This window comes from Paraburkholderia sp. RL17-347-BIC-D, assembly GCF_046027915.1.
Lineage (GTDB): Bacteria > Pseudomonadota > Gammaproteobacteria > Burkholderiales > Burkholderiaceae > Paraburkholderia.
Window position 1 is genome coordinate 1 of sequence record NZ_JARESS010000016.1, and the last position, 56,297, is coordinate 56,297.

Genomic DNA, 56,297 nt, shown 5'->3' on the forward strand with positions numbered 1-56,297 from the left:
ATGGAATTTATTCAAGGCAGCTTTTTTACCGGCCCCGGCTCGTCGACGACGGGCGCTTCCGCATCGGGTGCCAAGGCGCGCGCAGCCGGCGCACCGATCGTCCAGTCGTGGAGCACGGTATAGGCGACCGCCAGCAAAGTCGGTCCAATGAAAACACCGAGGAAGCCGAAAGCAAACGCGCCGCCCAAGATACCCAGCATCACTAGGATCAGAGGCATGTCGCTATTCTTGCCGATCAGGATCGGCTTGATGACGTTGTCTGACATGCCGACGACCAGCACGCCCCACACGACCAGAAAGATAGCCCATCCTGTCGCGCCGCCGTGGTACAGCCAGATTGCAGCGGGCAACCACACGACAACCGGGCCGCCCGGTATCACCGACAGAAAGAATGTCGCCAGCCCAAGCAGCGCCGGCGCCGGCACGCCGGCGATCCAGCATCCGAACCCAGCCAGAATCCCTTGCACGAGCGCCGTGCCGAGAATCCCGTAGACCACGCCCTTCACCGTGCTGCCAGCCAGCGCCAGCAGATAATCGGCGCGCTCGCCGGCAATACGCCGCATGCCCGCATTCAGCCAGGCCGCTGCGCCCTCGCCCCCGTATAAAAGAAGAAAGCGAGCACGATGCTTAACGCCAGCAACCCGAGACCATGCGTAACAGCAATCGCAGCCGCCAGAATCCACTTGCCGGCCGGCGCCGCGAGCGTACGCAATTGCGCGATCAGTTCCGAATTGCTGCTCGTGAGACGCTCCCAGAATGCATCGATGCTGGAACCCACCAGCGGAATCCGGGCAACCCACGGTGGCAAATCCGGCAAGCCGGCCTCGAAGAGCCGTTGAACCAGTGCGACGATTTCGTGCACGTGCGCCCCAAAGGCGAAGCCCGCATAGACGAACGGTCCGAGCACCACAATCAGAATGATCAACACGATCAAGGTGGCGGCCCCTTTGCGTCGGCCGCCCATGGCCGCGGTCAGCCGCCGGTACAAGCCCCACGAGCTATAGCTGAGAATGGCGCCCCACAGCAGCGCGGTCGTGAAAGGCGCCAGCACCAGCAGCGAGCCGCCCACCAGAATAATCAGCGCGAACACTGCGGCAAGGCGTTCGATCAGTTGGTCCGATTTCACAATGAATCTCCTGTTGCGCCAAACCCCAGTGACGAGCGGACATAAGCTTGTCGGGCGCCCGCTGAAAGCGGTCAGTATAGAAGCGACTCATGCGCCTGGGGGCGTCTTATATCATCGAGCCAGGTCGCCCCGCAACGACTCCACACGCACGCTAAACAGCGCTGATTTTTCGTGTAGAAACGTCCTAATTCATCCGGCATTGCCGGCCAAACAATATGGCGGCATAGAAAAGACTAGAATATAAGGTTCTGTGCACCCCAATTTCCGGATTTATGCGCTCGCGAATCGCCAAACGTCTCCCCCCCGATGCCGACAAGCTTGTCGGTCTCTCGCTCGCGCTTTTCGCGTCGGGCAGCCGCACCGAGGACCGCTTCTGGGAAGCGAAACTCGATGCGCTGCTGGCCAAGATCGTCCGCAACGCCAACCAGACTACGCTGGACGCCGCGCTCGATCATCTGCAGCAAAATCATCCCGATGCCTACGGCGCGCTCGCCGATATGGCGGAAACCCATAGCGAGTCTTTCATCGTCGAACACGAAGGCGTGCCGTACGAGGCGCTGCTGATCGCCGCACCCGTACTCGCCTGGACGCGCTACATGATTCCGTCCGGTCCGCTCAAGACCGACGCCGCCGACGCTCTGCGCGCGCACCTGCAGGCGCACGTGCTCGCGGCCAACACGCGGGTCGCCATGGCGCCGTTCCTATACAGCATCGATCAACTGCCGCGTCATCACGTCGAAACCTGGCGCATTGCCCAGCAACTCACACAGGCGGCCATGGCCGGCGGCAACGTCAAGCTGAATTTCGGCGAGTTGCCGGAGACTTCGCCGATTCTGGCCGACCCGCGCTTCCTGCTGGCCGTAGTCGCGGCGCCGGTCGGCGAGCCGACGTTCCGCTGGCAGGAAGAAGAACACGGCAGCCGGATCGAGCGCGGGCAATGCCTCGAGCAATGGGCCACGCAAGGCGGCGCCAACTTGTCGCTGGTGCTGCCGGGCTGCGAATTCGAGTGCCTGCTGCCGGATGCCTATTACTCGGCCTGCCGCGACGCCGACGAACGCGTGCGCCCTCACACGGTGCGCACCGCCGTGCGTTATCTGTTCGACACGATCGGCGCGGCGCCGCAGGAGTTGCGCGCGGTCGTCGCGGGCTTCGGCGAACGCCGCATCGACGAATACCGCGTCGGCTTCACGCGCCGCGGCAGCAACGACGTGATCTACGGCGTCGTGTGGCCGCTGTACGGCCGTGAGAACGGCGAACCCGGCATCGACGAGGAACCGCAGGAAACCCCCGCCTCGGACGATCCGCTCGAAGAAATCGTCGCATTGCTCAAGGAGACCGGCGTGACAGAAGTGCGCCGCCACGCCGGCCGCTTCGAGCCGGAATACTGCGACGACTGCGGCGTGCCGCTGTATGCCGATCCGCTCGGCGAAATCGTCCACGCCGAAATGCCGGAAGACGCAGAACCTGCGCAGCCGCACTTCCATTGACCATCCTCGCCGGCACGCTCGCGCGTCGAAGTCGACATAAAGAAGCCCCGCCACGCGCGGGGCTTTTTTTTGCCGGTTCATTTTTACGTCATTCCTCTTATGCCTTTTGGACAGGCCGCCAAGTTGAAGGGAATTTGTCATCATAGGAACGGCGACGCATCGCGAACGCATCCGGCTCCTCACGTGCCGCGCGCGCGCATCGCGCCACTTCGCCCGACTCATCTGGAGACATGCATGCGATTCTCGATACTCAACTCAGACGCGGAACGACGTGATGGGCTCAAAGCGCTGCTGCGGCAAATCGACCGGCTGGCGCGTTTCAACGAGGCACAAGACTGGCGTCAGGTCGAACGCACGCTCAAGCGTCAGCGGCCCGACCTGCTCCTGATCGATTGGCAGGACTGGATGTCGATCGCCGACATTCGCCATCTGCTCAGCCATTACCCCGATCTGCGCATTGCCGTGCTCACCGATCAGATCTCGCCGGTCGCCGTGCGAGAACTGATGGACGAAGGCGTGCTCGGCGTCGTGCCGCGCGACACCGATCCTTGTCTGATCGTGCGCGCGTTTGAAATGGTGCTGCTGGGCGGTCACTACGTGCCGCCCGGCGCGCTGGCGCTCGATCCTCCGCTGCCGCCCGACACCGCGATCCGGCCGTTCGACGAGAAGAGCCCACCGCCGCGCCGCACCAGACTGGCCAACGTACTGTCGCCCCGTCAGCAGCAGATCATGCGCTGTGTCCACATGGGCAGCACCAACAAGATGATCGCTCGCACGCTCGGCATCAGCGAAGGCACCGTCAAGATCCATCTGACCAGCATATTCCAGCAGCTCGGTGCGCCGAATCGCGCCGCCGCGGTCGCGCTCTACAACGGCTGGCTGTCGAACCATTTGCAAGTGCTGCGCAATGGCGGCGATGGCCTGCTGCGCCCGATCATGGGGCAACCCGGCGTGGTGCCGTTGCGGCGCCGCGCGCGGCGCCGCTTCCAATATCCGTTGCCGGCTAACGACACGGCCGCCTTGTTGCCCATGGCGGCCGAACCAGGCGCGCCATATGGCGACGCGGCGCCCGCCGGAGCGGCACCGGACCCGCTCGCACAAGGTCCTGCATGAGCGCAGCCGGCGCGCGCAACAGAATCCGGGCGAGCACTTTCCGGCAGCGTTTGCGCGCGCTGGCATGGAATCCGCTCACACCTTTTCTCGTCCAACGAGTAATATGAGACTCATGGGTTTCCTCTACACACCGCTTCCGTTCTGGGTCGCTGTCGGTGGCTGGATCGCCACTGCGATAGTGGTCGCGCTCGCGCTGTGGAAAAATCCTTTCAAACGACTTCAGGACGGCACACTGCAGCATGTCTGGCTTGCGATCATCGTCGCAGTGTCGGTGCTGTGGGCAAGTAATGCATGGCTCGACGACGGCACCGTCATGCATCTGCTCGGCGCCACGCTAGTCGTCACGTTGTTCGACTGGGCGTTGGCGCTGATCGCCATGGCGGTGGTCACCGGTCTTGCCGCCGTCATCTTCGATGCCCCGTGGCAGGGCATCGCGCTAACTTTCCTCGTCTACGGTGCACTGCCGGTCGGCATTTCCACTTTGCTCCAGCGCATCAGCATCGCGTGGCTGCCACGCAATCTCTTCATGTTCATCCTCGGCCAGGGTTTTGTCTCGCCTGCCATCGCCGTGTCGCTCACGGCCGCCGCCGCCCTCGGCATTCATATCGCGCTCGCCGACGGTTCGATGACCGTAGTGCCTGCGGGCTACGCGTTCAGCGTGTTTCTACTTGCCATCGGGGAATCCTGGTTCACTGGCATGTCGACGGCATTGATCGCGGTCTACCGCCCTGCGTGGGTCACCACTTATGATGTGCGGCGATACCGGCTAGGCGGCCCGCGCACCTGACACTTGCGCGGGCACCGAACGCGTACTTGCGGCAATTGGCGACTCGACAACATCGAGCCGCCAGCGGACACGCCATCAACAGGACAAAATATTTGTGTCAGGATTGAACTCCACCCTCTCGCCGGGCATCTTACGTGCCTCATCTCATTAGCGCCTAACGAACTAGATGGATCGCACCAACGTACCGCGCCGATTGCTGCGGTTGGTCGGCCGGTTGGCAACATGTGCGGCGAGTCTCTCGCTCATATGCTCTGCTCCCGCATTCGCCGATCAACTCGAGCAGCACAACGATCTCGTCAACAAATTTGTCAATGATATGCACGCGGACCCGCTGGTTGCGGACTGCGCGGCGCATGGCAACTTTGTCGCCAGCACGTCGACCGCCTTCGACCATGTCGAATTTCCACCTAGTTCGTTCGACAGCGCGCACGCGTCGGTCACGCCATGGAACGATTCGTTCGACGAGGGCAAGCAGCGCGTCAAGGTAGATAACATCGTCACCGTCGAAGGGCTCGGCATCCGCCAGAGTGGCGGCGGCGATCCTGCCGATCTGAAGTTCCGCTGCGGCTATGTCGGCGCGCAGATGCTGGCGTTCAGCTGGAACGATCCGGTGCCGCCGACCCGTGCACGCAGCGCTGAACCATCGGGGTCGCAAGCGTCGTCGAGCAAGCATAAAAGCGCCAAAGGCAAGCACTCGGCGAGCGGCAAAACGACGAAGAAGGCGACCACGAAGTCTTCCAAACCGAGCTCGGGCAAATCGTCGCGAACGAGTTCGAACAAAGCAACCGCGAAGAAGACACCGGCGAAGAAAAAGACTCAATAACGGGTCACGCTTGCGGCATCGGGCCGCCGGCGCCACAGGTCAAAACAAGCGCCCCAATGAAAACAAGGCACACACCGTGAAGTGTGTGCCTTGTTTTTTATGCGCGGCGATGTTCAGGCAAATGTTTCCACGTGCCGCAAGATCGCCTGCAGCATCGCAGCGCCGAGCGACGCGCTACGCTCGCCGTTCCAACCCACCCGTTCGTCGGGAAGATTGGCGTTGTCCTTGAATGGCATCTCCAGGGTGAGCGACAGACAACCGAATTCGTTGCCGATGTACTTCGACGCCAGCTTCAGTGCGTCCTCGCGATACTTGCTCGCGGCGTAGCCGTACTTGTCCTGAAAATCAGGGCTCGCCTGCTTGAACGCTTCAATGAACGCTTTCTGCTCCTGCCCTTGCCGTTCGGTAAAGCCCGGCAGCATTTCGGAGCCGGCCACGAACACGTAAGGCAGCGCCTCGTCGCCGTGAATATCGAAGAACAGATCGCAACCGGTGGCATGAATCGCGTCGCGCACCACCAGCACCTCAGGACTGCGCGTGGCATCCGGCTCCATCCACTCGCGATTCAGATTCGCTCCGGCCGCATTGGTGCGCAGATTGCCGTGCACGCTGCCGTCCGGATTCATGTTCGGCACGATGTAGAAGACGGCGTGATCGTAGAGCTTGCGCGCAACCGGGTCGCCCGCCCAATCGCCCCAACCCGCGAGCCGCTTCACGAGACCTTCGATAAACCATTCGGCCATCGTCTCGCCGGGGTGCTGGCGCGCGATCAGCCAGATTTTTTTCTTGGGCGTGTCGCCGCTTTGCGGCGTGCCAAGCGTGAGCAGCGACATGGGCCGGCCTTCGACGGTCGTGCCCAACTCGGTGAGCGTGGCCTGCGGCATCTGCTGCACCGCCCCGAGAAACTCCGAATGACGCTCCTCGCTGTACGGCTCGAAGTACGCGTAGTAAATACGGTCGAAATCCGGCGTGTGATCGATCGTCAGCACACGGCCGTCGTAGGACGTGGGCACGCGAAACCAGTTCACGCGGTCATAGCTCGCCACCGCCTGATAGTCGCGCCAGCCTTCGGCGAAGGCACACGTGGCCGCATTCTCGAAGGTCATCACGCAGCGCTCGCCCGCCGCGCCCGACAAACCGAAATAAAACCACTGCGCGAACTCGGCATGGCTGTCCGGCCGCACGCGCAAACGGATATTGCCCGCGTCTTCGCAGGACAGCACTTCGATCGCACCCGCGTCGAAGTTACTTGTAATCGATAACGTCATGATGTTCTTCCCTGCTTCTATGCGCGGCGCAACGCTTATTCAGCGACGCGGCGGCGGAATACGTAAGTGGAATCGTTCGAGGCATCAGCGTCGAACGCATAGCCGTCGGCGTCGAAGTCCTTCAGTTGCTCAGGCCTGTCGAGGCGGTTTTCCACGGCATAGCGCGCCATCAAGCCGCGCGCGCGCTTTGCATGAAAGCTGATGATCTTGTAGCGGCCGCCCTTCCAGTCCTCGAAAACAGGCGTGATGATCGGCGCTTCGAGCAGCTTCGGCTTGACCGACTTGAAGTACTCGCCCGATGCGCAGTTCACCAGCACGCGCGATGCCGCGGCGTTCTTCTTCAATTGCGCATTCAACGCCTGCGTGATGCGCTCGCCCCAGAACGCGTACAGATCCTTGCCGCGCGGGTTGGCGAAACGCGTACCCATTTCGAGCCGGTAAGGCTGCAGCAGATCGAGTGGACGCAGCAAACCATACAGGCCGGACAACACGCGCACGTGATTCTGCGCATAGTCCAGATCCGCCGACGAAAGCGTCTTCGCGTTGAAGCCCTCGTACACGTCGCCATTGAACGCCAGCACCGCCTGCTTGGCGTTGTGCGTGCCGAACTTGGGCGACCACTGCGCGTAACGCTGGAAATTGAGGTGCGCGAGTTGATCCGAAATGTCCATCAGGGAGGCGATCTGCTGCGGCGACAAACGACGCAATCCGCCGATCAATTCGGCCGCATCGTCGACAAAATCGGGGATCGTGTGCTTTTTGACGTGAGGCGGGGTTTCGTAGTCGAGCGATTTCGCCGGCGACAGAACGATTATCATAGAGGCTTGCAGGCACGCCGTGCCTGGCGGTCAAAGACGAAAGCCAGATTGTAACGAATGCCCGGTTCCCATGCCTCACCCGACGCTTTGCGCGTCGTCCTCGATTCCAATGTGTGGATCGACATACTCGTGTTCGACGACCCGCACACACGGCCGATCGCGGCCGCGCTCGAAAGCGGCGCGCTGGCCGCGCTGATCGACGCGCGCTGCCTCGCCGAACTCGCCTACGTGCTCGACTATCCGCAATTCGTGCATCGGAACGTGGACAAGGCCGCGGCGCTGGCGGTCGTCGCGCGGCTCGCGCAACTGGTCGAACCCGAGGCGCAAGCGGAAGACGCCAAGCCCTTGCCCAAATGCAAAGACCGCGACGACCAGAAGTTTCTCGAGCTCGCGCACGCCGCGCAGGCCGACTGGCTGGTTTCGAAAGATCGCGCGGTACTGAAGCTGGCCAAGCGGATTGCGCGTGACTTCGGCTTTCAGATCGCGCAGCCGGCGCCGTTCGTCGCCGCCATCGGCATGTCCCAGAGCGCCGCCGGCGAGCCTTTAACAGCATGACTCTTCAGCCGCATGGCCCTGGCCAGACGGCTAACGTGAGTTCCGTGGCGCACACACCACGCCGCGATTCCCTACAATCAGGCTTCGCCCGTTTCAAACGACGCCTTTGCCTAACCCACTTGCCCACGCTCCGGACAGCGCCATGAATGCACCGCACGACACGCCCACGAGTCCCACGTTTCCGTCTCGCCTGCCGGATGTCGGCACGACGATTTTCACGGTGATGAGCGCGCTCGCCGCCGAAAAAGGCGCGGTGAATCTCGGTCAGGGCTTTCCCGATTTCAACTGCGATCCGCGGATCGTCGACGCGGTCGCGAACGCCATGCGCGACGGCCACAACCAGTACCCGCCAATGGCCGGCGCCGCGCCGCTGCGTCAGGCGATCTCGGACAAGATCGAGAACCTGTACGGCCGCCGCTACAACGCCACCACCGAAATCACCGTGACAGCGGGCGCGACGCAAGCATTGCTGACCGCGATTCTGTGCACGGTCCACCCGGGCGACGAAGTGATCGTGGTCGAGCCGACCTACGACAGCTACCTGCCGTCCATCGAACTGGCGGGCGGCAAGCCGGTATTCGTCACGCTCGACGCGCCCGACTACGCGATCCCGTTCGACAAGCTGGCCGCCGCGATCACGCCGAAAACGCGGCTCCTGCTGATCAACACGCCGCACAATCCGACCGGCACGGTCTGGCGCGCGGATGACATGCGCAAGCTCGAAGAGATCGTGCGCGGCACCAACGTGCTGATCCTGTCCGACGAAGTGTATGAACACATGGTCTACGACGGCGCGCCGCACGAGAGCGTGGCCCGCTATCCGGAACTGGCGCAACGCAGTTTCGTGGTGTCGAGCTTCGGCAAGACCTACCACGTGACGGGTTGGAAGGTCGGCTACGTGGCCGCGCCCGCCGCGCTCACCGCCGAGTTCCGCAAGGTGCACCAGTTCAACGTGTTCACGGTGAACACGCCAATGCAGATCGGCCTCGCCGACTACATGAAAGATCCGTCTCCGTATCTCGACTTGCCGGCGTTTTATCAGAAGAAGCGCGACTTCTTCCGCGCCGGCCTCGCGAATTCGCGCTTCAAGCTGTTGCCGTGCACGGGCACGTACTTTCAGTGCGTCGACTATTCGGCGATCAGCGACTTGCCCGAAGCCGAATTCGCGCAATGGCTGACCGGCGAGATCGGCGTCGCGGCCATTCCCGTCTCGGCGTTCTATCACGAGGCCCATGAGTCGGGCGTGGTGCGCTTCTGCTTCGCCAAGCAGGAAAACACACTCGCCACCGCGCTCGAGCGGCTGGCGCGCCTCTAGCATGTCTCGCGCGATGCTGCGAACGAACCTACGTTCCTCGCCATCGCGCGCAGCGGCCCCGGCGTGCGCGGCACGCGCCGGTCCGCTTCCTTCGGGGCAACGCCGGTCAAGCAGGGCGCGATGCCGCGATATGCGCCTTGCGGTCCTCGGTCACACGCTGCGCGGCCGCCCTGGGGTTGATCGCTTTCACATAGCTCTTCCAGTCAATGCCGGCGTCGACCAGAAAATCGCTGCCGTAAATGGTCTGCGTTGCCATGCCCACCAGCGGCAAGCTCACATAACCGGCCGTATCCGCCACGCTGAAGCGTTCGCCCATCAGATACGGCCCGAACTTCGCGATCCGTTTGAAGCCGGCAATGTGGTGCTTGAGCAGTTTCTCCACGCGCCCCTTGGTCGCGTCGGTCACGGTGCCGCCGAAGAACGCTTCCTTGTAGAGGTTGCGCGCGGTCAGTTCGAGATGCACATCGACGAACATGATCAGTTCGCGCTCCTTGGCCGCTTCCCATGGGTCGGCGGAGAAAATCGCCTTGTCGGGAAAACGCGCGGCCAGATACTCGACGATGCATTGCGACTCGCACAGATCGCCGTCTTCAGTCTGCAGATAAGGCACTTTGCCGAGCGGCGAATGCTCGAGCATCGCCTCGTCCTGACTGGGCTTCACGGACACTTCCTCGAACGGAATGCCGTGTTCGAGCAGCACGAACTTCACTTTGTTGTAATAGTTAGAGAGCGCGAAACCGCACAGCTTGATCATCAGGTGTCTCCTTCCCTTGAGTTGTATGCGACCGCCCGTCAACGTCAAAGCAGCGGCCTTCGTTCAATCATCCAGTAAATTGCACGATCGTGCTATTCTAAAATAACCATGGAGTCGAGCATCACAATGACCTCTCGCAATTTCAGCATCGAGACTATTGGCATTGTCGGAACCGGAGCAATGGGCCGCGGCATCGCCCAGATCGCCGCACTGGCCGGTCTCACCGTGCGTCTGTACGACACCAACCCTGCTGCGATCGGCGCCGCGCGCGACTACCTTGCCGAGACTTTCGCCAAATTGACCGCCAAAGGCAAGCTCGACCAGGCGCGCTCGCTTGCGGCGCTCGCGAACGTGAGCGGCGCGCAAAGCATCGGCGAGCTGGCCGGTTGCGATCTGGTCGTGGAGGCGATTGTCGAGAAACTCGACGTGAAGCAGGCACTGTTCCGCGAACTCGAAACCGTCGTGAGCGGCAACTGCGTGCTGGCGTCCAATACGTCTTCGCTGTCCATCACGGCGATTGCCGCCGGCTGCAGTGACCCGTCGCGCGTGGTCGGTTATCACTTCTTCAACCCCGTGCCGTTGATGAAGGTGGTCGAAGTGATCGACGGTCTGCGCAGCGACCCCGCGGCCGGTGACGCGCTGATGGATCTCGCGCGCCGCATGGGTCACACGCCGGTGCGCGCGAAAGATATGCCCGGCTTCATCGTGAATCACGCGGGCCGTGGCATGAATACCGAAGGCTTGCGCGTGGCGGGTGAAGGCGTGGCCAGTTTCGCCGACATCGACCGCATCATGCGCGAGCAGGCAGGCTTTCGCCTCGGGCCGTTCGAGTTGCTCGATCTGACGGCGCTGGACGTCTCGCATCCGGTGATGGAGTCGATCTATCACCAGTTCTATGAAGAGCCGCGCTTCACGCCGTCGCCCATCACCGGCACGCGGCTCGCGGGCGGATTGATCGGCCGCAAGACGGGCGAAGGCTTTTATCGCTACGAAGAAGGCAAGCAGCAAGTGCCTGCCGAAGGGCCCGCGCCGACTGAATTGCCGGCCAGCGTGTGGGTCAGCAAGCGTTATCCGCAAGCTCACGATGCCGTCGTGCAACTCATTGGGAAAGCCGGCGTGAAACTCGACGACGGCGCTACGCCCGCAGCGAATTCGCTGATCGTCGTCACACCGTTCGGCCACGATGCGACCACGGCCGCTGTCGACGAAGCACTCGACGCCAGCCGCGTCGTCGCCATCGATACGCTCTTCCCGCTCGTCGGAGCGCAACGCCGCACGCTGATGACCACACCCGCCACCACGCGCGCCGCGCGTGACACGGCGCACGCGCTCTTTGCCGCCGACGGCGTGCCCGTCACCGTGATCCGCGACTCGACCGGCTTCGTCGCGCAACGGGTGGTGGCGACCATCGTCAATATCGGCTGCGACATCGCGCAAAAACAGATCGCCACGCCGGACGATATCGACCTTGCCGTCACGCTCGGCCTCGGCTACCCGCGCGGCCCGCTTGCCCTCGGCGACGCGCTAGGCTCGACGACCATTCTCGCGATCTTGCGCAACATGTTCAGTGTGCTCGGCGATCCGCGCTATCGTCCGTCGCCCTGGCTTGCGCGACGCGCCCAGCTTGGCCTGTCGCTCACTCAGCGCGACGCGGCCGATACCGAAACGCAGACCCTGGAGACGCAACAATGAGCGCCGAACTGCTGACCTCGCGCCCCACCGAAAGCGAATCGACGCTGGTCCTCACGCTTTCGAACCCCGGCGCACGCAACGCGCTGCATCCGGACATGTACGCCGCCGGCATCGAGGCGCTCGACTCGGTGGAGCGCGATCCGTCGATTCGCGCCGTCGTAATTACCGGCGCCGACAACTTCTTTTGCGCGGGCGGCAATCTGAACCGCCTGCTGGAAAACCGTGCGAAAGATCCGTCCGTGCAAGCCGAAAGCATCGATCTGCTCGGCGAATGGATCTCGGCGCTGCGTCTATCGTCGAAGCCGGTGATCGCCGCCGTCGATGGCGCCGCAGCCGGCGCGGGATTCTCGCTCGCGCTTGCGTGCGACCTGATCGTCGCCGCGGACGATGCCAAGTTCGTCATGTCGTATGCACGTGTCGGCCTGACGCCCGACGGCGGCGGTTCGTGGTTTCTCGCTCAAGCCCTGCCGCGTCAATTGGCCACCGAAGTGCTGATCGAAGGCAAACCGATCGGCGCCACGCGTCTGCATGAACTCGGCGTCGTCAACAAACTGGCCAAGACCGGCGCCGTGCGCGATTCCGCGATTGCCTGGGCCGACGAGATCGGCAAGATTTCGCCTAACTCGGTCGCGCGCATCAAGGGGTTGATCAGCGCAGCCGGCACGCAGCCACTCGCCGATCATCTCGTGGCGGAGCGCGACAGCTTTGTGGCCTCGCTGCATCACCGTGAAGGGCTGGAAGGCATTTCCGCGTTCCTCGAAAAACGCGCGCCGGTCTACAAGTGAGCGAAGGGACGATGCCTGACTACCAGCTGCCCAAGCGCCGCCGCATCTTTCTGATGCGTCACGGCGACGTCACCTACTTCGACGACTCCGGCCGCGCGATCGATCCCGAAACGGTGCCCCTGAACGCCAACGGCCGCGAGCAGGCCAGCGCGGCGGGCCGCGTGTTCGCCGAACAGCAGGTCCGCTTCGACCGGGTGATCGTCAGTGGCTTGCCGCGCACCATCGAAACCGCGCGGCGCGTGTTGGCCGAGACCGGCCAGCAGATCGAACTCGAAATCGAGCCTGCCTGGGAAGAGATTCGCGGCGGCAAGCTCGGCAATATTCCGCCGCAGGATATCGAGGCCGCGTTTCTCGGCGTGTTCGATGGCATCGTGCCGGACAGCACGCGCTTTCTCTTCGGCGAGACCATCGGCGCCCTGTTCGATCGCGTTTTGCCCGCGGTCGCGGAGTTGCGAGAAGACACGTCGTGGGACACCGTGCTGCTCGTGCTGCACGGTGGTGTGAATCGGGCAATCCTGTCGCATGCGCTCACCGCCGGCGGCCGCACGTTCTTCGGCCATCTGGCGCAAGCCACCGGCTGCATCAACGCGCTCGACGTGGGCGCTGCCCCGCGCGACTGGGTGCTGCGCACGATCAACTATTCACCGCCGTCGCCGCTGCATCGCGACGTCCGCAACACCACGATGGAAATGCTCTACGCACAATTCATTCAATACAAGCGTAGCTGAACCCCGAACTGGAGGAGACAGATGGTGCAAGCCACACAGACCGGCGAACCAGAACACCAACCGGACTATTCGGACTTCGAGGGCACGCGCCCGGTCAGCGAGCGGCAACGCTTCGACACCGATGCGCTCGCCGCCTGGCTGACCCAGCATGTCGACGGATTTTCCGGGCCGCTCACGCTGGAGCAATTCGCCGGTGGTCAGTCCAATCCCACGTTCAAACTGCTCACGCCGTCGCGTTCGTATGTGATGCGCGCCAAGCCAGGGCCGGCGGCGAAGCTGCTGCCGTCAGCGCACGCCGTCGAACGCGAATACCGCGTGATGCATGCGCTCGCCGACACTGACGTGCCGGTCGCAAAAATGCTCGCCTTGTGCGAGGACGAAAGCGTGATCGGCCGCGCGTTCTATGTGATGGAGTTCGTCGAAGGCCGCGTGCTGTGGGATCAATCGTTGCCCGGCATGACGCCCGCCGGGCGCGCCGCCATCTACGACGAAATGAACCGCGTGATCGCGGCGCTGCACAGCGTGGACGTCACGGCTGTCGGTCTCGCCGACTATGGCAAGCCAGGCAACTACTTCGTGCGCCAGATCGGCCGCTGGAGCAAGCAGTACATCGCATCCGAGACCGAGCCGATCGACGCGATGCAGCGCCTGATCGAATGGCTGCCGCAGCATATGCCGGCCGAAACGGGTGAGCGCGCATCGGTCGTGCATGGCGACTACCGGCTCGACAATCTGATCTTTCATCCCGACGAGCCGCGCGTGCTCGCGGTGCTCGACTGGGAGTTGTCGACGCTCGGCGATCCGCTCGCCGACTTCGCGTATCACTGCATGGCGTGGCACGTCGACCCGACGCAATTCCGCGGCATCGCGGGCCTCGATTGGGCGGCCCTCGGCATTCCCGACGAGCGCGAGTACGTCGAGCGCTATTGTCAACGCACTGGCTTCGAGATTCACGGCGACTGGAATTTCTACCTGGCGTACAACATGTTTCGCATTGCCGCGATCCTGCAAGGCATCATGAAACGCGTCGTCGACGGCACCGCGGCCAGCGCTCAGGCACTCGACGCCGGCCGTCGCGCGAAGCCGATGGCCGAACTCGCCTGGCGCTACGCGCAGAAAGTGCGCTGACCGGAATCGCGCGCTAAGTCGCGCGTCCGGGTGTGCATCGTGCTGCGCTCCGAACAAACGTCGTTCGTTACTCATCATCCGCGAGGTCCTACGTGAATTTCGACTACACCCCGAAGGTTCAGGCGTTGCGCGAGAAACTGCTCGCATTCTTTGACGAGCACATCTATCCGAACGAGCAGGCGTTCTACGCGGAAATCGCACGCAATCGCCAGAACGGCAACGCGTGGCTGCCAACCGAACTGATCGAACAACTCAAGCAGAAAGCGCGCGACGCCGGCTTATGGAACCTGTTCCTGCCCGACTCCGTGCGCGGTGCGGGCTTGACGAATCTCGAATACGCGCCGTTGTGCGAGATCATGGGCCGCGTGCCTTGGGCGCCTGAAGTATTCAACTGCAATGCGCCCGACACCGGCAACATGGAAACGATCGAGCGCTACGGCAGCGACGACAACAAGCGCGCGTGGCTCGAACCGCTGCTGCAAGGTCAGATCCGTTCGGCGTTTCTGATGACGGAACCTGAAGTGGCGTCGTCGGATGCGACCAATATCCAGACCAGCATCGTGCGCGATGGCGATTACTACGTGATCAACGGCCACAAGTGGTGGTCGTCCGGCGCGGGCGATCCGCGCTGCAAGATCTATATCGTCATGGGCAAGACCGATCCGGAAGCGCCCCGCCATCAGCAGCAGTCGATGATTCTGATTCCCGCCGACGCCACCGGCATCACCGTGCATCGCCCGCTCACCGTCTTCGGTTACGACGACGCGCCGCACGGGCACATGGAAATCACGCTCGAGAATGTGCGCGTGCCGGTCGGCAACATGCTGCTCGGTGAAGGCCGTGGCTTCGAAATCGCGCAGGGCCGACTCGGACCGGGACGCATCCATCACTGCATGCGTTTGATCGGTCTTGCTGAACGCGCGCTCGAATTGATGGCGAAACGCTCGCTGCAACGTGTCGCGTTCGGCAAGCCGGTCGCCGCGCAAGGCGTCACGCAGGAGCGTATCGCCGAAGCGCGCTGCATGATCGAACAGGCGCGCCTCCTCACCCTGAAAACCGCCTACATGATGGACACCGTCGGCAACAAGGGCGCGCGCGGCGAGATCGCCATGATCAAGGTCGTTGCGCCGAACATGGCGTGTCAGGTGATCGACTGGGCAATTCAGGCGCACGGCGGCGGCGGTGTCAGCGACGACTTCCCGCTCGCGTATGCCTACGCGTCGGCACGAACGCTGCGTTTCGCCGACGGTCCCGACGAGGTGCATCGCAACGCGATCGCCAAGCTCGAACTCGCGCGTTATATGGATGCCGGCGCGGCCGCTCGTGTGGAGACGCCGATCACGCGGGTTTGATGCTGAGCCGAACCGTCACGCCCGGCGCAGCGCGGTCGCGACCGACTCGCGGCGCCGCAAGCAGCATCGCGCGATCTATGCTCTAATTTTCGTCAACTGCGGCGCCCTTCGAGGCGCCGCTTTCACGAAACAAAGGAGATACGATGATCGACGTCTATAGCTGGGCGACCCCGAACGGCCACAAGGTTCACATCATGCTCGAGGAAACGGGCCTCGCGTACAACGTGCACGGTGTGAATATCGGCGCGGGCGACCAGTTCAAACCCGAGTTTCTCGCCATCAGCCCGAACAACAAGATCCCGGCAATCGTCGATTCCGAGGGGCCCAAGGGCGCCGGCGGCCAGCCGTTCGCCTTGTTCGAATCGGGCGCGATTCTGATTTATCTCGCCGAGAAAACCGGCAAGTTTCTGCCGACCGATCCAGCCGCGCGCTATTCGACATTGCAATGGCTGATGTTCCAGATGGGCGGTCTGGGTCCGATGCTCGGTCAAACGCACCACTTCCGCAACTACGCGCCGGAACAGATTGAATACGCGGTCAACCGTTACACGAACGAGACGAAGCGTCTGTATGGCGTGATGGACACGCAACTCGGCAAGACGAAATATCTCGCGGGCAACGACTATACGATTGCGGACATCGCCGCCTTCCCGTGGACGCGTTCGTGGCAAAACCAGGGCCTGGAACTCGATGCGTTTCCGAATGTAAAGCGCTGGCATGAAGAGATCGCCGCGCGTCCGGCAGTGGTGCGTGGTGTGGAAGTGCTGGCGTCCGCGCGCCAACCGCTCATGGACGACAAGGCGAAGGAAATACTGTTCGGTGCGACGCAGTACGCGAAACATTGATCTCAGCGCGGCATCTGAATCTGAATTGTTAAAAAAGAGCGAGCCGGCGTGAATGCCGCTCGCGCTTTTTTTGCCTTGCATGCGCCCGCTGCAACGCTAGAAATAATGCCGCGTGATGAACTCCGCGACACACACAGGCCGCTCACTGCCCTGCCGCTCCAGCGTCACATTCCACACCACTTGCACACCGTTGTTTTCGACTTCGGTCACGGACTCGACCGCGAACTTCGCGCGCAACTGTGAGCCGACCGGCACCGGCGACGTAAACCGCACGCGATTCAAGCCGTAATTGACGCCCATGCGCTGCTCGAGCGCCACCGTCTTACCGAGCAGTGCCGGGATCAACGACAGCGTCAGGAAACCGTGCGCCACAGGACCGCCGAACGGTGACTCGCGCCGCGCCCGCTCCGGGTCGACGTGAATCCATTGATGATCGCCGGTCGCTTCGGCGAAACGATCGACGCTCGCCTGATCCACCGTCAGCCATTCGCTCACGAGCGGCTCGGCGCCCACCAACGCGCCCAGGGCCGTGGCGCTGCCGAACGTTGCGGCAGCAGGCGCCGCGCTGTCCGTCATGACGCGGCGCCCGGATTGCGCAGGCCGAACAGTCCCTTCGAGCGCACCGTGATCACGGTTTCGCCATGCTGATTGATGCCCTCCCACTGCGTCGACACGATGCCGCGATCGGGCTTGCTCTCCGAGATGCGCTTGTCGAGCACGGCGTTGATCATGGTGATCGTGTCCCCGACACGCACCGGCTTCAACCAGCGAATTTCGTCGATACCGGGCGAGCCCATCGACGTGGAACCCGCGAACGCGTTGCGCACCAGCATGCCCATCATGACCGAACAGGTATGCCAGCCACTCGCCACCAAGCCGCGGAACGGCGATTCGGCAGCCGCGGCTTCATCCAGATGAAACGGCTGCGGATCGAACTTCTGTGCAAACTCGACGATCTCTTCGCGCGTGAACGTATGCTTGCCGATTTCGACGCTCGTGCCGACTATCAAGTCCTCGTAACTCAAACCCATCGCCGCACCTCCTTGTATCCGATTCGAATGTCTGATCAGGCTTCGGCAGTCACGAAGCCGGGTAGCGCGGCGAACCGCGCGAGATGGTGATCGACATCGCCCAATGTGGTTTCGATGATTGCAAGCCGCTTGAACAGATGCGCCGCGGCCACTTCGTTCGTGACGCCCATGCCGCCGTGCAACTGAACCGCCTGTTGGCCGACGAACCGCGCGGCCTGACCGACCCGCGCCTTCGCGGCGGAAACCGCGCGGCGACGTTCGTCCGCATCCGTGCTGGCATAGCGCATCGCGGCCAGATACGTGACAGAACGCGCCTGTTCGGCGTGAATCAGCATCTCGACCATACGGTGCTGCAACGCTTGAAACCGCGCGATCGGCTGGCCGAACTGCTGGCGCGTCTTGGTGTAGTCGACGGTGGCGAGGTTCAAGGCATCCAGCGCGCCGATCGCCTCGGCGCACAACAGCACCGTGCCGTAATCCGCGATATGTTCGAGCGCGGCCGCGCCGGCGTGTTGGCCGGCAAGCCGGCGCGCGGGCGTGCCGTTGAATTCGAGTGTGGCGGCACGCTGGCCGTCGATCGTGCGGTAGTCCGTGATCTTGACGCCAGCCGCATTGCGCGCCACGACGAAAAGCGCGATCTCGCCGTTCAGCCGGGCCGGCACGATCCAGTGATCCGCTTGCGCGCCGTGCTGCACTACAGACTTCGTGCCGGTGAGTGTCAACTGCTCGCCATGGCCGCTTGCGGCTGTCTCGACCGCGAACAGGTCGTAGCGTGCGTGCGGTTCGTGAAATGCCACCGCCAGTTTGATCTCGCCTTGAGCCGCGCGTTCGAGCAGCGACGCGTCTTCGCCCTGATCGCTACCTGCGAGGCGCAACGCCTCGATGCCGACCGCAGTCGCCCAATAAGGCTCGACGACCAGCGCGCGACCGAGTTCCTGCATAACCACCAGCATGTCGATCGGGCCGCCGTTGAAGCCGCCTTGCGCTTCCGGCACCGGCAACGCCGTCAGGCCCAGTTCGGCAAACGCGGCCCAATGCGCGTCCGACACGCCGGTTTCCGATCTCACGATCGCCTGGCGCGCTTCGAACCCGTAGCTTTTGTCCAGATAGCGGCGCAGCGCGTCGGCGAATTGCTGTTGTTCGTCGTTGAAAGTGAAGTCCATGCGCCGCTCCTCAAAGTCCGAGAATCATCTGCGCGATGATGTTCTTTTGAATTTCGTTCGAGCCGCCGTAAATCGACGTCTTGCGGAAGTTGAAGTAGTAAGCGGCCAAGGGCGCGGCATCGTCGTCGCCGGCCACGCTGTGTTCGCGTTCGCCTTCGAGGAACGGTACGTCGAACGGTGCGGCGAGTGGGCCGACCGCTTCGAACATCAGTTCGGTCAGCGCTTGCTGCACTTCCGTGCCCTTGATCTTCAGCATCGACGCTTCCGGTCCCGGTCCACGTCCACCGGTTTCATTCGCGACCACGCGTTGCACGGTGACTTCGAGTGCCATCAACTCGATCTCGAGGCTCGCGACTTTCGCGGCGAACACCGGGTCTTGCAGCAGCGGCTTGCCGTTCTTTTTCTGATTCAACGCAAGCCGTTTCAGGAAAACGAGTTCGCGCTTCGACTGGCCGACCCGCGCGATGCCTGTGCGCTCGTGGCCGAGCAGATACTTCGCGTAAGTCCAGCCGCGATTTTCTTCGCCGACCAGATTTTCGACCGGCACCTTCACGTCTTCGAAAAAGACTTCGTTGACTTCGTGATCTTCGTCGAGCGTAATGATCGGCCGCACAGTGATGCCCGGCGTTTTCATGTCGATCAGCAGGAACGAGATGCCCTCCTGCTTTTTGGCACCGCTGTCCGTGCGCACGAGGCAGAACATCATGTCGGCGTACTGGCCAAGCGTGGTCCATGTTTTCTGACCGTTGACCACGTAATGGTCGCCGACGCGCTCGGCGCGTGTGCGCAGCGAGGCCAGATCGGAACCCGAGCCCGGCTCGGAATAGCCCTGGCACCACCAATCCGTGCCATCGAGAATGCGCGGCAAATAATGGCGCTTCTGCGCTTCGTTACCGTACTTCATCAGCACGGGCGCCACCATGGAAACACCGAAAGGCAGCACGGACGGCGCGCCGATGCGCGCGCACTCTTCGTCCCAGATGTGCCGCTGAGTCGCGTCCCAGCCCGGGCCGCCATATTCTTTCGGCCACGCGATCGCCGACCAGCCGCGCGTGCCGAGCAGCTTGTGCCAGCCGGCGAAGTCTTCGCGGGTAAGACGCTTGTGATTGAGTACTTTGTCGCTCAACTCGCGAGGCAGATTCGCTTCGAGCCAAGCGCGGATGTCCGCGCGGAACGCGTTATCAGCGGCAGAATAGTCCAGATTCATGCGTCGTGTCTCCTGGCCGCCACCACCCGCCGCCAGTGAGCCACTGCGCTATTGCAGCGGTTCCTTCAAGGCAGCCGGGACCGGTAGCGGCATCACTTCGATGCCTTCTTCGACCAAGGCTCTCGCGTCTTCCGGTGTCGTGACACCGCGAATATTGCGTGCAGGCGCTTCATTGTAGTGAATGCGCCGTGCTTCCTCGGCGAAGCGGTCGCCCACGTTCTCGGTCTTTTCCAGTACCTCGCGCAAGGCACGCATCACACGCGCCTGCATTTCCCCTGCGCCCGCTGGCGCTTTCGTTTCGGTCGCACCCGACAGGTTCAGGCGCGGCGCCGAAGGCAAACGGCTCACCTCGTTCGCGCCGCAGATCGGACATTCGACGAGCTTGCGGGACTGCTGCGATTCAAAGTCATCAGCCGAAGCGAACCAGCCTTCAAACCGATGGCCATGCGGACACTGTAAATCGAGGACCTTCATGTGGAATCAGGGCTTGCGTGCCAGTTTAGCGCAAAACGGAAATTTGTGAACGGTCGTTCGTAAAAATTTACGGACGAAGGCGCCGACGTCGGAGGTCGCTGACAATTCGGACGCGGTGGGCGATTTTAACGCTTTGCGCAAACGCCTGCCGAAGGTGTTCCGGAAGACAGATGGGCTTGGCGGTCACAAACGTCTGCGCGCCTTCGCACGCTGGCCGCCGCCCTGCTTCTATGCCACGAGACATTCCAGTTGACGACCAAGCCGCGGTTCGAGCTCGCGTGCCTCTTTAGCGAGGTTGATCTGCTTGACCGCTCTCGCGATGTCGAACACGTCTGCCTTGATTTCATAACCGCCGCGCGCAGCGAGCCAATCAAGGATGTCCGACAGATGCCATACCGATGCACTGCCCTCGTGGACCGGCGGCGGAAAATCAATTGCGTGGCTCAGCATCAGCTTGCGCATGTTTTGCCGCGACACACCAGCGACTTCGGCGACGTCGGTGAGGCCGACAAAATCGGGCCCCGCCTCGACGAGACGTGCTGTCGGCACCACGCGCTTGATGTCCTGCAGAGCACTGACCAGCGCCTCGAATGCGGACTCGCCTTCGCGCGCAAAAAACAGCGCGATGCGGCCCGGTTGCCCGACGCCGACGGTCGCATCGTCGCACCCGGCCTCGCCCAGGCGCTCGACGATCGCGTCAAGATCGCAGTCTTGCGCCGCGAGCCGGTACTTCAAGGTGAACACATATTCCATAAGTTACTCCTGCCTTCGTTCAGCCCAAGGCTTTCGCCAACAGAACGCTTCTGCTACCGGCGAGCCGTACAGTTGTCGACGATGCGCCGCAGATGTCGGGCGTGGTTGCCGGGATTCTTCGGCGTGCTCCAGACGCTCGATATGCAGAACTCGCCGCACCGACACTCCGCGTCTTTATCAGGACAGTACATTTTTCCCCAGGCGTGACCTTTGCCGCCGCCCTGAACACGCCAGCCATTTCTTTCGGCATACGCCAACGCCGCTTCGACCTCTTTCTTAGAGTGGGTTCCTCGAACCATCTAATGTCCTCCAATTTAGCGAGTGGCGATCAGGTTGTCAAGTGACAACCTGATCGCCACTCGAAAGAATCGAGAGTCCCCACAACTTCGCTATCCGAAATAAACAGATCGTGGTGCCCGCTCTCAAAGATCGATACTAGAGCGACGGCGGCTGTGCGACGAGTCCGCCGGATGGCATAAGACAAAGGACACATTTCAAGGCACCGGCAAACACACTCGCGGTTGCAGAGATTTCGCAACCTGCAATGACAAAGCCCCTGCCGGTCTTAGACCGGCAGGGGCTTTTCTACTTCCGAAGCGGCGCGCCGCTTCTTCGCTACCGACGTTATTCCGGCTCCGCCAACGGCCACGCACCCGACAACACCTTCTCCAGCCAGAATGTGCCAATCACCGTCTTCACGTCAGTAACCTTGCCGGTGCGCACCCACTCGGACATCTCAGGCACTGTCGCCGTGAACAGTTCGAGAAATTCGCCTTCGTCGAGCTTGCGCTCACCGGCGGTCAAACCGCGCGCGAGGTAGATGTCGATGAATTCGGTCGAATAGGAAATGATCGGGTGAATGCGCGTCAGATAAACGTACTCGCGCGCGGTATAACCCGTCTCTTCCCGCAACTCACGTTTCGCGCAGGCTAGCGCGCCTTCGTTCGGATCGAGCTTGCCGGCCGGATACTCGACCATGACCTTGCCCATCGGATAGCGATACTGGCTTTCCAGCAGCACGCGGCCGTCGTCGAATAATGGAATCACCATCACGGCGCCGGAATGCTGAACATATTCGCGCGTGGCGTGCTTGCCGTCCGGCAGACGAACGGTGTCGCACTTGAGCGTCAGAAACGGCCCTTGATGGATCGTTTTGCTCTCGAGACAGGTCTCGGTAAGCGCGGCGTCGTGATCGGGAAGTTCAGCCATATGCGGACCTTGAGGACTTGGTGCGCCGACGGCGAGACGCCGTCAGCGGCGTTTGACGAGATACTGGAAGGTGAAGCCAGGGAACGCGAACACCACGAAGAGCGCGAACGTGATGGCGTAGAACTGCCAACCCTGTTCGAAGCGGTTACCCGCGCGCGCTTCCAGCAGAAAACCGAGCGCGCCGATTACGAAGTACAGCACGATCAATTCGGCTATCCGGATCCAGGCGCTTTTCTTCACCGCTTTCAACGGCACGGCGGCGAAGAGGCGTTGATTCAGGAACGGCAGGTTGGCGCCGACCAGCGCCAACAGCACGATAAACCAACCCGCTGCCGACATCAGAGCAGCAGCGTGTGCTGGATCGCCTGCAGGCAGGCCTTCAACAGCGGATCCGGCACGATACCGAGCACCAGCACGGCCACACCGTTGAACGCGAGCAAAGCACGCGTGCTGGTGTCGGCGAGGATGGGCGACTTGTCTTGCGGATCGTCGAAATACATCAGCTTGACGATACGCAGGTAGTAGAACGCGCCGAACAACGAGGTAATCACGGCCAGCACCGTCAGCCAGGTCAAACCGGCATTCATGGTGGCCTGCAGCACCGCGAGCTTCGCGTAGAAGCCGACCGCGGGCGGAATGCCGGCGAGCGAGAACATCATGATCATCATCACGAACGCGAACACCGGGCTGCGTTGATTCAGGCCCTTGAAGTCCTCGAGCGTGTCCGCTTCGAAATCGCGGCGCGCCAGCAGCATGATGACGCCGAACGTGCCCATCGTCGTGATCAGGTAGACGATGCTGTAGTACATGGCCGAGCCGTACGCGTTGGCCGCACCCGTGGTCTTGTGATCAACCACGCCGGCCAGCAGACCCAGCAACACGAAACCCATGTTCGAGATCGCCGAGTACGCGAGCATCCGCTTGACGTTGCGTTGCACGATACCGGTGATGTTGCCGACGATCAGCGACAGCGCCGCGAGAATCACCAGCATTTCCTGCCATTCGACCGCGAGCGGCAGCAGACCCATCACGAGGAAGCGCAGACCCCAAGCGAACGCGGCAACCTTCGGACCGCCGCCGACCAGCAGAGTCATTGCCGTCGGTGCGCCTTGATAGACATCGGGCACCCACATGTGGAACGGCACCGCGCCCATCTTGAACGCCACGCCCGCCACGATGAAGATCACGCCGAACAGCAGCACGCTCGGGTCGTAGTGGCTCGTGCCGATCGCCTTGAACACTTCGTTCAGGTCGAGCGAACCGGTCGCACCGTACAACATGGAAATGCCGTACAACAGGAAGCCGGAAGCCAGCGCGCCGAGCACGTAGTACTTCATGGCCGCTTCGTTCGACGGCGCGGCGTCACGACGCAGGGCAATCACACCGTACAGCGACAGCGACATCAGTTCCAGGCCGAGATACAGCGTCAGAAAGTTGTTGCCCGAGATCATGACGAGCTGGCCGAGCAACGAGAACATGCCCAGCAGGAAGAACTCGCCGCGGAACAGCCCGCGATCTTCGAGGTAACGTCGCGAATAGACGATCGACACCGCGTAGCCGAGCGTCACCACCGCTTTCATCACGTTGGCGAACGAGTCCACCACGTACATGTGGCCGAAGTAGTAGCGCACTTGCGGGTCGAACGCGTTCATTGCGAACCAGACGCCGGCGACCAGCGACGAGAAGAACGCGATGAAGTACGTGGTACGGCGACCGGCCTGGCCGACGAACGTGTCGTTGAGCCACGCGACGACAACCGCGAGCATCAGCAGCGCGTCGGGCAACAGAGCAGTCATAGGGGCGTTTTGCATGGTCTTTAATTCCTCGCTCGGCGTTACTGAGGCAACGGCAGCTTTGACTGCGCAACGTGGGCGAGGAGGTTTTCCACGGATACGTGCATCACATCGGTAAAGGGCTTCGGATACAGGCCCATGAACAGCGTCAGTGCGGCAAGCACTGCCAGCATGAAAAATTCGCGACGGTTGATGTCGAGCAGGCCCTTCACGTGATCGTTGGCGATCGCGCCGAAGTACACGCGCTTGTACATCCACAGCGTGTAGGCCGCGCCGAGAATCAGCGTGACTGCCGCGCCGCCCGCGATCCAGAAGTTGTACTGGACTGCAGCCAGGATCACCATGAACTCACCGACGAAACCGGAGGTGCCCGGCAGGCCGCAATTCGCCATGGAGAACAGCATGACGAACGCCGCGAACTTCGGCATCACGTTGACGACACCGCCGTAATCGGAGATCTGACGCGAATGCATACGGTCGTACAGCACGCCGATGCTCAGGAACATCGCGCCCGACACGAAGCCGTGCGAGATCATCTGCACGATCCCACCTTCCACGCCGAGCTGGTTGAAGATAAAGAAGCCGAGCGTCACGAAACCCATGTGCGCGATCGACGAATACGCGACCAGCTTCTTCATGTCCGTCTGCACCATCGCGACCAGGCCGATGTAGATCACCGCGATCAGCGACAGCGTGACGACGACCGGCGCCAGAAAGTGGCTGGCGTCCGGCGTGATCGGCAAGGAAAAGCGCAGGAAACCGTATGCGCCTAGCTTCAGCATGATCGCGGCCAGCACGACTGAGCCGCCGGTCGGCGCTTCCACGTGGGCGTCAGGCAACCACGTGTGAACCGGCCACATCGGCACCTTCACGGCGAAGGCCAGGAAGAACGCTATGAATAGCAGCACCTGTGGCGTCATGGCGATCTGCGCATGCTGCCACGTAGCGAGGTCGAACGTGCCGGTCTCGACGTACAGGTACAGCAACGCGACCAGCATCAGCAGCGAGCCCATCAGCGTGTACAGGAAGAACTTGAACGCCGCGTACACGCGGTTCGCCCCACCCCACACGCCGATGATGATGTACATCGGAATCAGCGTCGCTTCGAAGAACACGTAGAACAGCATGCCGTCGGCCGCGCTGAACACGCCGACCATGATGCCCGACAGGATCAGGAACGCGGCCAGGTACTGACCCACGTTCTTGGTGATCACTTCCCACGCGGCGATCACGACGATCACCGTGATCAATGCGGTCAACACGACGAACCACATCGAGATGCCGTCGACACCCAAGTGATACGTGATATTGAAGCGCTCGATCCAGTTCGCCTTTTCGACGAACTGCAGATCGGCGGTGCTCGAATCAAAACCGGTAATCAGCGGGATCGTCACGAGGAAGCTGACGACCGAACCGATCAGCGCAATCCAGCGCGCGGGAGCCGGGTTCTGGTCGGAACCGATGGCCAGGACCAGGAGGCCGACGAGGATCGGCAACCAGATCGCAATACTGAGAATCGGATAAGCGTGCATTAGTGTCCCTCGCCTTATTTGCCGCCGAGCGTTACAAACAGGGTCAGGAGCCCCAACATGCCGATAATCATGGCAAACGCGTAGTGGTAGATGTAGCCGGATTGGAGGAAGCGGATCACGCCGGCGAACCAGCCGATAAAGTGTGCGCTGCCGTTGACGATGCCGTCGATCACCACGACGTCGCCTTCCTTCCAGAGACCACGGCCAATTGCCACGGCGCCCCGCGCAAACACGACTTCGTTGATCTTGTCCATGTAGTACTTGTTATCGAGCAGCGTGTAGATCGGACCGAACGCGCGCTTGATGACAGCGGGCAGATCCGGACGAACCAGGTACAGGAACCACGCGACCACCACACCCGCGAGCGCCAGCCAGACCGGCAGACCCGCGACCGAGTGCAGACCCATCGCCGCCCAGCCCTGGAACTCTTCGGCCATCTCATGCAGCGCCGGATGGTTTTCGCCGATGAAGATCACCTTGTCGAACGCCACGCCGTGCTGGAAGAAGTCGCCGAACAGCATCGGGCCGATGGCGATCGCACCGATCACCACCGAGGGGATCGCCAGCAGCACCAGCGGCAGCCACACCACCCACGGCGTTTCGTGCGGCTCGTGAGCGTGGTCGTCGTGACCATGGCCGTGACCATGCGAATCGTGGCCGTGCGCGTCATGTGCATGCGCTGCGGCTTCGATGCCCATCGGCGATTCCGGATGCTTCGGATCGCGGAAGCGCTCCTTGCCGTGGAACACCATGAAGTACATACGGAACGAATACAGCGCGGTCACGAAGACGCTCGCCACCACGGCGAAGTACGCGAAGCCCGAGCCCGGCAGATGCGACAGCTTCACTGCGTCGATGATCGAGTCTTTCGAGTAGAAGCCCGAGAAGAACGGCGTACCGATCAGCGCCAGCGAACCGACCAGCGACGTGATCCACGTAATCGGCATGTACTTGCGCAGGCCGCCCATGTTGCGCATGTCCTGATCGTGGTGCATGCCGATGATCACCGAACCCGCACCGAGGAACAGCAGCGCCTTGAAGAACGCGTGCGTCATCAGGTGGAAGATGGCAACCGGGTATGCCGACACGCCCAGTGCAACCGTCATGTAACCGAGCTGCGACAACGTCGAGTAAGCCACCACGCGTTTGATGTCGTTCTGGACGATCCCGAGAAAGCCCATGAACAACGCTGTAATCGCACCAATTACGGTAATGAACGACAGCGCGCTATCCGACAACTCGAACAGCGGCGACATGCGCGCGACCATGAAGATACCGGCCGTCACCATGGTTGCCGCGTGAATCAGTGCGGAGATCGGGGTCGGGCCTTCCATCGAATCCGGCAGCCAGACGTGCAGAGGGAACTGCGCCGACTTACCCATCGCGCCGATGAAGAGGCAGATGCAGGCGACCGTCAGCAGACCCCAGTCCGTGCCCGGGAAGCTCAATGCCGCCAGTTCGGTGCGCTTCGCGAAAACGTCGCCGTAGTTCATCGAACCGGCGAAAGCGAACAGCAGGCCGATGCCGAGCAGGAACCCGAAGTCGCCGATGCGGTTCACGATGAACGCCTTCATGTTCGCGTAGATCGCGCTCTCACGCGTGAAGTAGAAGCCGATCAGCAGGTACGACACCAGACCCACCGCTTCCCCGCCGAAGAACAGCTGCAGGAAGTTGTTGCTCATCACGAGCATCAGCATCGAGAACGTGAACAGCGCGATGTACGAGAAGAAGCGCTGGTAGCCGTCGTCGTCGGCCATGTAGCCGATCGTGTAGATGTGCACCATGAGCGACACGAAGGTCACCACGCACATCATCATCGCCGTCAGCGAGTCGACCAGGAAGCCGATCTCGAACTTCGTCTTGCCGATCGACATCCATTCGTAGACTGTCGCGTTGAAGCTCGCGCCGTCCATCACCTGGAAGTAGACGATTGACGAGAGGATGAACGCGATCGCGACGCCGAGGATCGTAACCGTGTGTGCACCGGCTCGCCCTACCGCTTTCCCGAACAGCCCCGCAATCAGGGAGCCAGCCAGCGGTGCCAGCGGGATCGCCAGCAGCAGGTTTTCATTGAGTGTCGTTGACATAACCGCTTTACCTGAAATTAACCTTTGAGCTGATCGAGGTCCTCGACATTGATCGTGTCGAGGCTACGGAACAGGGTCACCAGAATTGCGAGTCCGATCGCCGCTTCGGCTGCCGCAACCGTCAGCACGAAGAAGACGAAGATCTGACCATGCACGTCCCCGAGGTAATGCGAGAACGCGACGAAATTGGTGTTCACCGCCAGCAGCATCAGTTCGATCGCCATCAAAATGATGATGACGTTGCGACGGTTCAGGAAAATGCCGACGATGCTGATCGCAAACAGGATCGCGCCGAGGACAAGGTAATGGGCAAGGGTCAACATGATTTCTATCTCCTGTCCGCTCAGCTGTTCTTAGCCGGTGCCGAGTCGGCCGCTGCTGCTGCCGCTGCTGCGGCTTCTTCCGCCGCGACGGTTGCCGCGGTCTTTTCCGACGCCATCTTCACGACGCGCACACGGTCCTGGGCACGCACCTTGACCTGCTCGCTGACGTTCTGACGTTTGCTGTCTTTCTTGTGGCTCGTGGTCAGCGCAATCGCCGCGATGATCGCCACCAGCAGCACCAGACCGGCCACTTCGAACGCAAAGATGTAGTCGGTGTAGATGACCTTGCCGATCAGGCGCGTATTCGACCAATCGCCCATGCCGTTCGCGGCGGCGGTGGTGTCGCGCAGCGCCGTGGCGGTCGCGCCGTAACCGTGCCAGAGAATCAGCGCGGTTTCGATCACGATGATCGCGCCCACCAGGGTGGCCATTGGCACGAAGCGTTTGAAGTCTTTGCGCAGCACGTCGATGTTGATGTCCAGCATCATCACGACGAACAGGAACAGCACCATCACCGCGCCGACGTAGACCAGCACCAGCAGGATCGCAAGGAACTCGGCCTGCAGCAGCATCCAGATCGCGGCTGCGTTGAAGAACGCCAGCACCAGAAACAGTGCGGACGACACCGGGTTGCGCGAGGTGATCACCTTCAGCCCTGAAACCACCAGGAGCAGCGCGAAGATGTAGAACAGTACGGTCGTGAATTCCATGATTACCGGTTCATCGTTAGGCCATCGTCAGGCATTGTTCTTTGGCACTTGTGGCTGGCATAACGCCAGAACAGCCGCACAGGTGCGCCGTGCCGCGGCGTTCAGGCCGCGGCGCCCGGCCCGACAACAGGCCGTGATTGCTGCATTTACTGCTTTAACTGAAGCGCTTCAACGATACGGTGCGTCGGCTGCCTTGTTCGCGGCGATCTCCGCTTCATAGCGATCGCCCACGGCCAGCAGCATGTCTTTCGTGAAGTACAGGTCGCCACGCTTCTCGCCGTGATACTCGAGAATGTGCGTTTCGACGATCGAATCGACCGGGCAGCTCTCTTCGCAGAAACCGCAGAAGATGCACTTGGTCAGGTCGATGTCATAGCGCGTCGTGCGGCGGGTGTTGTCCGCGCGCGTTTCCGACTCGATGGTGATGGCGAGCGCCGGGCACACTGCTTCGCACAGCTTGCAGGCGATGCAGCGCTCTTCGCCGTTTTCATAGCGGCGCAGCGCGTGCAGCCCGCGGAAACGCGGCGAGATCGGGGTCTTCTCTTCCGGGAATTGCACGGTCACCTTGCGCTGGAACGTATAACGTCCGGTCAGCGCGAGGCCCTTGAGCAGTTCCGTGAGGAAGAAGGTCTTGAAAAAGTTTTGGATTGCGGTCATGGGTTCATCCGCCCTTTATTTCCAGATGTTCAACGGCGACATGATCCAGAAGCCGACCACCACCAGCCACACCACGCAGACCGGAATGAAGATCTTCCAGCCCAGACGCATGATCTGGTCATAGCGATAGCGCGGGAATGTGGCACGCGCCCAGATGAACACCGACAACAGGAAGAAAACCTTGGCGACGAGCCATACGATGCCCGGGACGAACGACAGGAAGCCGAACGGTGCGCTCCAGCCGCCGAGGAACAGTGTTGCAGCCAATGCCGAGATCACGATCATGTTGATGTACTCGGCAAGGAAGAACAGCGCGAACGCCATACCCGAGTAATCGATCATGTGGCCCGCGACGATTTCCGACTCCCCTTCCACCACGTCAAACGGGTGACGGTTCGTTTCGGCGATGCCCGAGATGAAGTACACGACGAACATCGGCAGCAGCGGAAGCCAGTTCCACGACAGGAAGTTCAAGCCGTACGACGCGAAGATGCCATGTTCCTGCGAAGCGACGATGCCCGACAGGTTCAGCGTGCCAGCGGTCATCAGCACGACTACGAGCGCGAAGCCCATCGAGATTTCGTACGAGACCATCTGCGCCGCGGCGCGCATCGCGCCGAGGAACGCGTACTTCGAGTTCGACGCCCAACCCGCCAGAATCACGCCGTACACGCCGATCGAGGAGATCGCCATCGCGTACAGCAGACCGGCGTTGATGTCGCCGAGCACCGCGCCCGCCTGGAACGGAATCACCGCCCAGACCGCGAAGGCCGGCACCACCACCATGATCGGCGCGATCAGGTAGATCCAGCGGCTCGCCTGCGCCGGCTGAATCACTTCTTTCAGCAACAGCTTCAGCACGTCGGCGATCGGCTGCAGGAGACCTGCGGGGCCGACGCGGTTCGGGCCGAGACGCACGTGCATCCAGCCGATCAGCTTACGCTCCCACAGAATCAGGTAAGCCACGCACAGCAGGATCACGACGGCCACCACCAGGATGCGCACCAGTGCCCACACCGTGGGCCATGCCACACCGAGAAGCTGGGTGCCGCCCGAGTTGATCGTATCGAACAAGCTCATTTACGCCTTCTCCACCACCAGTTCACCGAACAGGCTGCCCAGCGCTGCACCGGCAGGCGTAGCCGCCGATACGCGGACGACCGTCTCCGCAAGATTTGCGTCGCGCACGGCCGGCAACTGCACCGATTGCTCGCCCTGGCGCACGCGCACCGCGTCGCCTTCCTTCAAACCCAGTTTGTCGAACAGCCCAGCCGGCAGACCGACCGAGTTCGCTGCACGTGCCGCTGCGGTCAGATGCAACGACTCAGCGCGACGCACCAGCGCGTCGGCGTGGTAGATCGGCACGTTCGCAATACGCTCGAATTTGCCTTCCGACGCTTTCGCCGCCTTGCCGCGCGCAACCGCGACGCCCGTCTTGTTCGACAGACGCGACGTCAGTTCGCCGTCGCCGAGGGCAGCCGTGCGCACTTCTTCCGAGGTGTCGAATTCGAAACCGGGCACGCCCAGCAGGCTACCCAGCACACGCAATACCTTCCATGCCGGACGCGTATCGCCGAGCGGACGCACGACGCCGTTGAACGTCTGCACCGTACCTTCGGCGTTGACGAACGTGCCGGCCGTTTCCGTGTACGGAGCGATCGGCAGCAGCACGTCGGCGTATTCCGCGCCGGTCTGGAACGGCGACATCACGACGACCATTTCAGCCTGCTTCAACGCGGCCAAAGCCTGCGCCGGATTGGCCGTGTCGAACTCCGGTTCGACGTTCAGCAGCACATAACCCTTGCGCGGTTGCTCGAACACTTCGCGAGCGTTCAGACCGCCCTCGCCCGGCAACGCGTTCACGAGATGCGCGCCAACCGTGTTGGCCGCTTCCGTGAGGAAGCCCAGCGTCGCGCCGGTCGCGTCCGCGATCCATTGTGCCGCGGCGTGAATGGCCGCGAAATCCGGATGACGGACCGCGCTGTTGCCCAGCAACACGAGGCGGCGTTCGCCCGTGGCAAGCGACTTCGCGACTCGCTTGTTGGCGTCCGTCGGCTGCGTGCCGGCGAAAGCTTCCGGCAGTGCCACGCCGTTGGCTTCCGACACTGCGCCGGCGATGCCAGCCAGCGCTTCCAGCCATGCCGACGGCGCTGCTACAACGCGCTCCGCTTGCGGGATCAGCGCGTCGTCGCTGGTAGACTGCACGAGCGTGAGCTTCGCACCGCCCTTCGCAGCCTGACGCAGACGCGCGGCGAACAACGGATGATCGCGGCGCAGATCCGAGCCGATCACGAGTGCGGCGTCGACGTTCGACAGATCGGCGATAGCGGCGCCGAGCCACGGCGTACCGTTGACCGGTGCGGAGAAATCCGACTGACGCAGACGGAAGTCGACGTTAGGCGTGCCGACCGCTTGCGCCAGTTGCTTCAACAGGAACAGTTCTTCAACCGTGCTGTGGGCGCTACCCAGTGCGGCCAGCGCGTTCGCGCCGTGGTCGCCCTTGATGCCCTTCAAACCCTTTACCACATATTCGAGCGCGGTTTGCCAGTCGGTCTCGACCCATTTGCCGCCTTGCTTGAGCATCGGCTGAGTCAGGCGCTCGGGGCTGTTCAGGCCTTCATACGAGAAGCGGTCCTTGTCCGAAATCCAGCATTCGTTGATGGATTCGTTTTCGAACGGCAGAACGCGCATCACGCGATTGTTCTTCACTTGCACCACGAGGTTCGCGCCGACGGAATCGTGCGGGCTCACCGACTTGCGGCGCGACAGTTCCCACGTACGGGCGCTGTAGCGGAACGGCTTGCTGGTCAGCGCGCCGACCGGGCACAGATCGATCATGTTGCCCGACAGTTCCGAATCCACCGTCTTGCCGACGAACGACGTGATTTCCGAATGCTCGCCGCGGCCCAGCATGCCGAGCTCCATCACGCCGGCCACTTCCTGGCCGAAGCGGACGCAACGCGTGCAGTGGATGCAACGCGACATTTCTTCCATGGAGATCAGCGGACCGACGTTCTTGTGGAACACCACGCGCTTTTCTTCGCTGTAGCGCGATGCCGACTTGCCGTAACCCACGGCCAGATCCTGCAACTGGCACTCGCCGCCCTGGTCGCAGATCGGGCAATCCAGCGGGTGGTTGATCAGCAGGAATTCCATCACGGCTTGCTGGCCCTTCACCGCCTTGTCCGACTTGGTGCGCACGATCATGCCGGCCGATACCGGCGTGGCGCATGCGGGCACCGCCTTCGGCATCTTTTCGACATCGACCAGACACATCCGGCAGTTGGCCGCAATCGACAGCTTCTTGTGATAGCAGAAGTGAGGAATGTATGTGTCGACCTTATGCGCAGCCTGGATCACCATGCTGCCTTCGGGCACCTCGACTTTCTTGCCGTCTATTTCAAGTTCAACCATGATGGTCAATCTTCCTTAACCTGTTACCGCTCAATCGTTCGCCTGTTCAGCGCCTGTTTCAGGCGATGAACCCCGCGGATGGCATGTTCTTCTGCGTGCTTATCTGCTTGTTTATCCGCAGACTCAAGCCGCTACGGTTTCCGACGCCGCTGCTGCGCCGGCATGACCGCCGACGAGGCAATGCTTGTGGGCGACGTGGTATTCGAATTCGTCCCAGTAGTGCTTGAGCATGCCGCGAACCGGCATGGCCGCTGCATCGCCGAGCGCGCAAATCGTGCGGCCCATGATGTTTTCAGCAACCGAGTTCAGCAGATCCAGGTCTTCCGGACGGCCCAACCCATGCTCGATACGATGCACGACGCGGTACAGCCAGCCCGTGCCTTCGCGGCAAGGCGTGCATTGACCACACGATTCTTCGTAATAGAAATACGACAGACGCAACAACGAGCGCACCATGCAGCGCGTCTCGTCCATGACGATGACCGCGCCCGAACCGAGCATCGAGCCAGCCTTGGCGATCGAGTCGTAGTCCATGTCGGTCTGCATCATGATGTCGCCCGGAATCACCGGTGCCGACGAGCCGCCGGGAATCACGGCCTTGATCTTCTTGCCGCCGCGCATGCCGCCGGCGAGTTCCATCAACGTGGCGAATGGCGTGCCGAGCGGAACTTCATAATTGCCCGGACGCTCGACGTCGCCTGCGACGGAGAAAATCTTCGTGCCGCCGTTATTCGGCTTGCCGATCTCGAGGTAATTCTGCGGACCGATCGCGAGCAGGAACGGCACTGCGGCGAACGTCTCGGTGTTGTTGATCGTGGTCGGCTTGCCATACACGCCGAAGCTCGCCGGGAACGGCGGCTTGAAGCGCGGCTGGCCTTTCTTGCCTTCCAGCGATTCGAGCAGCGCGGTTTCTTCGCCGCAGATATAGGCGCCGTAACCGTGGTGCGCATGCAGTTCGAACGAGAAGCCCGAGCCCATGATATTTTCGCCGAGGAACCCGGCGCGGCGAGCTTCGTCCAACGCTTGTTCAAAGCGTTTGTAGACTTCCCAGATTTCGCCGTGGATATAGTTGTAGCCAACCGTGATGCCCATCGCGTACGCGCCGATGGCCATGCCTTCGATCAGCGAATGCGGATTGAAGCGCAGGATGTCGCGGTCTTTGAACGTGCCCGGTTCGCCTTCGTCCGAATTGCAGACGAGGTACTTCTGGCCGGGGAACTGACGCGGCATGAAGCTCCACTTCAGGCCGGTCGGGAAGCCCGCACCGCCACGGCCACGCAGACCCGACGCCTTGACGTCGGCGATCACCTGCTCGGGCGGAATCTTCTCTTCCAGAATACGGCGCAGCTGGGCGTAACCGCCGCGCGCCACATAATCTTCGAGATGCCAGTTGTCGCCGTTCAGACCGGCGAGAATCAGCGGTTTGATGTGACGATCGTGTAAAGACGTCATTTCGAAAGTTCCTCGAGCAGCTGGTCGATCTTCGCGCGGCTCATGAAGCTGCACATGCGATGGTTGTTCACCAGCATCACCGGCGCGTCGCCGCACGAACCCATGCACTCACCTTCTTTCAGGGTGAATTTGCCGTCGGGCGTGGTTTCGCCGAAGTCGATGCCGAGCTTCTGCTTCAGATATTCAGCCGCGCTGTCCGAGCCGCCGTCCGGGCCGAGCTGGCACGGCAGGTTGGTGCAGAGCGTGATCTTGTATTTGCCGACCGGCGAGGTCTCGTACATCGTGTAGAAGGTAGCCACCTCCTGCACGGCGACTGCCGGCATGCCGAGATAGTCCGCGACGAACTGCATGAGTTCGGGCGTCAGCCAGCCATGCTCTTCCTGAGCAGTAGCCAACGCCGACATCACGGCGGACTGTTTCTGATCGGCGGGATACTTCGCGATCGCGCGATCGATTTCTTTCAGGCCTTCAGCTGAGATCATTTTCAGACACGACTCTTTCAATTCCTACCGAACGAAAACCTGTCGCGCGCTGCATGATGCGACAGACCCGGCGTTCCTTTGCTTGACGCGCGCTTCGGTGCAATCTGAAGGCGCGCTCTGATGAATACGTCCTAGCGATCCACTTCGCCGAACACGATGTCTTGCGTGCCGATGATCGTCACGGCGTCGGCGATCATGTGACCGCGCGCCATTTCATCGAGCGTGGACAGGTGTGCGTAGCCCGGTGCGCGGATCTTCAGGCGATACGGCTTGTTGGCGCCGTCGGAAATCAGATAGATGCCGAACTCGCCCTTCGGATGCTCGACCGCGGCATACGCCTCGCCTTCCGGCACGTGGAAGCCTTCCGTGAAGAGCTTGAAGTGGTGAATCAGCTCTTCCATGTTCGACTTCATGCCCACGCGCGACGGCGGCGCAACCTTGTGATTGTCGACCATCACAGGGCCGGGATTCTTGCGCAGCCACTCAATGCACTGTTTCACGATCCGTGTGGACTGGCGCATTTCTTCGACACGCACCAGATAGCGGTCATAGCAATCGCCATTCACGCCGACCGGAATGTCGAAATCGAGCTTGTCGTAGACTTCGTACGGCTGCTTCTTGCGCAGATCCCATTCGATGCCCGAGCCACGCAGCATCGCACCGGTCATGCCGAGATTCAGCGCACGTTCCGGGCTGACCACACCGATACCGACCAGACGTTGCTTCCAGATCCGGTTGTCGGTGAGCAGCGTTTCGTATTCGTCGACGCACTTCGGGAAACGCGTGAAGAAATCGTCGATGAAGTCGAGCAACGAGCCCTGGCGGTTCTCGTTCATCCTCGACAATGCCTTCGCATTGCGAATTTTCGACGCCTTGTATTGCGGCATTGCGTCAGGCAGATCGCGATAGACGCCGCCCGGACGATAGTAAGCCGCGTGCATCCGTGCGCCGGACACCGCTTCGTACACGTCCATCAAATCTTCGCGTTCACGGAACGCGTACAGAAACACCGCCATGGCGCCGACGTCGAGCGCGTGCGCGCCGATCCACATCAGGTGGTTCAGCACACGCGTGACTTCGTCGAACATCACGCGAATGTATTGCGCGCGTACCGGCACCTCGATGCCGAGCAGCTTTTCGATCGCCATCACGTAGCCGTGCTCGTTGACCATCATCGACACGTAGTCGAGACGGTCCATGTACGGCACCGACTGGATGTATGTTTTGGTTTCGGCGAGCTTTTCAGTCGCACGATGCAGCAGGCCGATGTGCGGATCGGCGCGCTGGATGACTTCGCCGTCGAGTTCGAGCACGAGGCGCAGCACACCGTGCGCTGCCGGGTGCTGAGGGCCGAAGTTGAGCGTGTAGTTCTTGATCTCTGCCATGGCGTTCTCTTAGTGTTTCAGACCGCCATAGCGATCTTCGCGGATCACGCGCGGCGTAATTTCCCGCGGCTCGATCGTCACAGGCTGATAGACGACGCGCTTCTCTTCCGGGTCGTAACGCATTTCGACGTAGCCGGAGACAGGGAAATCTTTACGGAACGGGTGACCAATGAAACCGTAGTCGGTCAGGATGCGGCGCAGGTCCGGGTGGCCTTCGAAGACGATGCCGTACAGGTCGAATGCTTCGCGCTCGTACCAGTTGACCGAATTCCAGATTTCGACCACAGACGGCAGGATCGGCACTTCGTCGTCCGGTGCGAACACGCGCAGACGCAGACGCCAGTTGTTCTGCACCGACAACAAATGCAGAACGGCCGCGAAACGCGGACCGTCGTAAGCGCCGTCGGCGTAGGTCTGATAGTCGACGCCGCACAGATCCACGCATTGCTCGAAACCGAGCGAGCGATCGTCGCGCAAACGGGTTGCGACGTTGAGGTAGTCGCCGGCTTTCACGACGATCGTCAACTCACCGATTGCTTCGGTGATGTTCAGCAGGAGGCCGCCAAAGGCCGCCTCGAGGTTCGCTTTCAGGGTCTCGAGTTTGCTTGCCATATTGTGGGGGAGGCGTTGGCCTTATTGACGGGCGATTGTGTTGGTGCGGCGAATCTTGGCCTGTAACTGGATCACGCCGTACACCAGCGCTTCCGCCGTGGGCGGACAACCCGGCACATAGACGTCGACCGGCACGATCCGGTCACAGCCGCGCACCACCGAATACGAGTAGTGGTAATAGCCGCCGCCGTTCGCGCACGAGCCCATCGAAATCACCCAGCGCGGCTCGGCCATCTGGTCGTAGACCTTGCGCAGAGCCGGCGCCATCTTGTTGCACAGCGTACCGGCGACGATCATCACGTCAGACTGACGCGGACTCGGACGAAACACCACGCCAAAACGGTCGAGGTCGTAACGGGCAGCGCCCGCATGCATCATCTCGACTGCGCAGCACGCAAGACCGAACGTCATCGGCCACAGCGAGCCGGTGCGCGTCCAGTTGATCAGTTTGTCAGCCGTGGTGGTGACAAACCCTTCCTTCAAGACCCCTTCGATACTCATTTGCTTTCCACTCCAGACGGGGCGGCAAGCCTTGGCCACCCACGCAAACCGGCGATTAATCCATCATTCCCAGTCGAGGCCGCCCTTCTTCCAGATATAGGCGAAGCCCAGCAGGAATTCGAGCAGGAAAATCATCATTGCCATGAAGCCCGGCCAGCCGATGTCGCGCAAGGCAACGCCCCACGGGAACAGGAACGCGGTTTCAAGGTCGAAAATGATGAAGAGAATGGCGACGAGGTAATAGCGCACGTCGAACTTCATGCGCGCATCTTCGAATGCTTCGAAGCCGCACTCGTACGGTGCGTTTTTCTCGGTATCGGGCTTGTTGGGACCGAGGATCTTGCCGATACTGACCAGTGCTACGCCTAAACCGGTGCCCACAACGAGGAACAACAAGACGGGGAAATAGGCTGCGAGGTTCAAGACTATCCTCAATCGGTTGGTTCTGAGTGCCGTCAGGAGCATAGCACTCCTGACGCGAAATCACTTCCGAAACGCACATGCCGCAAGCCCAACGCAAGCCGCACGTCAGAAGTGAAAATGCCAGCCGAAGCGAAGCAAGCGGCTGGCATTTAGATAACATTTTGGTGCCGACGGCGAGACTCGAACTCGCACAGCTTTCGCCACTACCCCCTCAAGATAGCGTGTCTACCAATTTCACCACGTCGGCACTGCATGCAATCCGGGAAAACAACTTATAAAACCCGCGAATCGCTTCAAGACTTAGATTGTAACTGGTCTAAACAGATTGTTCAACGCACAAAAGCACGTTTGAACGAAAATTTATTTCGGCACGTCGGTCGCCGGGACGGACGCAGCCGATGCCGGCAAAACAGCCGAGCCACCTGCCGGTGCCGAGGCAGCCGAAGCCGCGACCGGCGCAGTCACAGCCGCGCCCAGCACGCCTGCGGAAGGTTTCGCACGATACGCGCCGAGGTAAGTGAGCGTCAGCGTGGTGACAAAAAATACCGCTGCGAGCACCGCCGTCGTACGCGACAAAAAGTTTGCCGAACCGGTCGCGCCGAACAGGCTTCCCGACGCACCGCTACCAAAAGCCGCGCCCATATCGGCGCCTTTGCCGTGCTGCAGCAAGACGAGGCCGATAACCCCGAGTGCCGACAACAGCTGAACGACGATAATCAATGTTTTCAAATACAGCATCACACTCACCTGAGTCTTTATTTAACCGCGCCACACACTGCGTGCTGCACGGGATGGGGTCATCCTCGCCAAGGCGCCCTGCTTAACCGGCGACGCTCGTTGCGGCCGCCGCCTTGCAGATCGCCAGGAAATCCTGGTCTTTCAACGACGCGCCGCCGATCAGGCCACCGTCGATATCCGGCTGGCGGAACAATTCTTCCGCGTTTTCCGGTTTCACACTGCCGCCGTACAACAGCGGCACATCCGCCACCGCCGCACCCTTTGCCGCCAGACGCGCACGCAGGAACGCATGGACTGCCTGCGCCTGCTCCGAGCTTGCGCTCTTGCCGGTGCCGATCGCCCAAACCGGCTCATACGCGACGACAAGCCGCGCCGCCTCTTGCACCGACAACTTGGCCAGCACTTCGTCCAGTTGCGTGCCGACCACCTGCTCGGTCGAACCGGCTTCGCGCTCTTCAAGCGTTTCGCCGACACAGACGATCGGCGTCAAGCCTGCTTCCAGCGCGCGCTGCGTTTTCACCGCGACCAGTTCAGCACTTTCGCGATGATAGGCACGGCGTTCCGAGTGTCCGACGATCGCGAGCGTGGCGCCGAAATCCACCACCATCGGCGCGGCCACTTCGCCGGTATAGGCGCCATGCGTGAACGCTGACACGTCCTGCACGCCCCACACGACCCGGCTGCCTTCCAGCAACGATTGAGACTGCGCGAGGTACGGACTCGGCACGCAGACGCCGACGCGCACGTCGGCCGGCAATTCGCCCGCGCCTTGCGCCACCGCTTGCAACAGCGTGGCATTCTCGGCGAGGCGCCCGTGCATCTTCCAGTTACCGACTACCAGTTTGGCTCGTTGTTTCGACATCGTCTCGTCTTGTCTTGGCGGCGGACTTTGTTTGCGCTTACAGTCCGCCTTTCGGTTTCATGCGGCGTGCGCAAAACGCGCAATTTTACTGCGTGGGGTGGATCGGGTCAAACCGACCGTGTCAAGCGTCCTGACCCCAAGACAGTACGATCTTGCCGACATGCGTGCTGCTCTCCATCAGCGCGTGCGCGTCGGCAGCCTGCGCGGCCGGGAACACGCGATGCACCACCGGCTTGATGCGGCCGTCTTCGAGATGCGGCCAGACATGCTCTTTCAACTGCGCGGCAATCTTCGCCTTGAATTCGATCGGCCGCGGACGCAGTGTCGAACCGGTCAGCGTCAAACGGCGGCGCAGCACCTCGTTCAGATTGAGCTCCGCTTTCGCACCGCCCAGCAACGCGATCAGCACGATGCGGCCGCCATCTGCCAACGCCGTCAGTTCGCGCGACACATAACTGCCCGCCACCATATCGAGCACCACGTCGACGCCGCGATCGTTGGTCAGCGACTTGATCACTTCGACGAAATCTTCAGTCTTGTAGTTGATCGCCCGCTCCGCGCCCAACGCTTCACAGGCGCGGCACTTCTCGTCCGAGCCAGCGGTCGCGAACACGCGAAAGCCGAGCGCATGCGCAATCTGGATCGCCGTCACGCCGATGCCGCTGGAACCGCCCTGCACCAGCAGCGTTTCGTTCGGCGCGCCTTCGCCCTTGCCGAGTTGCGCACGGTCGAACACATTGCTCCACACCGTGAAGAACGTTTCCGGCAGCGAAGCCGCTTCGACATCCGACAAACCGGCAGGCACCGGCAGGCACTGCAGCAGCGGCGCGACCGCGTATTCCGCGTAGCCGCCGCCGGCCAGCAACGCGCACACGCGATCGCCTACCTTCAGACCGAACGGGTTGTTCTTCTCGTCGATCGACCCTTCGACGATTTCACCCGCCACTTCCAGCCCTGGCAGATCCGACGCGCCCGGCGGCGGCGCATAGCCGCCCTTGCGCTGGAACACGTCCGGACGGTTGATGCCGGATGCGGCCACCTTGATCAGCACCTCGCCTGCTTTCGGCTGCGGCGTGGGCCGCTCAGCCAGCTTCAGGACGTCCGGCGCTCCGAATTCGGTGATTTCGATCGCTTTCATCTGCGTCAACTCCAAGATTGGATTGCGTTGCATGCCGGAATGAACAAATAGAGTACCCGTTTCTGTCCACCTGCAACGCAATCCACCCTGCACCCTTCATAAAAAACGGCCGGCGCGCATTCACGCTGCCGGCCGTTGTGCCGCTACCGCATTACTGCGGCGTCGGTTCGCCTTGCGGCGCGCCGCTTGCGCCATTCGCGCCTTCATTCAGCAACGCCTTGGCCGACAAACGCACGCGGCCCTTTTCGTCCGTCTGGATGACCTTGACCTTCACTTGCTGGCCATCCTTCAGGTAGTCGTTGATGTCCTTGATACGCTCGTTGGCAATTTCGGAGATGTGCAGCAGACCGTCCTTGCCCGGCAGGATGTTCACGATCGCGCCGAAATCGAGCAGCTTGAGCACGGTGCCTTCGTACACCTGGCCCACTTCGACTTCCAGCGTGATGTTCTCGATACGCTTCTTCGCTTCGGCCATCCCTTCGCTGCTCGTGCTGGCGATGGTGACGACGCCGTCGTCCGAAATATCGATCGTCGTGCCGGTTTCTTCGGTCAGCGCGCGGATCACCGAACCACCCTTGCCGATCACGTCGCGAATCTTTTCCGGATTGATCTTGATGGTGATCATGCGCGGTGCGTAGTCCGACAGCACCGTGTTCGCGCCCGACACCGCCGAGGTCATCTTGCCGAGGATGTGCATACGGCCTTCCTTCGCTTGCGCGAGGGCGACCTGCATGATTTCCTTGGTGATGCCCTGGATCTTGATGTCCATCTGCAGCGCGGTCACGCCTTGTTCCGTGCCCGCCACCTTGAAGTCCATGTCGCCGAGGTGATCTTCGTCGCCGAGGATGTCGGTCAGCACGGCGAACTTATTGCCTTCCAGGATCAGGCCCATGGCGATGCCGGCGACGTGCGCCTTCATCGGCACGCCGGCGTCCATCAGCGCGAGGCAGCCGCCGCACACCGAAGCCATCGACGAGGAACCGTTCGATTCCGTGATTTCCGACACGACGCGAATCGAGTAGCCGAATTCGTCGGCGCTCGGCAGGCAGGCAGCCAGCGCGCGCTTGGCGAGACGGCCGTGACCGATTTCACGGCGCTTCGGCGAACCGACGCGGCCCGTTTCGCCGGTCGCGAACGGAGGCATGTTGTAGTGGAGCATGAAGCGTTCGCGGTACTCGCCTTCGAGCGCGTCGATGTTCTGCTCGTCGCCCTTCGTGCCCAGCGTGGCCACCACCAGCGCTTGCGTTTCGCCGCGCGTGAACAGTGCCGAACCGTGGGTGCGCGGCAGAACGCCAGTACGGATTTCGATCGGACGCACGGTGCGCGTGTCGCGGCCGTCGATACGCGGTTCGCCGTTCAGGATCTGCGTACGGACGATCTTCGCTTCGATGTCGAACAGCACGTTGCCGACGGTTGCCTTGTCGGCCGCCACCGTGCCGCCTGCTGCGGCGTCTTCTTCCAGCTTCGCCGACGTGGCTGCGTAGACTTCCTTCAGCTTGGTCGAACGGGCTTGCTTGTCGCGCAGTTGGTAAGCCGCGAGCAGGTCGGCTTGCGCCAGTTCCGTCACGCGTGCGATCAGCGGCTCGTTCTTCGCCGCCGGTTGCCAATCCCATTCCGGCTTGCCGCCTTCGCGGACCAGTTCGTGGATTGCGTCGATCGCAATCTGCATTTGTTCGTGGCCGAACACGACGCCGCCGAGCATCACTTCTTCGCTCAGTTGCTGCGCTTCCGATTCCACCATCAGCACCGCGCGTTCCGTACCGGCGACGATCAGGTCGAGCGCCGATTCCTTCATTTGCGGACGCGTCGGGTTCAACACGTATTCGTTGTTGATGTAGGCCACGCGTGCTGCGCCGACCGGGCCGTTGAACGGCAGACCCGACACGGCGAGCGCCGCCGACGCGCCGATCAGCGCGGGGATGTCAGCGGGGATTTCGGGGTTCAGCGACAGGACGTGGATCACGACCTGGACTTCGTTGTAGAAGCCTTCCGGGAACAGCGGGCGCAGCGGACGATCGATCAGGCGCGAGATCAGCGTTTCGCCTTCCGACGGACGGCCTTCGCGGCGGAAGAAGCCACCCGGGATCTTGCCAGCGGCGTAAGTCTTTTCGAGGTAGTCGACGGTCAGCGGGAAAAAGTCTTGACCCGGCTTGGCCGTCTTGGCGCCGACCACGGTGGCCAGCACCACGGTATCTTCGACGTCGACGATTACGGCACCGCTCGCCTGGCGAGCGATTTCGCCGGTCTCGAGGCGAACCTTATGTTGTCCCCACTGAAATTCTTTGACGATCTTATTGAACATAGTCATTGCTTTTCCTCTTCGTAATGCCGCGCGGACCAGAAGCGGCGCGGCAACGCCAGGACCGGCGCCGCATGGGAAGAGTAGTGTTATGCCATTCCAGAGAACCACGCCCTACGTCGAGTACGCGCGCGAACCGCTGGAATGACACAAAGCTCCGCCCCTGAAGCCCGGCCATGAATCTCTTCTTTACTGCTTGCTCTACTGCTTGATTACTGCTGCCTGCTCCCGCCGCATGAACCGGCACGCCACTGCGGAGAACAGCCGGCGCGCATCACATGAAGCGCACCGTGCAAAAACAAAATGCCTGTATCAGTGGAACTGACACAGGCATCTTGCTGAACGACTGGCCGATTACTTACGCAGACCCAGCTTCTCGATCAGTGCGCGGTAACGATCCGCGTCCTTACCCTTCAGGTAATCGAGCAGCTTACGACGGCGGCTCACCATGCGCAGCAGACCGCGGCGGCTGTGGTGATCTTTCGTGTGTGCCTTGAAGTGAACGGTCAGTTCGTTGATGCGGGTCGTGAGCAGCGCGACCTGAACTTCGGGGGAGCCGGTGTCGTTAGCGGCGCGTGCGAATTGCGCAACGACTTCGGACTTCTTGCTTGTTTCAACTGCGGACATGTCGATTTCCTTAAGAACTAGACAGGCGGTCACGGAAGAAAGGCCGTGCCGTGGGTTACCCGTGTGCTTTAAATATTGCTGACAGGCCTTGGATAAAGGCTTGCCTCACAACGGGACGCGTATTGTAGCACAGCCCAATCCGGCCGCGAACCCCGCTGTGCCGGGCGATGGCGCGCCTCGCCTCGATCACGGCCGCTTCATCCTGCAGACGGTCGGCAGGACGGTGCGCTCGGGCGGCAGCGCCAGCACCGTGCGAAAACCGTAGCCGGACCCTTCGTTATCGAAATGCACGCCCGGCGTACCGGCTTTGTCCATCTCCATCACGTAAAGGGGCTGGATCAGTTGATGATCGTCGGCGCGCATCCACGAGGCGTGGAAGCCGTTGTCGAACTTGATTCCCTCGAGGGCTTTCGCCACCGCCATCGGATCGGCGCTGCCGGCGCGCGTCATTGCCGCAGCCAGAGTTTCGATCATCAGCGGCATGCGCAGCACCGGGTAGTCGTCCTGCGCGGCCGGAAAGCGCGCCCGGAAGGCCCCGTACCAGGCGTCGGACGCCGCGCCGCCGGCGTTCGGATGCCAGTCTGCCACCGCGATCACGTGGCCGACGCCGGCGTCGCCCAAAGCGGCGGGCGCGCCGAGGCTGTTGCCGTAGAACGTGTAGAACTTCGTGTCCAGCCCCTGCTCGCGCGCGGCCTTGACGAGCAGCGTCAGGTCGTTGCCCCAATTGCCGGTGATCACGGCGTCCGCCCCGCTCGCGCGGATCTTCGCAATGTACGGCGCGAAGTCCTTCACGCGGCCGATCGGATGAAATTCGTCGCCGACCACCGCGATGTCCGGACGCTTCGTCGTCAGCGTCGAACGCGCGAGGCTGCTGACGTCGTGTCCGAAGCTGTAATCCTGGTTCAGCAGATAGACCTTCTTCACCGCCTTGTCGCGCTGGATCACGTCGGCCAGCGCGTCCATGCGCATGCCCGCGTGCGCGTCGAAGCGGAAATGCCAGAAGCTGCAGTTGGCGTTGGTCAGCGACGGGTCGTCGGCGGAATAGTTGAGGAACAGTTCGCGGTTGCCCGGTTCGCGGCTGTTCTGCTTGTCGATCGCGCCGATCAGCGCGGCGGCGACCGCCGAGCTGTTGCCCTGCATGATGTAGCCGATATGACGGTCGGCGGCCGCGCGCAATTGCGTGAGCGCCTCTTCGGTGCCGCCCTTGCTGTCGAGCACGACCAGCTCGAACGGATGCGCGCCGTCGGCGAGCTTCACGCCGCCGTGCGCATTCACCTGCTCGACGCCGAAGCGCAGGTTGCGCTCCACCGCCGCGCCCGCGTTGGCGAACGGGCCGGACATGCCTTCGATCAGCGCCAGCTGGATCGGCGCGCCGGTGGGTTTGCTCGCCGGCTTTGCTCCAAGGCTGGCCGCGGGATTAGCCGCCGGCTCGCTCGCCGCATACGCCACCGCCGCCATCGACATCGCCGCCAGCACCGCTGCCGCCGTCCGTTGCCACTTCGCCATCGTCATCGCCCCGCCTGATTGGTGAAAGCGCGGATCATAGGGCGTTCAGCACGGAATAAGCAAGCCGGCGCAAGCGTTATCGTATTGCCCGGCCGGCTCTTCATGAAGCGCAAATCTTTTGCCACAGCGCGTGTCAAAATAATGCGTCTCGATGATAAAAACCGCTACTCAAACGCCATCGGAGGAATACATGTTCAACCGCCATCACACCACGGCGGCCTCGATCGGAGCGCCGGCCGCGGGGCGCTTGCGCCGCGCGGCGCTCGTCTGCCTGAGCGCGCTGGCGCTTGCCGGCTGCGTGCAGCCGTGGCAGCAATACACCCAAGGCGCGGACGAATCGACCATCGTCGCGCGCCTCGGCCCGCCGCGCGAAAGCTATGACCTGCCGAACGGCGGCAAGCGGCTGATGTGGCCGACCCAGCCGATGGGCGAAACCACCACCGCGGCCGACATCGACGCATCCGGCAAGATCGTCAATGTGCGCCAGGTGCTGCAGCCCAACGAGTTCTACCGCGCCGAAATCGGCAAATGGACCAAGAGCGACGTGCTGGTGAATTTTGGCCGCCCGGTCGAAACGTCGTACTTCCCGTTGATGAAGCGCGAAGTCTGGACCTACCGTTATCTGGAAGACAACGTCTGGTACATGATGTACAGCTTTTATTTCGACGAGCAGGGCATCGTGCGCCTGACGCAGAAAACGCCCGATCCGTTGCACGATCCGGATCGCCGCAGCCTGTTCTGAGCGCCGCCTGATCAGATTCACATGCATCTACGAAGCCGCCTTCCCGGGCGGCTTTTTTTTATTTATTACGCATGGCGGCGAATTTTATTTCGCGCACAGCAGATTTATTTTTTGATAGAAAGGCTTTCGTAAGCATTGATTCGGTGCTGGCCTCTCATGAGGCCGCACGAGCGCAGCCGTGAATTCGGCGCCGAATGAATGCGCCCCACTACGGAGCCGCTATCCATGAATCGTCCCAAACGCCTGCTGGTCGCCAACGTCGCCTGGGCGCATGAAACCGCCGTGCGCAACCCCGAGTTTTTCCGCGATCTGGTGCGCGGCCAGAATCCCCACGTCCTGTGGATCGGCTGCTCGGACAGCCGTGTGCCCGCCGAGACCATCACGCATTGCGAACCGGGCGACCTGTTCGTCCACCGCAACATCGCCAACCTCTTTCAGCCCGACGACGACAATTCGGCGAGTGTCCTCGAATATGCGGTGAAGGTACTGAAGGTCGGCCACGTGATCGTCTGCGGCCATTACGGATGCGGCGGCGTGCGCGCCGCGCTGCTGCCGCCCGAGCCGAGCCTGCCGCATGTGAATCGGCGGATCGCGCCGCTTTGCACGCTCGCCAAAGCGCATCACGAAGAACTGCAGGACCACGAAAGCGAACGTGAGCGTGTCAACCGCCTCGCCGAGCTGAACGTGCTCGAACAGGTGCGTGGGTTGCGCGCGCACCCCATCGTGCGGGAGGCCGATACGGCGCCACTCGTACACGGCTGGATCTTCGCGCTCGAAGACGGGCGCATCAAGGTCCTCACGTCCGGCTACGAAGCCGACGACGCGATGACCTGCACGACCGCCGCCCACAGCGCCGCCGCTTGACGCGACACCCACGCGGCACTTCATGCGAATCCGATCCGGTTCAGCTTTCGCCGCATACCAGGCCCCACTCCTCACTGCACCGACACCATGAACCTTCGAGCTTTCTTCTCCACGTTTCAGCGCGACCTGCTTGCGGGCACGGTCGTTTTTCTAGTGGCCCTGCCACTTTGTCTGGGCATCGCTAACGCATCGGGCGTCGAACCATTTGCCGGGCTTGTCTCGGGCATCGTCGGCGGGCTGGTGGTGGCCGTGCTGAGCGGCTCGCGCTTGAGCGTGAGCGGGCCGGCAGCAGGCCTCGTCGTGATCGTCGTCGACGGGATCGCGCAGCTCGGCAGTTTCTCCGCGTTCCTGCTGGCCGTGCTGCTGTCCGGCGCGATCCAGTTCGGTTTCGGCATGCTCAAAGCCGGCCGTTTTGCGGCCTATGTGCCGTCGCCGGTGATCAAGGGCATGCTCGCGGCCATCGGCGTGCTGCTGATCGTCAAGCAGTTTCCGCTCGCGCTCGGGCTGTCCGGCGTGCATGCGGCGTCGGGTACGCAAGCTGCCGCGCTGGCGGCCGGAGCGGTTGCCACGCCGTTCGGCTCGATTTCGCTCGCAGCCTGCGTGATCACCCTGCTGTCGCTGGCGATTCTGATCGGCTGGGAGACGCGCGCATTTCGGCGCTTCGCACTGGTGCGCCGCGTACCGGCGCCGCTCGCCGTCGTTCTGCTGGGGATCGGCGCGACGTTGCTGCTCAGCGTGCTGGCGCCGTCGCTCGCGCCGCCCGCCGAACATCGGGTCGCCCTGCCGCCGCTGGAATCGTTCGCGGCCTTGCAACTCGCATTGGAATGGGCCGACTTCGGGCCGCACTTCGCGCAGCTCGTCAATCCCGATGTCTGGCGCGTCGCCATCACGCTGGCGATCGTCGCGAGCCTGGAAACGCTGCTGAGCCTCGAAGCCGTCGAGCAGATCGATCCCGAACGACGCGCCGCGCCGCCGGATCGCGAGTTGAAGGCGCAAGGCGTGGGCAACCTGATTGCCGGCGCGATCGGCGGCTTGCCGATCACGTCGGTGATCGTGCGCAGTTCGGCCAATGTGCATGCGGGCGCGCAAAGCCGGCTCTCGGCGATCATTCACGGCGTGCTGTTGCTCGTCAGCGTGTTTGCACTCACTAGCGTCATCAACCTGATTCCGCTGGCCTGTCTCGCGGCGATCCTGATCTTCACGGGGTTGAAGCTCGCCAAGCCGTCGCTATTCGTCGCCGTCGCGAAACAGGGCTTTGCGCCGTTCGCGCCGTTTATCGTCACGCTGGTCGGCGTGCTCGCGACCGACCTGCTGATCGGCATCGTGCTCGGCATTCTGTGCAGCGTGCTGCTCGCGTTGTATGCGAATCTGCGCAGCCCGATCGTGCTCGCGCAACACGGCGATCACTATCTGCTGTCGTTTCGCAAGGACGTGTCGTTTCTCGGCAAGGTGGCGCTCAAGCACTACCTGCAGCAGGTTCCTGACGGCGCCACCTTGATCGTCGATGCGACGCGCGCCGATTTCGTCGACCACGACGTGCGCGAACTGCTCGACACATTCGTGGCCGACGCGCCACGCCGCGGCATCGCTGTCGAAGTGCGGCATCAGGTGCAGGCACAGGCGCGCGCGTCACGCGGCTGGTCGATGCGACGCACGGCGACGGAGTAACGCCGCTCGCAATGAAAAAGCCCCGTGCCAATCAAGGCACGGGGCTCTCCCGACTCAGACGAGAACGATGGCCACGCAGTCGCGCCGTCAGCGCGCTGCTACCACACCGCTCACTCCGAACGTTGCGGATTCAATTTGTCCGCGTTCGAGTACAGCTTGTTGAGCGCCGAGATATACGCCTTCGCCGAAGCCGCGACGATATCCGGATCAGTGCCCACGCCGTTGACGATGCGCCCGCTCTTCGACAGACGCACGGTCACTTCGCCTTGCGCCTGCGTGCCGGTGGTGATCGCATTCACCGAGTAAAGCAGCAGTTCCGAGCCGCTGCCCACTTCCGTTTCGATCGCGTTCAGCGTGGCGTCGACCGGGCCATTGCCGCGCGCTTCGCCGGTCACTTCCTTGCCTTCCACCGAGAACACGATTTTCGCGTGCGGCTGCTCGCCGGTTTCCGAATGTTGCGACAGCGACAAGAATTTGTAGTGCTCCCTCTCCTGCGCCTCGGCGGATTCTTCCGTGACAATCGCGATGATGTCTTCGTCGAAGATTTCCGACTTGCGGTCGGCCAGTTCTTTGAAGCGCGCAAACGCCGTGTTCAACTCGCCTTCGCTATCCAGCGCGATACCCAGTTCCTGCAGACGCTGCTTGAACGCGTTACGGCCCGACAGCTTGCCGAGCACGATCTTGTTCGCACTCCAGCCCACGTCTTCGGCGCGCATGATTTCGTAGGTGTCGCGCGCCTTCAGTACGCCGTCCTGATGGATGCCCGAAGCGTGCGCAAACGCGTTCGCCCCGACCACCGCCTTGTTCGGCTGAACGACGAAACCGGTGATCTGCGACACCAGCTTCGAAGCCGGCACGATCTGCGTGGTATCGAGACCGATATCGAGGCCGAAGTAATCCTTGCGGGTCTTCACCGCCATCACGATTTCTTCGAGCGACGTGTTACCCGCGCGCTCGCCGAGGCCGTTGATCGTGCATTCGACCTGACGCGCGCCGCCGATCTGCACGCCGGCCAGCGAATTCGCCACCGCCATGCCGAGGTCGTTATGGCAATGCACCGAGAACACCGCTTTATGCGAGTTCGGAATGCGCTCGCGCAGCGTTTTGACGAGCTGGCCGTACAACTCCGGCACGCCATAACCGACCGTATCCGCGATGTTGATCGTAGTCGCCCCTTCGGCGATCACCGCTTCCAGCACGCGGCACAGAAAGTCCATATCCGAGCGGCTGCCGTCTTCCGGCGAGAACTCGACGTCGTCGGTGAATTTGCGGGCGAAACGCACGGCCAGCTTGGCCTGCTCGAACACCTGGTCCGGCGTCATGCGCAGCTTCTTTTCCATGTGCAACGGCGAAGTTGCGATGAACGTGTGGATGCGGAAGTGATCGGCGGGTTTGAGCGCGTCGGCGGCGCGCTGAATGTCTTTGTCGTTGGCGCGGGCGAGCGAGCAGACCGTGCTGTCCTTGATCAGGCCCGCGATCGTATGGATCGAATCGAAGTCGCCGTTCGAGCTTGCCGCGAAGCCCGCTTCGATCACGTCCACTTTCATCCGCTCGAGTTGCTTGGCGATACGGATTTTCTCTTCTTTCGTCATTGACGCGCCGGGCGATTGTTCGCCGTCTCGCAACGTGGTGTCGAATATGATCAGTTTGTCGGACATGTCGAGGCTCCTGCGGAGTCGTTCAATTGTAGGGATGGGATATTGGAATTCGGCTGTCTGCGCCACCGCTGGCGACACTCGATCACGGAGAAGGCGGACGGAGGGTAGAACGATCAGCGTGACCCGAAGCGTGGCCATCAGCGCGGCGGACGCTCCAGCATGGGCACGCTCAGCGGCGCGCTGCCTGTCGAGGCTCGTTGCGCGGTTCGACAAGGAACGTGAACGCATTGATCCAACGACTATAGCGACATTCCCGCCGGCGTGCAATTAGCGCCGGACCTGCCTACGGAGCGTTGCGGGGCACCGCCAAACGGGCTCGCCAAACGAAAAACGGCGACCCGAAGGCCGCCGTTTTCCTGTGTCATGCACATCAGCGCACGCGAGCGAACCGTTACCTGTCGCCTGTCACCGAGCGAGCCGGATTCGCCCTGCCCCGCATCGCCTGATAACCCCAGAACACGTAACCGGACAGGCCGTACAGCACGAACAGGCCGAACAGCATCAGCGGCGGGTCGGAGGACACCAGCACGAACGCGACCACTACCAGCAGAATCACGCCGAACGGCACGCGATGCCGCACGTCGAGCGCCTTGCCGCTGTAGAACGGCGCGTTCGACACCATCGTCACGCCGGCGTAGATGGTCAGCACGAAGGCAACCCACGGCAGCCAGACCAGCTTGAGCGGCACGCGGTTGTCGGTGGCGAGCCACACGAAACCGGCGATCAGCGCCGCCGCGGCCGGGCTCGGCATGCCCTGGAAGAAACGCTTGTCGACCACGCCGATGTTCGTGTTGAACCGCGCGAGACGCAACGCGGCGCCCGAACAGTAGACGAACGCCGCGAGCCAGCCCCAGCGGCCGAGGTCCTTCAGAATCCACTCGTACATCACGAGCGCCGGCGCCACACCGAACGACACCATGTCCGACAGGCTGTCGAACTGCTCGCCGAACGCGCTTTGCGTATGCGTCATGCGGGCGACGCGGCCATCCATGCCGTCCAGCACCATGGCCACGAAAATCGCGATGGCCGCGACCTCGAAGCGCACATTCATGGCCTGCACCACGGCAAAGAAGCCGCAGAACAGGGCCGCGGTGGTAAAGGCGTTCGGCAGCAGATAAATGCCGCGCTTTCTCAGGAACTGCTGACGCTGGGCGCGCCGGCTGTCGACCGCCGCCTCCGTCACCATCGGCTTGTTACGGCGAAACGGACGCGGAAGCGGTCCGCTGTTACGGGGTCGACGCGGTTTGAATGCGGCCATTCGGAAAACCTCCTTGGTGCCGCTTTATAGTTCAGCGAGGATCGTGGACGACGCCGAAACCTTCTCGCCGATCGACACACGCGGACGGCTGCCCACCGGCAGATACACGTCGACGCGCGAACCGAAGCGGATAAATCCGTACCGTTGACCACGGGTGAGCGGCTCACCTGCCCGTACGTAGCAAAGAATGCGCCGCGCGATCAAACCGGCGATCTGCACCGAGGTCACAGTCTGGCCGCCGGCCATTTCGATCACCACCGCATTGCGCTCGTTTTCGGTGGAAGCCTTGTCCACCGCGGCATTCAGATACGCGCCCGGGAAATATTCGACCTTGGAGATCGCGCCATCCACCGGCGAACGTTGCGAGTGGACGTTGAAGACGTTCATGAACACGCTGATCTTCAGCGCTTCACGGTTGGCATACGGATCATGCGCGGTCTCGACCGCGACGATACGGCCATCGGCCGGGCACAGCACGGCATTCGCCTGCGTGGGGATCGGGCGCGCCGGATCGCGGAAGAACTGCACGACGAAGATCAGGAGGAGCCAGAACAGCCATGAAAAGCCGAACCCCGCGATGAAGTGAACCAGGAGTGCAACGACGGCCGCGATGGCGATGAACGGCCAGCCTTCTCGCGCGATGATCGGATGAGGGTAATTCATGAATGGCTTCTGTGTTTTTGTAAAACCGTAGGATAGCAAAAGCCGCCCAGGGTTCAGCACCCTTGGACGGCTTTTTGATCTGTCCGGCTATTGCGGCACGGCGCCGCGCCGGACAACAGCTAGAACCAGCTTAGTTCTTCGACTGGTCGACCAGCTTGTTCTTCGCGATCCACGGCATCATCGCGCGCAGCTTCGCACCGACCTGTTCGATCTGGTGCTCGGACGTCAAACGGCGGCGCGATTGCAGCGTCGGTGCGCCAGCCTTGTTTTCGATGATGAAGCTCTTTGCGTACTCGCCCGTCTGAATGTCGGTCAGCACGGCCTTCATCGCCTTCTTCGTTTCAGCCGTCACGATACGCGGACCCGTCACGTACTCGCCGTATTCGGCGTTGTTCGAGATCGAGTAGTTCATGTTCGCGATGCCGCCTTCGTAGATCAGGTCGACGATCAGCTTCAGTTCGTGCAGGCATTCGAAGTACGCCATTTCCGGCGCGTAGCCCGCTTCCACCAGCGTTTCGAAGCCGGCCTTGATCAGGTCGACCGTACCGCCGCACAGCACGGCTTGTTCGCCGAACAGGTCGGTTTCCGTTTCTTCGCGGAAGTTCGTTTCGATGATGCCGGCACGGCCGCCGCCGTTCGCTGCCGCGTACGACAGTGCGATGTCACGTGCTGCGCCCGACTTGTCCTGCGCGACGGCGATCAGGTGCGGCACGCCGCCACCTTGCGTGTAGGTGCCGCGAACCGTGTGGCCCGGTGCCTTCGGCGCGATCATGATCACGTCGAGGTCGGCACGCGGAATCACTTGACCGTAGTGAACGTTGAAGCCGTGTGCGAATGCCAGCGCCGCGCCTTGCTTGGCGTTGGCGTGCACTTCCTTGGCATAGACTTCGGCGATCTGCTCGTCCGGCAGCAGCATCATAACGACGTCCGCGCCCTTGACGGCTTCCGCCACTTCCTTGACTTGCAGGCCGGCGTTCTCAGCCTTGCTCCACGATGCGCCGCCCTTGCGCAGACCGACCGTGATGTTCACGCCGCTTTCCTTCAGGTTCAGCGCGTGCGCATGGCCTTGCGAGCCATAGCCGATGATGGTGACTTGCTTGCCCTTGATGAGGGAGAGGTCAGCGTCCTTGTCGTAGAAAACTTTCATGTCGGTTCCTTGGCTAAATTCGATGATTCAGTGAAATTCAAATGCTGCAAATAGTGTGTTGCGTGGCCGGGTTGGTGCAGGCACGGCCCGGCCTGGATCGAGACGGTTGAACGCTCGCGCGTCACACCTTCAGAATGCGCTCGCCGCGACCAATCCCCGAGCTGCCCGTGCGGACCGTTTCGAGAATCGCCGTGGCGTCGAGCCCTTCGATAAAGGCGTCGAGCTTGTCGCTCGCGCCCGTCAGTTCGATCGTGTAGGTCTTTTCGGTGACGTCGATGATGCGGCCGCGGAAAATATCCGACATCCGCTTCATCTCCTCACGTTCCTTGCCGACCGCCCTCACCTTGATCAACATCAGCTCGCGTTCGATGTGGGCGCCCTCGGTAAGGTCGACCACTTTCACCACCTCGATCAGGCGGTTCAGATGCTTCGTGATCTGTTCGATCACGTCGTCCGAGCCAATGGAGACGATGGTCATGCGCGACAGCGAACGGTCTTCGGTCGGAGCCACCGTCAAGGTTTCAATGTTGTAGCCGCGTGCCGAGAACAGACCAACCACGCGTGATAACGCGCCCGGTTCGTTTTCCAGCAGGACGGAAATGATGTGTCTCATGATTCGCTTCTTCCAGATGTTTTGTCGATGTCTGCGAGCGGAGTCGCGCCGCTTCGTCCGCCCTCGCCTTTCATGAAGGCGCGCATGACGAAGCCGACGCAAATTCCGTCGTTATAGATCTTCCGAACCCATGAGCATCTCGGTGATGCCCTTGCCGGCCTGAACCATCGGCCAGACGTTTTCGGTCGGATCGGTCTGGAAATCGAGAAACACCGTGCGATCTTTCAGACGCAGCGCTTCCTTGAGCGCCGGCTCGACATCGGCCGTGCGTTCGATACGCATGCCGACGTGGCCGTACGCTTCGGCGAGCTTCACGAAATCCGGCAGCGCATCCATGTACGAATGCGAATAGCGCTTGCTGTATTCGATCTGCTGCCACTGGCGCACCATGCCCAGATAGCGGTTGTTCAGCGAAATGATCTTCACCGGAGTCTCGTACTGCTTGCAGGTGGAGAGCTCCTGGATACACATCTGGATCGAGCCTTCGCCCGTGATACAGAGCACGTCGTCGTCCGGGTGCGCCATCTTCACGCCCATCGCCGCCGGCAGGCCGAAGCCCATCGTGCCGAGACCACCGGAGTTGATCCAGCGGCGCGGCTTGTTGAAGCGATAGAACTGCGCCGCCCACATCTGGTGCTGGCCGACGTCGGAACACACGAAGGCATTGCCGTCGGTCAGTTCCCACGCCTTTTCCACCACGTACTGCGGCTTGATGATCTCGCTCTTGCGGTCGAACTTCAGGCAGTCTTTCGCACGCCAGGCTTCGATGTCCTTCCACCAGTCGGCGAGCGCCGCGGTGTCCGGGCCATGTTCGGCCGTTTGCAGCTGCTCGATCAACTCCTTCAGCACTTCCTTCACGTCGCCGACGATCGGAATGTCGACCTTGACGCGCTTGGAGATGGAGGAAGGATCGATGTCGATATGGATGATCTTGCGCGGACGCGACGAGAAGTGCGCCGGGTCGCCGATCACACGGTCGTCGAAACGCGCGCCGATCGCGATCAGCACGTCACAGTGCTGCATCGCCATGTTGGCTTCGTACGTGCCGTGCATGCCGAGCATGCCGAGGAATTTCTTGTCGCTCGCGCGATAGCCGCCCAGACCCATCAACGTGTTGGTGACGGGATAGCCGAGCAGATCGGCGAACTGGTTCAGTTCACGCGAGGCGTCCGCGAGAATGATGCCGCCGCCGGTATAGATGTACGGACGCTTGGCCGACAACAGCAACGCCACGGCCTTGCGGATCTGGCCGGAGTGGCCCTTCGTGACCGGGTTGTACGAGCGCAGCGAAACAGTCTTGAGCGGTTCGTACTGGCAAGGCGCTTTCGACACGTCTTTCGGAATGTCGATCAGCACCGGGCCGGGACGGCCGGTACGTGCGATATAGAAGGCTTTCTTGACGGTGGCGGCGAGGTCGCGCACGTCCTTCACGAGGAAGTTGTGCTTCACGCAAGGACGCGTGATGCCGACCGTGTCGCACTCCTGGAACGCATCCTGGCCGATCGCGGCAGTCGGCACCTGGCCGCTGATCACCACCATCGGGATCGAATCCATGTAGGCGGTGGCGATGCCGGTCACCGCATTGGTGACGCCGGGGCCGGAGGTCACGAGGCACACACCGACCTTGCCGGTGGAACGCGAGTAAGCGTCGGCGGCGTGGACAGCGGCCTGCTCGTGGCGCACGAGGATATGCTGGAACTTGTCCTGCTTGTACAGCTCGTCGTAAATGTAGAGTACCGAGCCGCCGGGATAGCCCCACACAAACTCGACGTCTTCGTCGGCCAGTGCCTTCATGAGCACGGTGGCGCCGATAGAGTCAGCTTCGAGATGGGGAGTCGTATCCGACGTGGAGAATTCCGCGCTGGGCATATTCATTAATTCACCTTTCGAAATTTCGGCAAAAATTTGATCGGGTGCTCTCTGCCGGGCTTGTGGCTCGGGTTCAAGCGGCGCGTCCAGTTGACAGGTGAGCTTCTTGGGCCACACCTCAATTGAGACAAGTCACTTATGTTGCGAACCAGCGACGATATCTGCAGACGCCCGCGCGGTCAAGCAAATATTGCCTTGGCGCCTTCCGCCGAATCTCGAAAATGACCGAAAGCCTGTTATAGAGATGCAAGGTGAATCACGTTTCGCCCCAGCGGCGCAAAAGTTTGTTAGCATCCGCGAGTTTTACGACATTTTTCGACCGATTACGCGCACGCTCGCTGCGCCGACCCCCAACGGATGGCATCAGACAAGGAACTCGCCGATTTTCTGGCGGGCGTCGAAAGGCGCGCATTCAAGCAGACGGTCTACGCCGTGCGGGACGACGACGCCTCGCTGGATATCGTGCAGGACGCGATGATCAAGCTCGCCGAAAAATACGGCGACCGTCCGGCCGCCGAACTTCCGCTGCTGTTTCAGCGTATTCTGCAGAATGCGATGCACGACTATTTCCGTCGTGCGAAAGTGCGCAATACTTGGGTGAGTCTTTTTTCGTCGCTCGGCAACGCCGACGACGAGGATTTCGACCCCCTCGAAACCTTCGAGGCCCAGCAAGGCTCGGCGGGTTCCGAGAGCAACGAACAGAAACTCGAACGCGAACAGGTTCTGCAGTTAATCGACGACGAGATCCAAAAGTTACCGGCACGTCAACGGGAGGCGTTTCTCATGCGTTATTGGGAAGATATGGATGTCGCCGAGACTGCCGCCGCAATGGGCTGCTCCGAAGGCAGTGTGAAAACGCAC

General features: G+C 61.9%; 54 protein-coding genes, 1 tRNA gene and 1 pseudogene (1 of these 56 running past the window's edge). 16 read left to right on the forward strand and 40 right to left on the reverse strand.

Annotated elements, in window-relative coordinates:
- Positions 1-11 precede the first annotated feature (11 nt).
- Positions 12-1,126: pseudogene (locus P0D96_RS21870) on the reverse strand (AI-2E family transporter).
- 272 nt (positions 1,127-1,398) lie between these two features.
- Between P0D96_RS21870 and P0D96_RS21875 the strand changes: the two are divergent.
- The 4 genes from P0D96_RS21875 (at position 1,399) to P0D96_RS21890 (ending at position 5,336) form a co-directional block, all read left to right on the forward strand.
- Positions 1,399-2,613 (forward strand): DUF2863 family protein, encoded by a 1,215-nt coding sequence (locus tag P0D96_RS21875; RefSeq protein ID WP_132375225.1) that lies wholly within the window; start codon positions 1,399-1,401, stop codon positions 2,611-2,613.
- Between the two features lie 234 nt (positions 2,614-2,847).
- Positions 2,848-3,726: a response regulator transcription factor gene (locus P0D96_RS21880; RefSeq protein WP_408315267.1), complete on the forward strand. Its 879-nt coding sequence runs from the start codon at positions 2,848-2,850 to the stop codon at positions 3,724-3,726.
- A 112-nt stretch (positions 3,727-3,838) separates the two neighbouring features.
- A complete protein-coding gene (locus P0D96_RS21885) occupies positions 3,839-4,513 on the forward strand; it encodes an energy-coupling factor ABC transporter permease (RefSeq protein ID WP_132375227.1) in 675 nt (224 codons plus the stop codon).
- Between the two features lie 166 nt (positions 4,514-4,679).
- Entirely contained in the window at positions 4,680-5,336 is a 657-nt protein-coding gene (locus P0D96_RS21890) for a BspC domain-containing protein (protein ID WP_408315269.1), read from the forward strand.
- A gap of 113 nt (positions 5,337-5,449) precedes the next feature.
- Here P0D96_RS21890 and P0D96_RS21895 read toward each other — a convergent pair whose 3' ends face one another.
- Together P0D96_RS21895 and yaaA are read right to left on the reverse strand one after the other, a co-directional pair.
- Positions 5,450-6,604: a M14 family metallopeptidase gene (locus tag P0D96_RS21895; RefSeq protein ID WP_408315271.1), complete on the reverse strand. Its 1,155-nt coding sequence runs from the start codon at positions 6,602-6,604 to the stop codon at positions 5,450-5,452.
- Positions 6,605-6,639: 35 nt separating this feature from the next.
- Positions 6,640-7,422 (reverse strand): peroxide stress protein YaaA, encoded by a 783-nt coding sequence (gene yaaA, locus P0D96_RS21900; protein ID WP_408315273.1) that lies wholly within the window; start codon positions 7,420-7,422, stop codon positions 6,640-6,642.
- A gap of 57 nt (positions 7,423-7,479) precedes the next feature.
- Here yaaA and P0D96_RS21905 point away from each other — a divergent pair, with 57 nt between their 5' ends.
- Both P0D96_RS21905 and P0D96_RS21910 read left to right on the forward strand, forming a co-directional pair.
- Positions 7,480-7,977, forward strand: coding sequence for a putative toxin-antitoxin system toxin component, PIN family (locus P0D96_RS21905; RefSeq protein WP_408315275.1), 498 nt, complete (start codon positions 7,480-7,482; stop codon positions 7,975-7,977).
- A 142-nt stretch (positions 7,978-8,119) separates the two neighbouring features.
- Positions 8,120-9,292: a pyridoxal phosphate-dependent aminotransferase gene (locus P0D96_RS21910; RefSeq protein ID WP_132375232.1), complete on the forward strand. Its 1,173-nt coding sequence runs from the start codon at positions 8,120-8,122 to the stop codon at positions 9,290-9,292.
- 106 nt (positions 9,293-9,398) lie between these two features.
- On the opposite strand, the gene P0D96_RS21915 is transcribed toward P0D96_RS21910, so the two are convergent.
- Positions 9,399-10,046, reverse strand: coding sequence for a glutathione S-transferase family protein (locus P0D96_RS21915; protein WP_408292974.1), 648 nt, complete (start codon positions 10,044-10,046; stop codon positions 9,399-9,401).
- Between the two features lie 126 nt (positions 10,047-10,172).
- On the opposite strand from P0D96_RS21915, the gene P0D96_RS21920 reads away from it, so the two are divergent.
- The 6 genes from P0D96_RS21920 to P0D96_RS21945 all read left to right on the forward strand — a co-directional run bounded on the left by P0D96_RS21920 (position 10,173) and on the right by P0D96_RS21945 (position 16,576).
- A complete protein-coding gene (locus P0D96_RS21920) occupies positions 10,173-11,738 on the forward strand; it encodes a 3-hydroxyacyl-CoA dehydrogenase (RefSeq protein WP_408315277.1) in 1,566 nt (521 codons plus the stop codon).
- Positions 11,735-12,523, forward strand: coding sequence for an oxepin-CoA hydrolase, alternative type (locus P0D96_RS21925; RefSeq protein ID WP_408315279.1), 789 nt, complete (start codon positions 11,735-11,737; stop codon positions 12,521-12,523). The genes P0D96_RS21920 and P0D96_RS21925 overlap by 4 nt, the downstream gene beginning before the upstream one ends.
- An 11-nt stretch (positions 12,524-12,534) precedes the next feature.
- Entirely contained in the window at positions 12,535-13,251 is a 717-nt protein-coding gene (locus P0D96_RS21930; protein WP_408315280.1) for a histidine phosphatase family protein, read from the forward strand.
- A gap of 21 nt (positions 13,252-13,272) precedes the next feature.
- The gene (locus P0D96_RS21935) at positions 13,273-14,379 is read left to right on the forward strand and encodes a phosphotransferase (protein WP_408178058.1); all 1,107 of its coding nucleotides are present in this window, start codon (positions 13,273-13,275) and stop codon (positions 14,377-14,379) included.
- Between the two features lie 92 nt (positions 14,380-14,471).
- Entirely contained in the window at positions 14,472-15,731 is a 1,260-nt protein-coding gene (locus P0D96_RS21940) for an acyl-CoA dehydrogenase family protein (protein ID WP_132375238.1), read from the forward strand.
- Between the two features lie 143 nt (positions 15,732-15,874).
- Entirely contained in the window at positions 15,875-16,576 is a 702-nt protein-coding gene (locus P0D96_RS21945) for a glutathione binding-like protein (protein ID WP_132375239.1), read from the forward strand.
- 96 nt (positions 16,577-16,672) lie between these two features.
- Here the strand turns inward: P0D96_RS21945 and P0D96_RS21950 are convergent, their stop codons facing one another.
- The 30 genes from P0D96_RS21950 to P0D96_RS22095 form a co-directional block, all read right to left on the reverse strand.
- Positions 16,673-17,152: a MaoC family dehydratase gene (locus P0D96_RS21950; RefSeq protein WP_408315283.1), complete on the reverse strand. Its 480-nt coding sequence runs from the start codon at positions 17,150-17,152 to the stop codon at positions 16,673-16,675.
- Positions 17,149-17,607 (reverse strand): MaoC family dehydratase, encoded by a 459-nt coding sequence (locus P0D96_RS21955; RefSeq protein ID WP_408292951.1) that lies wholly within the window; start codon positions 17,605-17,607, stop codon positions 17,149-17,151. Before P0D96_RS21955 ends, P0D96_RS21950 begins: the two co-directional genes overlap by 4 nt.
- A 35-nt stretch (positions 17,608-17,642) precedes the next feature.
- Entirely contained in the window at positions 17,643-18,770 is a 1,128-nt protein-coding gene (locus P0D96_RS21960; RefSeq protein ID WP_408292948.1) for an acyl-CoA dehydrogenase family protein, read from the reverse strand.
- 10 nt (positions 18,771-18,780) lie between these two features.
- Positions 18,781-19,977, reverse strand: a complete 1,197-nt coding sequence (locus P0D96_RS21965) for an acyl-CoA dehydrogenase family protein (protein ID WP_408292945.1) — start codon at positions 19,975-19,977, stop codon at positions 18,781-18,783.
- A gap of 48 nt (positions 19,978-20,025) precedes the next feature.
- Entirely contained in the window at positions 20,026-20,451 is a 426-nt protein-coding gene (locus tag P0D96_RS21970; RefSeq protein WP_132375244.1) for a DUF1178 family protein, read from the reverse strand.
- A 228-nt stretch (positions 20,452-20,679) separates the two neighbouring features.
- On the reverse strand, positions 20,680-21,204 hold the full coding sequence (locus P0D96_RS21975) for a helix-turn-helix transcriptional regulator (protein ID WP_408315285.1): 525 nt from the start codon (positions 21,202-21,204) through the stop codon (positions 20,680-20,682).
- A gap of 53 nt (positions 21,205-21,257) precedes the next feature.
- Positions 21,258-21,503 carry a hypothetical protein gene (locus P0D96_RS21980; RefSeq protein WP_408214587.1) on the reverse strand — a complete coding sequence of 82 codons (246 nt, stop codon included), beginning with the start codon at positions 21,501-21,503 and terminating at the stop codon, positions 21,258-21,260.
- Positions 21,504-21,828: 325 nt separating this feature from the next.
- Positions 21,829-22,413, reverse strand: coding sequence for an NUDIX domain-containing protein (locus P0D96_RS21985; RefSeq protein ID WP_408178050.1), 585 nt, complete (start codon positions 22,411-22,413; stop codon positions 21,829-21,831).
- Between the two features lie 42 nt (positions 22,414-22,455).
- A complete protein-coding gene (locus P0D96_RS21990) occupies positions 22,456-22,752 on the reverse strand; it encodes a DUF2818 family protein (protein WP_132375248.1) in 297 nt (98 codons plus the stop codon).
- Positions 22,752-24,224, reverse strand: coding sequence for an NADH-quinone oxidoreductase subunit NuoN (gene nuoN, locus P0D96_RS21995; RefSeq protein ID WP_132375249.1), 1,473 nt, complete (start codon positions 24,222-24,224; stop codon positions 22,752-22,754). Before nuoN ends, P0D96_RS21990 begins: the two co-directional genes overlap by 1 nt.
- 23 nt (positions 24,225-24,247) lie before the next feature.
- On the reverse strand, positions 24,248-25,738 hold the full coding sequence (locus P0D96_RS22000) for an NADH-quinone oxidoreductase subunit M (protein WP_408178049.1): 1,491 nt from the start codon (positions 25,736-25,738) through the stop codon (positions 24,248-24,250).
- Between the two features lie 14 nt (positions 25,739-25,752).
- Complete coding sequence (gene nuoL / locus P0D96_RS22005; protein ID WP_408315287.1) at positions 25,753-27,825, reverse strand: NADH-quinone oxidoreductase subunit L; 2,073 nt, start codon at positions 27,823-27,825, stop codon at positions 25,753-25,755.
- Positions 27,826-27,842: 17 nt separating this feature from the next.
- Positions 27,843-28,148 (reverse strand): NADH-quinone oxidoreductase subunit NuoK, encoded by a 306-nt coding sequence (nuoK, locus tag P0D96_RS22010; RefSeq protein ID WP_006052894.1) that lies wholly within the window; start codon positions 28,146-28,148, stop codon positions 27,843-27,845.
- A 20-nt stretch (positions 28,149-28,168) separates the two neighbouring features.
- The gene (locus P0D96_RS22015) at positions 28,169-28,858 is read right to left on the reverse strand and encodes an NADH-quinone oxidoreductase subunit J (RefSeq protein ID WP_028196947.1); all 690 of its coding nucleotides are present in this window, start codon (positions 28,856-28,858) and stop codon (positions 28,169-28,171) included.
- A gap of 168 nt (positions 28,859-29,026) precedes the next feature.
- A complete protein-coding gene (gene nuoI, locus P0D96_RS22020) occupies positions 29,027-29,515 on the reverse strand; it encodes an NADH-quinone oxidoreductase subunit NuoI (protein WP_012432383.1) in 489 nt (162 codons plus the stop codon).
- A 15-nt stretch (positions 29,516-29,530) separates the two neighbouring features.
- The gene (gene nuoH / locus P0D96_RS22025) at positions 29,531-30,595 is read right to left on the reverse strand and encodes an NADH-quinone oxidoreductase subunit NuoH (RefSeq protein WP_106280370.1); all 1,065 of its coding nucleotides are present in this window, start codon (positions 30,593-30,595) and stop codon (positions 29,531-29,533) included.
- A complete protein-coding gene (nuoG, locus tag P0D96_RS22030; RefSeq protein WP_408315289.1) occupies positions 30,596-32,929 on the reverse strand; it encodes an NADH-quinone oxidoreductase subunit NuoG in 2,334 nt (777 codons plus the stop codon).
- Between the two features lie 123 nt (positions 32,930-33,052).
- Positions 33,053-34,381: an NADH-quinone oxidoreductase subunit NuoF gene (gene nuoF, locus P0D96_RS22035; RefSeq protein WP_132375253.1), complete on the reverse strand. Its 1,329-nt coding sequence runs from the start codon at positions 34,379-34,381 to the stop codon at positions 33,053-33,055.
- Entirely contained in the window at positions 34,378-34,863 is a 486-nt protein-coding gene (gene nuoE / locus P0D96_RS22040) for an NADH-quinone oxidoreductase subunit NuoE (protein WP_106280364.1), read from the reverse strand. Before nuoE ends, nuoF begins: the two co-directional genes overlap by 4 nt.
- A gap of 131 nt (positions 34,864-34,994) precedes the next feature.
- Entirely contained in the window at positions 34,995-36,248 is a 1,254-nt protein-coding gene (locus P0D96_RS22045) for an NADH-quinone oxidoreductase subunit D (RefSeq protein ID WP_408178045.1), read from the reverse strand.
- A 9-nt stretch (positions 36,249-36,257) separates the two neighbouring features.
- Complete coding sequence (locus P0D96_RS22050; protein WP_132375255.1) at positions 36,258-36,860, reverse strand: NADH-quinone oxidoreductase subunit C; 603 nt, start codon at positions 36,858-36,860, stop codon at positions 36,258-36,260.
- 21 nt (positions 36,861-36,881) lie between these two features.
- Entirely contained in the window at positions 36,882-37,361 is a 480-nt protein-coding gene (locus P0D96_RS22055) for a NuoB/complex I 20 kDa subunit family protein (RefSeq protein WP_006052903.1), read from the reverse strand.
- Between the two features lie 63 nt (positions 37,362-37,424).
- The gene (locus tag P0D96_RS22060; RefSeq protein ID WP_013339872.1) at positions 37,425-37,784 is read right to left on the reverse strand and encodes an NADH-quinone oxidoreductase subunit A; all 360 of its coding nucleotides are present in this window, start codon (positions 37,782-37,784) and stop codon (positions 37,425-37,427) included.
- 162 nt (positions 37,785-37,946) lie between these two features.
- Positions 37,947-38,031 (reverse strand) — tRNA-Leu (locus P0D96_RS22065).
- Between the two features lie 113 nt (positions 38,032-38,144).
- Positions 38,145-38,522 carry a preprotein translocase subunit SecG gene (gene secG, locus P0D96_RS22070; protein ID WP_095419939.1) on the reverse strand — a complete coding sequence of 126 codons (378 nt, stop codon included), beginning with the start codon at positions 38,520-38,522 and terminating at the stop codon, positions 38,145-38,147.
- 82 nt (positions 38,523-38,604) lie between these two features.
- The gene (tpiA, locus tag P0D96_RS22075; protein WP_106306759.1) at positions 38,605-39,384 is read right to left on the reverse strand and encodes a triose-phosphate isomerase; all 780 of its coding nucleotides are present in this window, start codon (positions 39,382-39,384) and stop codon (positions 38,605-38,607) included.
- Positions 39,385-39,505: 121 nt separating this feature from the next.
- On the reverse strand, positions 39,506-40,522 hold the full coding sequence (locus P0D96_RS22080; RefSeq protein ID WP_132375256.1) for an NAD(P)H-quinone oxidoreductase: 1,017 nt from the start codon (positions 40,520-40,522) through the stop codon (positions 39,506-39,508).
- Positions 40,523-40,673: 151 nt separating this feature from the next.
- Positions 40,674-42,830, reverse strand: coding sequence for a polyribonucleotide nucleotidyltransferase (gene pnp, locus P0D96_RS22085; protein WP_207915644.1), 2,157 nt, complete (start codon positions 42,828-42,830; stop codon positions 40,674-40,676).
- 345 nt (positions 42,831-43,175) lie between these two features.
- Positions 43,176-43,448 carry a 30S ribosomal protein S15 gene (rpsO, locus tag P0D96_RS22090; RefSeq protein ID WP_011487489.1) on the reverse strand — a complete coding sequence of 91 codons (273 nt, stop codon included), beginning with the start codon at positions 43,446-43,448 and terminating at the stop codon, positions 43,176-43,178.
- A gap of 186 nt (positions 43,449-43,634) precedes the next feature.
- Positions 43,635-44,960, reverse strand: coding sequence for a branched-chain amino acid ABC transporter substrate-binding protein (locus P0D96_RS22095; RefSeq protein ID WP_408315292.1), 1,326 nt, complete (start codon positions 44,958-44,960; stop codon positions 43,635-43,637).
- 184 nt (positions 44,961-45,144) lie between these two features.
- On the opposite strand from P0D96_RS22095, the gene P0D96_RS22100 reads away from it, so the two are divergent.
- The 3 genes from P0D96_RS22100 (at position 45,145) to P0D96_RS22110 (ending at position 48,228) form a co-directional block, all read left to right on the forward strand.
- Complete coding sequence (locus P0D96_RS22100) at positions 45,145-45,696, forward strand: hypothetical protein (protein ID WP_132375258.1); 552 nt, start codon at positions 45,145-45,147, stop codon at positions 45,694-45,696.
- A gap of 225 nt (positions 45,697-45,921) precedes the next feature.
- Positions 45,922-46,560, forward strand: coding sequence for a carbonic anhydrase (locus tag P0D96_RS22105; protein ID WP_408178042.1), 639 nt, complete (start codon positions 45,922-45,924; stop codon positions 46,558-46,560).
- A gap of 87 nt (positions 46,561-46,647) precedes the next feature.
- The gene (locus P0D96_RS22110) at positions 46,648-48,228 is read left to right on the forward strand and encodes a SulP family inorganic anion transporter (RefSeq protein WP_408287188.1); all 1,581 of its coding nucleotides are present in this window, start codon (positions 46,648-46,650) and stop codon (positions 48,226-48,228) included.
- A gap of 110 nt (positions 48,229-48,338) precedes the next feature.
- Here P0D96_RS22110 and P0D96_RS22115 read toward each other — a convergent pair whose 3' ends face one another.
- The 6 genes from P0D96_RS22115 to P0D96_RS22140 form a co-directional block, all read right to left on the reverse strand.
- Entirely contained in the window at positions 48,339-49,886 is a 1,548-nt protein-coding gene (locus P0D96_RS22115; RefSeq protein WP_132375261.1) for a 2-isopropylmalate synthase, read from the reverse strand.
- 391 nt (positions 49,887-50,277) lie between these two features.
- Entirely contained in the window at positions 50,278-51,144 is an 867-nt protein-coding gene (gene pssA / locus P0D96_RS22120) for a CDP-diacylglycerol--serine O-phosphatidyltransferase (protein WP_132375262.1), read from the reverse strand.
- Between the two features lie 24 nt (positions 51,145-51,168).
- On the reverse strand, positions 51,169-51,807 hold the full coding sequence (locus P0D96_RS22125) for a phosphatidylserine decarboxylase (protein ID WP_012432365.1): 639 nt from the start codon (positions 51,805-51,807) through the stop codon (positions 51,169-51,171).
- A 130-nt stretch (positions 51,808-51,937) separates the two neighbouring features.
- Positions 51,938-52,954 (reverse strand): ketol-acid reductoisomerase, encoded by a 1,017-nt coding sequence (ilvC, locus tag P0D96_RS22130; RefSeq protein WP_132375266.1) that lies wholly within the window; start codon positions 52,952-52,954, stop codon positions 51,938-51,940.
- Between the two features lie 121 nt (positions 52,955-53,075).
- Positions 53,076-53,567 carry an acetolactate synthase small subunit gene (gene ilvN / locus P0D96_RS22135; protein ID WP_007175629.1) on the reverse strand — a complete coding sequence of 164 codons (492 nt, stop codon included), beginning with the start codon at positions 53,565-53,567 and terminating at the stop codon, positions 53,076-53,078.
- Positions 53,568-53,678: 111 nt separating this feature from the next.
- Positions 53,679-55,442, reverse strand: a complete 1,764-nt coding sequence (locus P0D96_RS22140) for an acetolactate synthase 3 catalytic subunit (protein ID WP_408178040.1) — start codon at positions 55,440-55,442, stop codon at positions 53,679-53,681.
- A gap of 351 nt (positions 55,443-55,793) precedes the next feature.
- On the opposite strand from P0D96_RS22140, the gene P0D96_RS22145 reads away from it, so the two are divergent.
- Positions 55,794-56,297, forward strand: partial view of an RNA polymerase sigma factor gene (locus P0D96_RS22145; RefSeq protein WP_012432361.1) — the 5' portion only. 60 nt of this gene lie beyond the right edge of the window; 504 of the gene's 564 nt are visible here — the first part of the coding sequence; it begins with the start codon at positions 55,794-55,796; its stop codon lies off the right edge, out of view.

What these genes read in the sequence shown, in the direction of transcription:
- P0D96_RS21915 (WP_408292974.1), bottom strand. Translation starts at nt 10,046, where the DNA reads ATGATCAAGCTGTGCGGTTTCGCGCTCTCTAACTATTACAACAAAGTG.
- P0D96_RS21965 (WP_408292945.1), bottom strand. Translation starts at nt 19,977, where the DNA reads ATGAATCTGGACTATTCTGCCGCTGATAACGCGTTCCGCGCGGACATC.
- P0D96_RS22050 (WP_132375255.1), bottom strand. Translation starts at nt 36,860, where the DNA reads ATGGCAAGCAAACTCGAGACCCTGAAAGCGAACCTCGAGGCGGCCTTT.
- P0D96_RS22100 (WP_132375258.1), top strand. Translation starts at nt 45,145, where the DNA reads ATGTTCAACCGCCATCACACCACGGCGGCCTCGATCGGAGCGCCGGCC.
- P0D96_RS21980 (WP_408214587.1), bottom strand. Translation starts at nt 21,503, where the DNA reads ATGGTTCGAGGAACCCACTCTAAGAAAGAGGTCGAAGCGGCGTTGGCG.
- P0D96_RS21920 (WP_408315277.1), top strand. Translation starts at nt 10,173, where the DNA reads ATGACCTCTCGCAATTTCAGCATCGAGACTATTGGCATTGTCGGAACC.
- P0D96_RS21960 (WP_408292948.1), bottom strand. Translation starts at nt 18,770, where the DNA reads ATGGACTTCACTTTCAACGACGAACAACAGCAATTCGCCGACGCGCTG.
- P0D96_RS21975 (WP_408315285.1), bottom strand. Translation starts at nt 21,204, where the DNA reads ATGGAATATGTGTTCACCTTGAAGTACCGGCTCGCGGCGCAAGACTGC.
- tpiA (WP_106306759.1), bottom strand. Translation starts at nt 39,384, where the DNA reads ATGTCGAAACAACGAGCCAAACTGGTAGTCGGTAACTGGAAGATGCAC.
- P0D96_RS22105 (WP_408178042.1), top strand. Translation starts at nt 45,922, where the DNA reads ATGAATCGTCCCAAACGCCTGCTGGTCGCCAACGTCGCCTGGGCGCAT.
- P0D96_RS21990 (WP_132375248.1), bottom strand. Translation starts at nt 22,752, where the DNA reads ATGTCGGCAGCGGGTTGGTTTATCGTGCTGTTGGCGCTGGTCGGCGCC.
- nuoK (WP_006052894.1), bottom strand. Translation starts at nt 28,148, where the DNA reads ATGTTGACCCTTGCCCATTACCTTGTCCTCGGCGCGATCCTGTTTGCG.
- P0D96_RS21925 (WP_408315279.1), top strand. Translation starts at nt 11,735, where the DNA reads ATGAGCGCCGAACTGCTGACCTCGCGCCCCACCGAAAGCGAATCGACG.
- yaaA (WP_408315273.1), bottom strand. Translation starts at nt 7,422, where the DNA reads ATGATAATCGTTCTGTCGCCGGCGAAATCGCTCGACTACGAAACCCCG.
- P0D96_RS22095 (WP_408315292.1), bottom strand. Translation starts at nt 44,960, where the DNA reads ATGACGATGGCGAAGTGGCAACGGACGGCGGCAGCGGTGCTGGCGGCG.
- P0D96_RS22110 (WP_408287188.1), top strand. Translation starts at nt 46,648, where the DNA reads ATGAACCTTCGAGCTTTCTTCTCCACGTTTCAGCGCGACCTGCTTGCG.
- P0D96_RS22015 (WP_028196947.1), bottom strand. Translation starts at nt 28,858, where the DNA reads ATGGAATTCACGACCGTACTGTTCTACATCTTCGCGCTGCTCCTGGTG.
- nuoE (WP_106280364.1), bottom strand. Translation starts at nt 34,863, where the DNA reads ATGATCTCAGCTGAAGGCCTGAAAGAAATCGATCGCGCGATCGCGAAG.
- pnp (WP_207915644.1), bottom strand. Translation starts at nt 42,830, where the DNA reads ATGACTATGTTCAATAAGATCGTCAAAGAATTTCAGTGGGGACAACAT.
- P0D96_RS22115 (WP_132375261.1), bottom strand. Translation starts at nt 49,886, where the DNA reads ATGTCCGACAAACTGATCATATTCGACACCACGTTGCGAGACGGCGAA.
- P0D96_RS21910 (WP_132375232.1), top strand. Translation starts at nt 8,120, where the DNA reads ATGAATGCACCGCACGACACGCCCACGAGTCCCACGTTTCCGTCTCGC.
- nuoG (WP_408315289.1), bottom strand. Translation starts at nt 32,929, where the DNA reads ATGGTTGAACTTGAAATAGACGGCAAGAAAGTCGAGGTGCCCGAAGGC.
- P0D96_RS21890 (WP_408315269.1), top strand. Translation starts at nt 4,680, where the DNA reads ATGGATCGCACCAACGTACCGCGCCGATTGCTGCGGTTGGTCGGCCGG.
- P0D96_RS22045 (WP_408178045.1), bottom strand. Translation starts at nt 36,248, where the DNA reads ATGGCAGAGATCAAGAACTACACGCTCAACTTCGGCCCTCAGCACCCG.
- P0D96_RS22000 (WP_408178049.1), bottom strand. Translation starts at nt 25,738, where the DNA reads ATGCACGCTTATCCGATTCTCAGTATTGCGATCTGGTTGCCGATCCTC.
- pssA (WP_132375262.1), bottom strand. Translation starts at nt 51,144, where the DNA reads ATGGCCGCATTCAAACCGCGTCGACCCCGTAACAGCGGACCGCTTCCG.
- P0D96_RS21875 (WP_132375225.1), top strand. Translation starts at nt 1,399, where the DNA reads ATGCGCTCGCGAATCGCCAAACGTCTCCCCCCCGATGCCGACAAGCTT.
- ilvC (WP_132375266.1), bottom strand. Translation starts at nt 52,954, where the DNA reads ATGAAAGTTTTCTACGACAAGGACGCTGACCTCTCCCTCATCAAGGGC.
- nuoH (WP_106280370.1), bottom strand. Translation starts at nt 30,595, where the DNA reads ATGAGCTTGTTCGATACGATCAACTCGGGCGGCACCCAGCTTCTCGGT.
- P0D96_RS21985 (WP_408178050.1), bottom strand. Translation starts at nt 22,413, where the DNA reads ATGGCTGAACTTCCCGATCACGACGCCGCGCTTACCGAGACCTGTCTC.
- P0D96_RS22055 (WP_006052903.1), bottom strand. Translation starts at nt 37,361, where the DNA reads ATGAGTATCGAAGGGGTCTTGAAGGAAGGGTTTGTCACCACCACGGCT.
- nuoF (WP_132375253.1), bottom strand. Translation starts at nt 34,381, where the DNA reads ATGACGTCTTTACACGATCGTCACATCAAACCGCTGATTCTCGCCGGT.
- P0D96_RS21950 (WP_408315283.1), bottom strand. Translation starts at nt 17,152, where the DNA reads ATGACGGACAGCGCGGCGCCTGCTGCCGCAACGTTCGGCAGCGCCACG.
- P0D96_RS22080 (WP_132375256.1), bottom strand. Translation starts at nt 40,522, where the DNA reads ATGAAAGCGATCGAAATCACCGAATTCGGAGCGCCGGACGTCCTGAAG.
- P0D96_RS22140 (WP_408178040.1), bottom strand. Translation starts at nt 55,442, where the DNA reads ATGAATATGCCCAGCGCGGAATTCTCCACGTCGGATACGACTCCCCAT.
- ilvN (WP_007175629.1), bottom strand. Translation starts at nt 53,567, where the DNA reads ATGAGACACATCATTTCCGTCCTGCTGGAAAACGAACCGGGCGCGTTA.
- P0D96_RS21905 (WP_408315275.1), top strand. Translation starts at nt 7,480, where the DNA reads ATGCCCGGTTCCCATGCCTCACCCGACGCTTTGCGCGTCGTCCTCGAT.
- P0D96_RS21930 (WP_408315280.1), top strand. Translation starts at nt 12,535, where the DNA reads ATGCCTGACTACCAGCTGCCCAAGCGCCGCCGCATCTTTCTGATGCGT.
- P0D96_RS21885 (WP_132375227.1), top strand. Translation starts at nt 3,839, where the DNA reads ATGGGTTTCCTCTACACACCGCTTCCGTTCTGGGTCGCTGTCGGTGGC.
- P0D96_RS21880 (WP_408315267.1), top strand. Translation starts at nt 2,848, where the DNA reads ATGCGATTCTCGATACTCAACTCAGACGCGGAACGACGTGATGGGCTC.
- secG (WP_095419939.1), bottom strand. Translation starts at nt 38,522, where the DNA reads ATGCTGTATTTGAAAACATTGATTATCGTCGTTCAGCTGTTGTCGGCA.
- P0D96_RS21895 (WP_408315271.1), bottom strand. Translation starts at nt 6,604, where the DNA reads ATGACGTTATCGATTACAAGTAACTTCGACGCGGGTGCGATCGAAGTG.
- P0D96_RS21970 (WP_132375244.1), bottom strand. Translation starts at nt 20,451, where the DNA reads ATGAAGGTCCTCGATTTACAGTGTCCGCATGGCCATCGGTTTGAAGGC.
- P0D96_RS22125 (WP_012432365.1), bottom strand. Translation starts at nt 51,807, where the DNA reads ATGAATTACCCTCATCCGATCATCGCGCGAGAAGGCTGGCCGTTCATC.
- rpsO (WP_011487489.1), bottom strand. Translation starts at nt 43,448, where the DNA reads ATGTCCGCAGTTGAAACAAGCAAGAAGTCCGAAGTCGTTGCGCAATTC.
- nuoI (WP_012432383.1), bottom strand. Translation starts at nt 29,515, where the DNA reads ATGACCGCAATCCAAAACTTTTTCAAGACCTTCTTCCTCACGGAACTG.
- nuoL (WP_408315287.1), bottom strand. Translation starts at nt 27,825, where the DNA reads ATGTCAACGACACTCAATGAAAACCTGCTGCTGGCGATCCCGCTGGCA.
- P0D96_RS21945 (WP_132375239.1), top strand. Translation starts at nt 15,875, where the DNA reads ATGATCGACGTCTATAGCTGGGCGACCCCGAACGGCCACAAGGTTCAC.
- P0D96_RS21935 (WP_408178058.1), top strand. Translation starts at nt 13,273, where the DNA reads ATGGTGCAAGCCACACAGACCGGCGAACCAGAACACCAACCGGACTAT.
- P0D96_RS21955 (WP_408292951.1), bottom strand. Translation starts at nt 17,607, where the DNA reads ATGGGTTTGAGTTACGAGGACTTGATAGTCGGCACGAGCGTCGAAATC.
- nuoN (WP_132375249.1), bottom strand. Translation starts at nt 24,224, where the DNA reads ATGCAAAACGCCCCTATGACTGCTCTGTTGCCCGACGCGCTGCTGATG.